The following is a 57,671-nucleotide window of genomic DNA, read 5'->3' on the forward strand; positions in this document are numbered from 1 at the left end:
TTTTGGAGAAAAAAAACAACTAAATTAGAGGCTGCCCGACTTTTCGGACAGCCTCTTGCAAGTAGCGGGAACAGGACTCGATGCTGTGTCCGCCGCGGCGGATATGAGCCCATGGGATTAATTTTTGAGAATAAGATTCCGAATAAATTCTCTACCGATGCCTGTTTTGAGGTATTTTTCTCTATCCATGGCTTCTTTTTTGGATTCAAATTCCTCAGTATGTATAACTTTCCAAGGCCGAAATTTAATCGTCCACCCCTTTTTACCCAGTTCATTATGGGAGATTAGGCGTTTTTGAAGATTAGAAGTAAAGCCGATGTAGATTTTATCGTATTTTTCACTGTAAAGTGCATAAACAGTAAACATGGGATTAAAAATAACAAAAAAAGGGCACTGTTTCCAGTGCCCTTGCAAGTAGCGGGAACAGGACTCGAACCTGTGACCTTTGGGTTATGAGCCCAACGAGCTACCAACTGCTCCATCCCGCGATATGTTTTTAATTCAAAATGCCAACTTTCCGGACTCGAACCTGTGTCCGCCGCGGCGGATATGAGCCCAACGATCCGCCGTGGCGGATCCATCCCGCGATATGTTTTTAATTCAAAATGTCAAATTTCCGGATTCGAACTTGTGTCCGCCGCGGCGGATATGAGCCCAACGATCCGCCGTGGCGGATCCATCCCGCGATATATTTTTATTAATTATTTCAAATTTTGTGACTCATTGTTAAGCGCAGCGAGAAATAAATCCTACACAATATAGCTTGTCAAATAAATCAACACTTTTCGGTATTTTATACGGCAGCAAACGTTTTTTGTTGCCCTTTCCTTTATTGTGGTACAAAGGTAAGGACATATTCTCAAAAATCAAGTACCTTTGTAAAAAAATCTGAAACCATGTCCGAAAGTACACACAAGGCAGGCTTTGTTAACATCATAGGTAAACCTAATGTAGGGAAGTCCACCCTGATGAATGCCCTGCTCGGAGAAAAATTGTCTATCATTTCCTCCAAAGCACAGACTACCCGACATCGTATCCTTGGCATTATGAATGAAGAGGATTACCAGATTGTATTTTCAGATACCCCAGGTATGCTGAAACCCAAGTATGAATTGCACAAAAGCATGATGGGCTTTGTCAATCTTTCTCTGGAAGATGCAGATGTGATCGTTTTTGTGACAGATTTGTTTGAAACAGATGAGGATATCCAGGAAATACTTCAGAAAATCAATGCTTCGGAAGTACCTGTATTGCTGGTGATCAATAAAATAGACCTGAACAAAGAAGAGAAACTACAGGAAGTCACCGATTACTGGACCCAAAGGATCAAGGCAGCAGTGGTCATACCCATATCGGCCCTGGAGCAGTTTAATTTGCAAAAAATCATGCAGGAAATCCTGGACAGGCTGCCGGTTCATCCACCGTTTTATGATAAGGAAGAACTGAGTGACCGCCCGGAGCGTTTCTTTGCGTCTGAGATCATTCGGGAAAAGATATTTACGCGGTACAAAAAGGAAATCCCCTACAGTACGGAGGTGAGGATTGAAGATTTTGAGGAAACGGACAACCTGATTCGCATGCGGGCTTTGATTTTTGTGGAAAGGCAGAGTCAGAAAGGGATCATCATTGGCGACAAAGGCAATGCCTTAAAGAAAGTGGGTACCGAAGCCCGGATTGAAATGGAGACCTTTTTCGGAAAGAAGGTGTTTTTGGAAACCTTTGTCAAGGTGGAAGAAAACTGGAGAAAAAATAAAAACAAGTTGAAAAAATTTGGTTACGACCAATAAAATAGCGCATTATGGCTAATATAGTAGCAATTGTAGGAAGACCTAACGTGGGTAAATCCACTTTTTTTAACCGGTTGATAGAGGAAAGGAAGGCCATTGAGGACAACCTCAGTGGCGTGACCCGGGACCGCCATTACGGGCATGCCCAGTGGGGAGGCAAGTTTTTTTCGGTGATCGATACCGGGGGTTACGTGACCGGGTCTGATGATGTGTTCGAAAAGGAAATCCGGAAACAAGTCAAACTGGCCATAGAAGAGGCATCCGTCATTCTTTTTGTGGTGGATTGCATCGATGGGCTGACGGATCTGGATACCGAATTTGCCAGGGAACTCAGAAATACGGACAAACCGGTATTTATGGTGGCAAATAAAGCGGATAACCTGGACAAAATGTTGATGGCCAATGAGTTTTATGCGCTTGGCTTGGGTGAGGAGACCATCTTTCCGATTTCTTCCTCCAGTGGAAGCGGCATAGGTGACCTGCTGGATGAAGTGATCAAAAAATTTCCGGATGAAGGAGAGGAAGACCCGGATGAGGGGGTGCCAAAAATCGCCATTCTGGGCCGCCCCAATGTGGGGAAATCCTCCTTCCTCAATGCCTTGATAGGTAAAGAACGATCCATCGTAACCGATGAAGCCGGTACAACCCGCGATGCCATTCATACCCGGTACCAATTGTATGGCAAAGACTATATCCTTACAGATACAGCAGGTATCCGCAAAAAGGCCAAGGTAAAGGAGGACATTGAGTTTTATGCGGTCATGCGTTCCCTGCGTACCCTGGAAGATTCGGATGTGGTGATCGTCATGGTAGATGCTACCCGCGGGCTGGAATCTCAGGATGTAAACCTGATTTCCCTGGCCATCAAAAACAACAAAGGGATCATGATCATGGTGAACAAATGGGATTTGATCGAAAAGGATCACAAGACCATGCTCACCTTCAAAGAGGACATGAGCCAAAAGTTAGGTGAAAATAAGTGGATTCCGATTATATTTATTTCTGCACTGACCAAGCAAAGGATTTTCCAGGCCATGGAATTGGCCATGAAAGTGTACGACAACAAACACAGGAAAGTGCCTACCTCCAAATTAAACGAATTTATACTTCCTGAAATTGAAAAATATCCGCCACCTGCAAACAAAGGTAAATACATCAAAATAAAATACATTACCCAATTGCCAACAAAAAACCCGGTTTTTGCGTTTTTTTGTAACTTGCCACAATACATTAAATCTCCCTACACCCGGTTTTTGGAAAACAGGCTGAGAGAGAATTTTGATTTTGAAGGAGTACCGGTGAAGATTACCTACAAGAAAAAATAATCCAGTATGAAAAATTTATGGTATGTTGCCCTTTTTGCATTGGCTTTGTTTACAGGCTGTGCAGTTGAGGATGAACCTGCGGAGCCGCAGTTGGCGGGAGGAGTGTGGAGTCTGGAGTCAGCGAATGTACAGGCATCGGGCACCGCGGTAATTCCGGGCACCCAGAATTCCGTCCCTGTTTCCATTACCGGTAACGGGGAAGACTACGACATGACTGTGGTCTTTGGTGAAGATCCCAATACGGTGATGGCGGAAGGTGAATTCGTTTTCTTTGTCGAAGTGAGTGTGGCAGGCATTCCTTTTGCAGATCAGCGGTTTCCTGTCCAGGGTACTGAAACTTTTGCTGGCACCTGGGAAATCAACAATGATCAACTGGTGATGGTGGATACTGATAATGATGTCTTTGAGATGGAAATTTTAGAATTCACAGAAAACCGGCTTAGGGTTTCTGGCATGCCGAATGTCATGGATTTTAGCGAATTTGATATGTCAGGAGTGACCCCTGGGGAAGCAACAGCAGAATTCGTTCTGGTCAGGCAATAATAAAATCCGTTTCGTTGGAGCTGGCCAAATGTGAAGGCTTAGCTGTGTCAGAACATCATTTTATAGAAACCGGGCTTTATCGGGTATGGGTTGAAGAAATTTAGAGATTGGGTTATTCCCTGACCGTAAAATTAATTTACCTTTTTCCCTCATAGGGGATGTAGATTACTTTTTTGGTTTTAAAGAATTCTTCTGAAAAATAATCATCCAGAAAATAAGGTACATAGGACAGGTTTAAAGCCTCGAGTTCCTCATCTACCTCACCGCCTTTCAGGTAGAAGATACCATTTTGGAAGTCCTGATGCAGATTTTCTTTTCTGAATTTACCTTTTACCCAGGGAAGGAATTTCTCCATTTGGGTCACCGCCCTGCTGATCACAAAGTGATAGCTTCGGGTCAGACTTTCTGCCCTGGCCTGTTGGGCTTCTACATTTTGCAAACCAAGCTGCCGGACCACATCCTTCACCACAGTGATCTTTTTGCCTATGGAGTCCACCAGGTGAAAATGGACTTCAGGGAATAATATAGCCAGGGGAATGCCCGGAAATCCACCTCCTGTGCCAATATCCAATATTTTAGTACCCGGAGAAAACTGAATTACCCTGGCAATGCCGAGAGAATGCAATACATGGTGTATGTAAAAACTATCCATGTCTTTTCTGCTGATCACATTGATTTTGCTGTTCCAATCCTGGTAAATTGCTCCCATGAGTTCGAATTGATGAATTTGCTTTTCCGTCAAATCGGGGAAATATTTCAGGATGAGCGATTGGTCTGGCTCCATGAATTAAATATGTTTGTTTTTACCCTGGGCGATTTCGAAAAGCAATTCCCTGGACCTGTGAAGCTGCGCTTTGACGGTGCCCAAAGGTTTTCCCAATTCCTCGGCAATTTCATCATAAGACAACTCGTCAAAATACCTTAATTTGACCAATTTGCGGTACTTGGCCGGGAGTTTTGCAACAAAAATGCGGACCATCTCCTTTCTTTGGGTCTTGATGAATTCATCCTGAGGATTGTTGTCATCATCTTCAATGTCTATATTGACTGTGTTGCCTCCATCATCTGTCATGGTATTGTTGAGGCTCATGGTTTTGAGTTTCTTTTTCCGGATAAAGTCGATGGTATTATTGGTGGCAATGCGGAAAAGCCAGGTGGAGAAAGTGTAGTCTTTTTTAAATTTATGGAGGTTCCTGAAGGCCTTGGCAAAGGCCTCCATGGTCAGGTCTTCGGCATCATCCGCATCCCTGATCATTTTCAATATCATAAAATACACGGCTTTCTTATAGCGTTTCATCAGCGAAGCATAAGCCTGCTGGTCTTTCTCCTTGACCGCCTTGTCGATCAATTCGAAATCTTCCAATGCCTTATCTGAAAAACCTCTTTCGTTTATTTCCATTTAACCGTTTTTGACAGGTAACCTAGTGTACCCAGAACCCAAAAATAGACCATATACATCAAATCGAAAAACATGGTCCAAATCACTTTTCCTTTGCCTTCCAGTTTTTTTCTGGCTTCATGGATGATGAAATACTGAATTGTGGCCCTGAACAAAACTAACCCCAATACCACGGCAATTGGTTCCCAGGAACTGGCGAGAATGACAATCACGGCAGCAGAAAGCCAGAATATCAAATGACTCAACGAATACAAACCTAATTTTAGTTTATCTTTGCCACGGTAATATTTACCGGCATGAAAATGACGCTTTTTTTGCGTAAAGTAGTCTTTGAAGTTGGTTTTTGGCTCGGAAACGGTAATGCTTTCCGGATGAGCCACAATGGCGGTATTTGATGACATGGCATAGCGATTGACAAAGAGGTCATCATCCCCGCCTTCAATGTGCCAAAGGGATTTAAAAGCTTTTTTCTCCATAAAAAAATCCTTCCTGTAACACAGGTTTCTGCCTACCCCCATAAAGGGAGATTTCCAATACCCAAAAGAAAAATAATAAATGGCGGTAAGCAGGGTTTCGAATTGTATGATCCGATTCAATAAGCCGGGCAGGGCCATGTAGGAGCCGTGGCCCAGGGCAAAAACCTTGTTTTCAAGGCGGATGGGGGCGGACATCCTTTTGATCCAATGCAATGATACCGGTCTGCAATCTGCGTCTGTCAACAAAACAATGCCATATTGGGAGACCTTGATCCCAAGGGTAAGGGCGTATTTTTTTGAAGTTACATGAGAAGGGGTGTACCGGATATTCACCGCCCTGAAATTGGGATATTGTGTGGAAAACTCACGCAGTAAGGCTTCTGAATCATCCCAGGAACAGTCATTGACGACTACCACTTCAAATTTGGGATACTGTTGTTGCATTAACAAAGGAATAAGGTCCTTGAGGTGGGAGGACTCATTTTTTGCCGCAATGACAATGGAAACTCCGGGCGGGTTCGGAATTAGATTTTCTTCAGGCTGGTTTTTGTAGAAAAATGCAAATCTGCCAAAAACAAGCAGCAAATAAGTAAACTGTATGCCCGAAGCCAAAAAAAACAAGCCCCATATTATATTTTCCATGCTTACCTGTTGAGTCGCTTGCTTAAGATTAAATCAAAAATTTCGTTTCTTTTGTAGAAATGCACCTATTTTTGTGCCCAAATATAAGGAGTAATTGGTGGATTTTTCAATGAAAGGCAGGAATGAAATTTAATCTTCAGCATAAAGATCAGGCTACAAAGGCCAGAGCCGGGAGGATACTGACAGACCACGGGGAAATACAAACCCCCATATTCATGCCGGTGGGAACAGCAGGATCGGTAAAAGCCGTTCATCAACGGGAATTGACTTATGATATAAAGGCACAGATCATCCTGGGCAATACCTATCATTTGTACCTTCGCCCCGGTTTGCAGGTGCTGGAGGCGGCGGGGGGGCTTCACAAATTTATGGGTTGGACCGGCCCGATACTTACCGATAGTGGAGGATATCAGGTATTTTCCCTGGCAGATAGTCGGAAGATTACCGAGGAGGGTGTCATGTTTCAATCTCATATTGATGGCTCCAGGCATCATTTCAGTCCTGAATCGGTGATGGATGTGCAGCGCAGTATAGGTGCAGATATTATCATGGCTTTTGATGAATGCACTCCCTACCCCTGCGAGTGGAATTATGCCAAAACCTCTCTGGCCCTGACCCAACGCTGGCTCGGACGCTGCAAACAAAGATTTGACGCTACCGAAGGAAAATATGGCTATCAGCAGGCCCTTTTCCCCATTGTACAGGGCAGTACCTTCAAGGATTTAAGACAAGATGCTGCCCGTTTTGTGGCAGATCAGCATATGGAAGGGAATGCCATAGGAGGATTATCAGTAGGAGAACCGGCCGAACTAATGTATGAAATGACAGATCTGGTTACCGATCTTTTACCCAAAGAAAAGCCAAGGTACCTGATGGGAGTGGGAACACCTGCCAATATTCTGGAAGCAATCGGCTTGGGCATAGATATGTTTGATTGCGTGATGCCGACCAGGAATGCCAGAAATGGGATGTTGTTCACTACCGAAGGGATTATCAATATCAGGAATGAAAAATGGAAAGCGGATTTTTCTCCCATAGATAACGGCTTCCCCTCCCATGTCAGTAGTTTTTATACCCGGGCCTATCTGAGGCACCTGACGATCAGTAAGGAAATGTTGGCGGCGCAGATTGCCAGTATTCATAATTTATCCTTTTATCTTTGGCTGGTAGCCCAGGCCAGGGAACATATTATCGCAGGGGATTTTCTCACATGGAAAAATGCCATGGTAGAAAAAGTTGGCAGGCGTCTATAAACCCCGGAGATATTAATTCGTTTGCTATCATTGGGAAATTAAGCCAGTTAAAATGAAGCTATTGGACAAATTGATCATAAAGGATTTCCTCAAAACCTACCTGTTTGTGGTTTTGATGCTGATCATGGTGGTGCTGGTGCTGGATTTCACGGAGAAAAACGATACCTATATAAGAAATAATGTGCCCACAGGTGAGGTATTGCAGTACATGCTGAATTACGGGTTGTACCTGAACAACCTGCTTACGCCAATAACAGTTTTCATTTCGGTGATTTTTATCACCTCAAAAATGGCGGGAAGAACGGAGATTATTGCCATTTTAAGTAGTGGGGTAAGTTTCATGCGGATGCTGGTCCCTTTTCTTTTATCGGCCATTTTAATTGCGGTGGTGAGTTTTCTGCTCAACGGCTGGGTACTGCCTGTGGCTACAGCAGGAGTTTCGCAGTTTAAAGTAGAGTACCTGGACAAACAACAACAGTCCAATCTGCAACATATCCACATCAAGGTGGCTCCAAATGTATATGCCTATCTTTTACGGTATTTTACCTCTAACAATTCCGGTTACAATTTTACCCTGGAGCATATTGAAGAGGGCAAATTGCTATCCAAATTCTCTGCAGACAGAATCGTTTGGGATACAACTACCAATGCCTGGAGTGCAAAAAACTGGAAACTTCGGGAATTGCAGGAAATGGGGGAGCGATGGGATGCCGGCGATGAGATGGATACCACCTTATCCATTACCCCCAATGATTTTGACCTGCCGCTGAACCACCATGAAACCTTAACCCTTCCAGAACTTACTGAACAGATAAAAATCCTGGAAGAAAGAGGGGCGGATAATATCAGCTTTTACCGCATAGAAAAGTATGTGCGTTTCATGTCTCCTTTTGCCGCCATTCTGCTCACCTTTATCGGGGTCATTGTCTCTGCCAAAAAGACCAGGGGAGGATCGGGGTTTAAGATTGCTCTTGGCTTTCTTCTGGCATTCGTGTACATCATTCTCTTTCTCCTTTCAAGGACATTTGCGGAAGCCGGTACTGCCTATCCGGTTTTGGCCGTTTGGATACCAAATATAGTATTTGGTTTGACGGGATTGATTTTATACAAGACCATACCCCGGTAAAATGGAGCTGGCCACAGTAAAAGATTATTTATGGCTGCATCTGGTGGTCCTGATTTGGGGCTTTACCGCTGTTTTGGGTTTGTTGATTTCTCTTCCTCCGGTAGAAATTGTGATTTACAGGACATTAATGGCGGGTGCCGGACTTTTTATATTGATTAAACTAAAGAAAAAACCTGTAAAAGTCAGCTGGTCGAATTTGGGCAAATTCCTGTTGACGGGGGGATTGATAGGAGCGCATTGGATTTTATTTTTCTGGTCAGCGCAGGTATCCACTGCTTCGGTCTGTCTGGCTGGGATGGCCACCTGTTCTCTGTGGACAGCCATCATCGAACCTCTTGTAAACCGGGAGCCTGTTAAATGGTATGAGGTATTTCTCGGGCTGCTGGTTATTTTGGGCCTGCTGGTCATATTCAAATTTGAAACCGGCTATTGGCTGGGGCTGAGCATGGCTGTTATTGCAGCACTAATCGGAGCCATATTTACAGTGGTCAATGGGCGATTGATCAAGTCCAGTAGTCCATTCATCATTACGTTTTATGAAATGCTGGGAGCCTGTCTGGCGGCATTGAGTTTTTTGCCTTTCTACGCTTTCTATTTTTCTTCAGGAAGCATTAGCTGGTTGCCTCAGGGCTGGGACTGGTTTTGGTTGTTGGTTCTTTCGCAGGTGTGTACGGTTTTTGCTTTTACTGCCTCTGTCCATTTGATGAAAAGGGTCACAGCTTTTGCCATCAACCTGACAATCAATATGGAACCGGTGTATGGTATTCTGCTTGCCTTTTTGGTATTTGGAGAAAAAGAAAAAATGACAGCAGGCTTCTACTTGGGAACCATGGTCATTCTCTTTTCCGTATGTCTGTACCCTGTCATCCAGTATGCCCTCAAAAGGAAGATGACCCGGCAATTGCGTAGACTGCAATAAGTGTTAATCAAGCGCTTTACGCACCTGTATATAGTGGTCCCTAAAGGAAAGCTTTTCCGGCTCTTCTGAAAATAAGCCGAAAACGGATGAACCTGAGCCCGACATAGAAGCGTACCAGGCACCTGCCTGATACAGTGAAGATTTGATAGCTGAAAGTATGGGGTATTTTTTAAAGAGGCTGCTTTCAAAATCATTGGTAAGATCTTTTTTCCAGTCTTCAGGTTTCTTCAATATTTCCTTCAGGTCTTTCTGCCCGGATCTGGGTTGTACACCGGCATAAGCTTCCTGGGTACTGATATGAATTCCCGGATGAATAAGGTACAGCCAGTTTCCGGACAGCTTCACCGCGGCAGGTTGGAGCAACTCCCCTCTTCCTGTGGCGATCTGGGCCTGATTTTCAATGAAAAAAGGACAGTCGCTGCCCAACCGGGCCGCGTACTGTTTAAGTTTTTGTTTGTCAATTTTTAACTCAAAGATATCATTCAACATGGACAGTGCGAAAGCTGCATCGGCAGATCCCCCGCCAAGGCCTGCCCCAATAGGTATGTTTTTATGCAGGTGGATTTGAACAGGTGATAATTGAGGGAAATCAGCCCCCAATAAATGATACGCCTTTAAGATCAGGTTATTTTCAGATTCACCAGGAATGGCTATTCCACTACTACTGAACCCGGAAGTATCGGATGGGATTATTTCCAATGCATCACTAACAGGAATAGGGTACATGCAGGTGCTGATTTCGTGGAAGTTGTCTTTTCTTTTGCCAAGGATTTGAAGCCCCAGATTTATTTTTGCGTTAGGAAAAGTGATCATGATAAAGTGCCTTTTGAATCCAAAAATAAAATAAAGCCATGGATAAATTAAAGGGACAAGGACAATTCCTCTGAAAGAAAAATCATTTGGGGGATAAAGGGTGGTGAAAGGGACAGTTAAAGCCTGTTTTGGGGAAAAAATTTAACAAATGTTTGCATCAGAATAATATTTTGAAATTTTTTACATTAGTAAAATTTAAAAAATTAAATTCTACACTTTACTTAATAATAAACTATAATTTCTATTTCTATTTCAAATGCCTAATATTATTATTTCTCATAAATTAAAAAATGAAATAAAATATTGTAAGTATGGATTATGGGTTTTAATATTGCATTATCATTAGAACCAAAAAGGTAAAGATTACCATTTAAAAAAACGAAATATGTTCATTCTGGTCAGCCTTGTCGTACTTATCGTCATTATCATCTAGAGAGGGATGAAGCGCTGATCTATTGCCGATAGAAAAATACCATAAAGTGCTTCATTCGAGTGAAGCACTTTTTTTTATAAGCCAGTTGTTAAAAAAAAATAGATTAAATAAATGAGTGATTCAAAGAAACACAGTTGGGAGGTAAGTGATAATCAGGAAAATCCTGCTTCAATGGCCATGTTGTATGCCACCGGGCTTTCAGATGAAAAGATGAAACAACCCTTTGTGGGAGTGGCGAGCTGTGGATATGAGAGTAATCCCTGTAACATGCACCTCAATGATTTCGCAAGAGCCATCAAGGCTGCTACAGTGAAATCCAAGCTGACTGGAATGGTTTTCAATACAATAGGTATCAGTGACGGAATTTCCATGGGAACAGCAGGGATGCGGTACAGTTTGCCTTCCAGGGAAATCATTGCGGACTCCATTGAATCATTTATTTTAGGTCATTCTTTCGATGGGATTGTAGCAGTGGCTGGTTGTGATAAAAACATGCCAGGGGCCATTATGGGCATGCTGCGGGTCAACCGGCCCAGCATCATGGTCTATGGGGGTACCATCCGTTCCGGGAAATACAAAGGCGAGAAACTCAATATCGTTTCAGCATTTGAAGCCTACGGCAAGCGCATCAAAGACGAGATTTCAGATGAGGACTATATGGGCGTCATTAAGAATGCCTGTCCGGGAGCAGGTGCATGCGGCGGGATGTATACCGCAAACACCATGTCTTCGGCCATAGAAGCCATGGGGCTTTCCCTGCCTTACAGTGCCTCTAACCCGGCCAATTCCAAAGAAAAAGCTGCAGAATGTGAGGCTGCAGGAGAGTTTATTGCTAACCTCCTGGCCATGGACCTTAAGCCAAAAGACATCCTTACCAGAAAGAGTCTGGAAAACGCCGTCCGGGTAGTGGTAGCATTGGCAGGAAGTACCAATGCAGTTCTTCATTTGCTGGCCATTGCGCGTACGGCTGGCATAGATTTTGGCCTGGAAGATTTTAAACGAATCAATGCAAGTACGCCTGTTTTGGGTGATTTCAAGCCAAGTGGCAAATACCTTATGGAAGACCTGCACGAGCAGGGTGGGCTTCCGGCATTTATGAAGTATTTGCTGGATAATGGTTTGTTGCATGGAGATTGCATGACAGTAACCGGTAAGACGATTGCGGAAAACCTGGCCAACATTGCTCCGGTCAAGGCAGAAAAGGGAAGTGTAATCTGCCCGCTGGAGGATCCGATTAAGGCCACAGGTCATTTGTGTATCTTAAATGGAAACCTGGCACCTGAAGGTGCAGTGGCCAAAATTTCCGGAAAAGAGGGTGTTTCTTTTACCGGACCGGCCAAGGTTTACAATTCAGAGCAGGAGGCCAATGACGCCATGAAAAACCAGGAGGTTCAGAAAGGTGATGTGGTTGTGATCAGGTATGTAGGTCCCAAGGGGGGACCGGGAATGCCGGAGATGTTGAAACCCACTTCCATAATCATTGGCTCCGGCCTGGGTTCGGATGTGGCTTTGATTACAGATGGGCGATTTTCCGGAGGAACCCATGGTTTTGTGGTAGGACATGTAACGCCCGAAGCCTATGTAGGAGGACCGATCGGACTCTTGCAGAATGGTGATATCGTAACCATCAATGCGGAAAGTTTGGAAATCAGCTGCAATGTTACTCCTGAAGCCTTTGAAGAAAGGAAAAAAACCTGGGTTAACAAAGATTTAAGCCATTTAAATGGAACGCTAAAAAAATATTCTCAGTTAGTTTCTACGGCATCCGAGGGGTGCGTGACAGATAAAAGTTAACGATTATGAATGATTCCCGAATAAGAGGTGCTGAAATAGTCATCAAGTCATTGGTGGCAGAAAACGCCAGATACATCTTTGGCTACCCTGGAGGAGCCATAATGCCGGTATATGATGCCCTGTACGATTATATGGATCATATCCAGCACATTCTGACCAGACACGAGCAGGGGGCCATACATGCGGCCCAGGGCTATGCCCGGGTTTCCGGCCAGGTGGGTGTCTGTATGGCTACTTCCGGCCCTGGAGCGACCAATTTGATTACAGGTATTGCTGACGCGCTTATTGACAGCACGCCATTGGTATGCATTACCGGGCAGGTTGCTTCTCATTTGTTAGGTACGGATGCTTTTCAGGAAACAGATGTGGTAGGCATATCCATGCCGGGTACAAAATGGAATATTCAGGTTCGAAAGGTGGAAGATATAGCTCCTGCCATCGCCAAGGGATTTCATATAGCCCGTTCGGGAAGGCCTGGTCCGGTTTTGATCGACATTACCAAAGATGCACAAACAGCCCTTGGGGAATTCAATTATGTTCCTTGCCTGAATATAAGGTCGTACAGACCCTACCCCAAGTTGGAGGATAGTATCATAGTTCAGGCAGCAAATCTTATCAATCAGGCAAAGAAACCCTATGTTCTGTTTGGACAGGGAGTGATATTGGGAAAGGCCGAAAAGGCTTTGCAGGAATTCCTCGATAAATCGGGAATACCTGCAGCTTGTACGTTACTGGGTACGGGTGCCTTATCAGAGGATCATCCCAATTATGTAGGAAAATTGGGGATGCACGGGAACTATGGGCCCAATATTTTGACCAACCAATGTGATGTACTGATTGCAATTGGAATGCGTTTTGATGACCGGGTTACCGGGGATGTGAAACGCTATGCCAAACAGGCAAAAGTTATTCACCTGGAATTGGACCCTGCAGAGATTAATAAAAATGTAAAATGTGAGGTGGCTGTTTTGGGTGATTGCCGCATTAGCCTGGAGAAGCTTACTGAAAAAGTAGAAAAACGATCCCATCCCGAATGGATTAAAGCATTCAGGGAATTGGAAGCCGAAGAAAAGAGGGTGGTTGTAGGAAATGACCTTTCACCTACTAAAGTTGGCTTAACCATGGGAGAGGTTATTCGCCATATCAATGAATTTAAATCAGATGATGCCATTCTGGTAACGGATGTGGGGCAACACCAAATGGTAGCCTGGAGGTATTTTGAATACAAAACCACACGTACCCAGGTAACCTCAGGGGGATTGGGAACCATGGGTTTTGCCCTTCCCGCAGCCTTGGGAGCTCAGTTGCATGATTTCAACAGACAGGTAATCTGTGTGGTAGGTGATGGTGGCATACAAATGACCATTCAGGAGTTGGGTACCATTATGCAGACCCAGGCCCCGGTAAAGGTGGTTTTATTGAACAATAATTTCCTGGGCATGGTAAGGCAGTGGCAACAATTGTTTTTCGACAAGCGCTATTCCTTTACTGAGTTGGATAACCCTGATTTTATTAAAATAGCGGAAGCGTATCATTTCAAAGTTCAGAAAGTTGGCATACGTGGGGACCTGCGTCAGGCAGTTGCAGAAATGTTTGTCCATGAAGGACCTTATTTTCTTGAAGTAGTGGTAGAAAAAGAAGACAATGTATTCCCAATGATTGCTTCAGGGAGTTCAGTTGAAGAGGTTAGACTTAGTTGATTCATGATGAATAAAAGATACACCATTTCTGTATTTACAGAAAATTTCATAGGTATACTCAGTAGAATAACGCTGATTTTTACTCGTAGAGGCATTAATATTGATGGGTTTACCGCATCAGAAAGCAGGGAAGAAGGCATCTACAGAATAACCATTGTGGTTCATACCACCGAAGAGCAAATCATTCAGCTATCCAAGCAGATAGAAAAGATCATAGACGTGATCAAGGCTTTTTATTACCTGGATGATGAAATGGTTTTTCAGGAAATTGCCTTGTACAAAATCCCCATCGATAATATTGACTCTGGATTGGAAAAAGTAATCCGGCAACACAATGCCAGGATCATTTCAGCAGAGAAAGACTTTGTGGTAGTTGAAATGACGGGTCACAAAGAAGAGACCCAGGAATTACTGGAGGTTCTGAAGGATTTCAATGTTTTGGAATTTGTGCGATCGGGGAGAGTGGCCGTGGCCAAGCCTATGGAAACCATAGATAAATATTTGTAACCTATTTAAAATTAATTTTAATATATAATTATGAAACTGAAGTTCGGTACTGTTGAAGAAAATGTTGTAACAAGAGAGGAGTTCCCTCTTGAAAAAGCCAAAGAAGTACTAAAAGATGAGGTGATTGCCGTTTTGGGCTACGGAGTACAGGGGCCCGGACAGGCCCTTAACCTAAAAGACAATGGATTCAATGTCATTGTTGGTCAGCGTAAGGATTCTAAAACCTGGGATAAGGCCATAGCAGATGGCTGGGTACCTGGGGAAACCCTTTTTGAATTGGAGGAAGCCTGCGAAAAGGGGACCATTCTTCAGTTTTTGTTGTCTGATGCCGGACAAATTGCCCTTTGGCCTACGGTTAAGAAGCATTTGAAAGCTGGAAAGGCATTGTATTTTTCTCATGGTTTTGGTGTAACCTACAAGGACCAGACCGGCATTATTCCGCCCAAAGATGTGGATGTGATTTTGGTAGCACCAAAAGGCTCAGGAACTTCATTGAGGAGAATGTTTGTTGAGGGTAGGGGTTTGAACTCTTCATTTGCCATTTACCAGGACGCAACCGGTAAAGCCCGGGACAGAGCGGTGGCGCTGGGTATAGGTGTAGGTTCCGGATATTTGTTCGAAACGGACTTCTATAAAGAAGTAACTTCGGATCTTACCGGAGAAAGAGGAACATTGATGGGAGCTATTCAGGGCATTTTCGCAGCTCAGTATGAAGTGTTGAGGGCCAATGGGCATTCTCCTTCAGAGGCGTTTAACGAAACTGTAGAAGAACTTACCCAAAGTTTGATGCCATTGGTGGCCGAAAACGGAATGGATTGGATGTATGCCAATTGTTCTACCACTGCTCAAAGGGGCGCTTTGGATTGGTGGAAGCCTTTCAGGGATGCCACCAAACCTGTTTTTGAAGAATTATACAACAGTGTAAAAGCAGGTAAGGAAGCCGCCAAGTCAATAGAATCCAACAGCAAATCAGATTACAGGGTGAAGTTGGAAGAAGAGTTAAAGGAATTGAGAGAATCAGAAATGTGGCAGGCAGGTGCAACTGTCCGTAAATTAAGACCGGAGAACAATTAAATCATGTCAGAAAAGCTTTGGATATTCGATACCACCCTAAGGGATGGTGAACAGGTACCGGGTTGTCAACTCGATACCAGGGAAAAGATTGTGGTAGCCAAGGCTTTGGAAGAACTGGGTGTTGATATCCTTGAGGCTGGATTTCCCATATCCAGCCCCGGGGATTTTAATTCCGTAGTAGAAATATCAAAGTCAGTGGACCGGCCAATTATCTGTGCCTTATCCAGGGCAGTGGAAAAAGATATTGAAGTGGCTGCGGAAGCATTGCGTTTTGCCAAAAGGAGCAGGATTCATACTGGTATAGGCGTTTCAGGCTACCACATACAACACAAACTCAGAAGTACGCCGGAAGCCGTAATGGAGAAAGCCATAAAAGCTGTGAAGCTGGCCCGGAATCTTGTGGAAGAAGTGGAGTTTTATGCCGAAGATGCAGGCCGGGCAGATCCGGAATTTCTCACCCGAATTCTGGAAGCCGTCATTAAAGCCGGAGCCAGGGTCGTCAATATTCCGGATACCACCGGTTATTGTCTTCCGGAACAATATGGTAACATCATCCGGCATTTAAAAGAAAATGTTTCCAATATCGATCAGGCCATTATTGCCACGCATTGTCACAATGATTTGGGATTGGCCACAGCCAATAGCATTTCCGGAGAGCTGAATGGGGCAAGGCAGGTGGAAGTGAACATGAACGGAATAGGATACAAGTCAAGAAATACTTCACTTGAGGAAGAAGTCATGGCTATCAAAAGGCAAACGAAAATACACGTATATACAGAAATCAACACCAAAAAAATATACGAAACCAGCAGGATCATTTCCAAGCTGATGAATATGCCGATTCAGCCCAATAAGGCGATTGTTGGCAGAAACGCCTTTGCACATTCTTCGGGAATCCATCAGGATGGAGTGCTTAAAAACAGGGAAAATTATGAGATAATGGACCCCAAAGATGTTGGGGTGGAAGAATCTTCCATTGTCCTGACGGCAAGAAGCGGCCGGGCAGCCCTAAAGCACCATTTGAAATTGCTCGGGTTTGAATTTGAAAAGGAGAAGCTGGATGAGATCTATGAAGATTTTCTGGTTTTAGCTGATGCCAAGCGGGACATTGGAAGGAAAGACTTGCTATCCCTTTTGGGAGAACATATAGAAAATTCACCTTTTATCTCTCTTGAGCAGATTACCTATCAGGGCAAAGAAGGCGAAGAAGCCAGGGCAGAGATCAGTTTGGCTATCGGAGACGATATCAAACAGGGGGCTTCCACAGGCAATGGGCCTGTAGATGCAGTGATCAAGGCCATCAAACAACTTATTTCTCAAGAGGTAATCCTGGATGAGTTTTTGATTCAGGCCATGACAAAAGGAAGTGATGATACATGCAAAGTGCATATGCGCTTGATGCATGAAGGGAAGCCTTATCATGGATTTGGGTCCGAAACAGATATTGTGTTGGCTTCTGCCAAAGCTTTCGTAGATGCTTTAAATAAGTTACATGTCAAGTAAGTTGACAAAAAATTAACCATAATGGAGAAGAAAACATTATTTGATAAAATTTGGGATGCCCATGTGATCAAATCGATACCGGACGGACCAGATGTGTTTTTCATTGATAAGCATTTTATCCATGAAGTGACCAGTCCGGTAGCATTCCTGAACCTGGAGAAAAGGGGCAACAAAGTGATGTTTCCCGAAAGGACCGTGGCCACTCCGGATCACAATGTACCTACCGTCGATCAGGATAAGACCATCAAAGACCAGCTCTCCCGGATGCAGGTAGAAAAACTCAGGGAGAATTGTAAAAGGCATGGCATTGATTTGCATGACCTGGGGACAGACCACCACGGAATTGTTCATGTGATTGGCCCCGAACTGGGGATCACCCAACCGGGAATGACCATCGTATGCGGTGACAGCCATACTTCCACCCATGGTGCTTTTGGAACCATTGCCTTTGGTATTGGTACTTCTGAAGTTGAAATGGTTTTTGCTACCCAGTGTATCATGCAGGCCAAGCCTAAAAAGATGCGCATTACAGTAGACGGGACCCTTGGAAGAGGGGTGAGTTCTAAGGACATTATTTTATATATCATTTCCCAGATATCTGCCAGTGGTGGAACAGGTTATTTTATAGAATATGCAGGTAGTGCCATCCGGTCTTTGAGCATGGAAGCCAGAATGACCATCTGTAACATGAGTATAGAGATGGGTGCCAGAGGCGGGCTAATCGCTCCTGACGAAACCACTTTTAATTATCTTGAGGGCAAAGATTTGGCGCCTAAGGGGGAAGCATGGGATCAGGCAGTAGCTTACTGGAAGACCTTAAAAACTGATGAAGGAGCTCAATTTGACTTGGAATACCATTACAATGCGGAGGATATAGAGCCCATGATCACTTATGGCACCAATCCGGGTATGGGAGTGAAAGTTAAAGATAGCATACCCACTACCGATGGCATGAAGGAGAACGTCAAGAAATCTTATATCAAGTCCTTGGATTATATGGGTTTCAAGCCCGGAGAACCCATGAAAGGCAAGAAAATCGACTATGTCTTTGTGGGCAGTTGTACCAATGGAAGAATTGAGGACCTGAGGACAGTGGCTGAATTTGTCAAGGGCAAAAAGAAGGCGGATAACATAACTGCCTGGATCGTACCCGGTTCCAGAGAAGTGGAGAAAAAAGCCATGGAAGAGGGTTTGGTCCAGATTTTGGAGGAAGCTGGATTCAAACTCAGACAGCCAGGTTGTTCGGCATGTTTGGCAATGAATGATGATAAAATCCCATCCGGGAAATATGCGGTTTCAACGTCTAACCGTAATTTTGAAGGAAGGCAGGGTCCTGGTAGCCGTACATTGCTGGCTTCACCACTCACTGTCGCCGCAGTGGCCATCACAGGTGAAATAACCGACCCAAGGGATTTGATTGAGGAATTAGCATTAGAAAAATAGAATCATGGCATACGATAAGTTTGATGTTTTGACCAGCAGAATGGTCCCGCTTTCTACCGAGAATGTAGATACCGACCAAATCATTCCTGCCAGGTTTTTAAAAGCCACCGAAAGGAAGGGATTTGGAGATAATCTTTTTCGGGATTGGCGTTACAATAGCGAAGGGAATCCAAAACCTGATTTCGTGCTGAATGATCCTACCTATGAAGGAAAAATCCTTTTGGCGGGGAGGAATTTTGGTTCAGGATCCAGTAGGGAACACGCCGTTTGGGCAATTTATGATTATGGCTTCCGCTGTGTGGTGTCCAGTTTCTTTGCGGACATATTTAAGAACAACTGCTTGAATATCGGTGTGCTACCCGTAACGGTAACACCTGAATTTGCAGACGAGCTTTTTGCCGCTGTAGAAGCAGACCCTTCCGCAGAAGTAGAAGTGGATATCAACAAGCAAACCATTACCCTGCTTTCTACGGGTAGATCTGAAAGCTTCGATATCAATTCCTACAAGAAGCAAAACATGAAAAATGGTTTCGATGATATCGATTACTTGTTGAACCTGAAGACTGAAATTCAGGCTTTTGAGGCAGGTAGATAAATTGAAAAGCTGAGATAACGGGATTTATAGGGGTTAGGAATGATGAATTGATAGGGATGCGCAGAGAAAAGAATATAGAAATCATGGATACCACCCTCAGGGACGGGGAGCAAACCTCAGGAGTATCCTTCCTCCCTTCAGAGAAGCTACAGATTGCAAAGCTTTTGCTGGAGGAACTTCGGGTGGACCGCATCGAAGTGGCATCTGCCAGGGTTTCGGAAGGGGAACTCGAGGGGGTAAAGAAGATTACTCACTGGGCTGCTGAAAAGGGGTATCTGGATAAAATCGAGGTTTTAGGATTTGTGGACACTCCCAAGTCAGTTGATTGGATCGTGGATGCAGGGGCAAAAGTACTTAACCTGCTTACCAAAGGCTCCTTAAATCACCTGACGCATCAATTAAAGAAATCGCCGGAAACACATTTTGAGGAAATCGCCGAATGCATCCGTTACGCAAAGGAGCACGGGATAGAAGTGAATGTTTACCTGGAAGATTGGAGTAACGGCATGAGAAATTCGAGGGACTATGCCATATCTATGATCCGGTTTCTCTCTACCTTGCCTGTAAAGCGTATCATGTTGCCCGATACTTTGGGATTGCTTTGCCCACAGGAGGTCAATGATTTTCTTGGAGAAATTTGCCAATCGTTTCCCCAGGTCCATTTTGATTTTCATGCCCACAATGACTATGACCTTTCAGTGGCCAATGTGCTGAATGCAATAAATGTTGGCGCCAGGGGTATACATACCACGGTCAATGGTTTGGGTGAAAGGACCGGGAATGCTCCATTAGAGTCGGTTGTAGCTGTCATCAAAGATTTTACCGATTATTCTTTAAACATCAACGAAAGTAAAATTTATAGAATCAGTAAATTGGTGGAGCAGTTTTCTGGTTTGAGAATCCCTGCCAATAAGCCTGTGGTTGGAGAGAATGTGTTCACCCAAACGGCGGGAGTACATGCTGACGGGGATAACAAGAAAAACCTTTATTTCAGTGATTTATTACCGGAAAGGTTTGGGAGAACCCGGAAATATGCCTTGGGTAAGACCTCGGGGAAGGCAAATATTCTCAAAAATCTGGTGGAATTGGGTATTTCTCTGGAACCGGACGAATTGGCCAAGGTGACGCAGAAAATCATAGAGCTTGGTGACAAAAAGGAAAGGGTTACTACAGAAGACCTGCCGTACATCATATCAGATGTCTTACAGAACAATTCCATCCATAGGGATATTGTCATAGACGGTTACCATATGGTGCATTCCAAAGGGCTAAAGCCCTCTGTTCAGTTAAGGATAAAGATATACAGCGAGTTTTATGAACAGAATGCCTCCGGAGATGGACAGTATGATTCATTTATGAAGGCATTGAAGAAGATTTATAAATCACTCAATAAAGAGCTTCCAAAGCTAACTGATTTTCATATCAGTATCCCTCCGGGGGGCAAGACAGATGCTTTTGTGGAATGTGTCATCACCTGGGACCTGGGTGGAAGAATTTTTAAGACCAAGGGCCTGGACAGTGACCAGACCATTGCTGCCATGAAGGCAACCGAAAAAATGTTAAATATCATTGAACAAATTAAAAATAATAACAAAACAGAAAAAAAGAACCCTTATGGAAATGAATATAGCCCTATTGCCTGGTGATGGAATAGGACCTGAAGTGATTGCTCAAGCGGTAAAAGTCGTTGAGGCCATTGGAAAAAAATTCAACCATCAAATTACTTTTAAGGAAGCCATTACAGGTGCTGCCGCAATAGATGCTGTAGGCCTGCCTTATCCTGAAGAGACCCACCAGGTTTGTCTTCAGTCCGATGCAGTGCTTTTTGGAGCCATTGGCGACCCCAAATTTGATAATGATCCAAGTGCAAAGGTTAGACCAGAACAGGGGCTGTTGGAAATGAGGAAAAGATTGGGCTTATTTTCCAATGTGCGTCCCACTTTTACCTTTCCTTCATTGCTTCATAAATCTCCTCTGAAAAGAGAAAGAATAGAGGGAACGGACTTGGTTTTTTTAAGAGAACTGACCGGAGGTATTTACTTTGGTGAACCAAGGGGAAGAAACGAACAGGGGACAAAAGCATTTGATACATGCGTTTACTCTGTAGAAGAAATCGAAAGACTGGCCCGTATGGGCTTTGAATTTGCCCAAAAAAGGAGAAAATTACTGACCTGTGTGGATAAGGCAAATGTGTTGGCTACATCCAGGCTGTGGAGGGAGACTGTTCAGCGTATTGCCCCGGAATATCCGGATGTGAAGGTTGAATATGAATTTGTGGATGCTGTAGCCATGCGTTTGGTACAGTGGCCCAAAGCTTATGATGTATTGATCACGGAAAATTTGTTTGGAGACATCCTTACTGATGAGGCTTCAGTGATCAGTGGCTCCATGGGATTGATGCCTTCAGCTTCTATAGGGATTAAGACCAAGCTTTTTGAACCCATACATGGTTCTTATCCCCAGGCAGCAGGAAAGGATATCGCCAACCCCCTGGCTGCTGTATTGTCAGCCTCCATGATGTTTGAGTATGCTTTTGGACTTATGGACGAAGCACAAGCCATCTCTGATGCCGTCAATCTTTCCCTGGAAAGTGGGATTGTGACCGAAGATCTGGCTGAGGGTGATAAAGCTTATAAGACCTCTGAAGTGGGTGATTGGCTGGCCTCACAAATCGCTAAGTCATAGGAAAAGAATTCCAATAAGAAACGAAGCCTTCTTGTTTTTAGAGCAAGAGGGCTTCGTTTTTTATTGGGCTTATTGCAGTTTCTATTTCTTTTTTTCAACAAAAATATCAATCAGTTCCTGCGTTATTCCACAAGAAGAATATCCTCCATCATGGAAAAGGTTCTGCATGGTAACCATTCTGGTAAAATCTGAAAACAAGGAAACAATATACTCAGCACATGCCTCAGCAGAAGCATTTCCAAGTGGTGAAGCGATATCTGCAAAATCAAAGAAGTCATCAAACCCCCCAATTCCTGATCCGGCAGTTGTTTTTGTTGGCGATTGTGAAATTGTATTGATCCTGACTTTTTTGAGTTTACCATATCTCAAGCCGTAGTTTCTGGCGATGCTTTCCAAAATTGCCTTTGCTTCAGACATGTCAGAATAGAATGGGAAAGCCCGTTGGGCTGCTATATAGCTCAAACCTACCACAGAGGCCCATTCATTTAAAATATCTTTCTGTTCGGCCACCTGTAACATTTTATGAAAGGAAATGGCGGAGACATCGTAAGATTTTTGTACCCAGTCGTAATTCAGGTCTCCATATGCTTTACCCTTCCTTACGTTGGGTGACATGCCTATGGAATGCAGTAGGAAATCAAAATTTCCACCCAAATATTCTTTTGCCTCATCATATAGCTTTCCTATGTCTTCCACGGAAGTGGCATCGGCTGGGATGATAATGGTGTCACAAGCTGCTGCCAATTCTTTAATTGCTCCCATTCTCATCGCTATGGGGGCATTGGTAAGGACGAATTTTGCCCCTTGTTCTTTGGCCTTCAAGGCTGTTTGCCAGGCAATGGAATTTTCATCCAAGGCTCCGGTAATGATTCCTTTTTTACCTTTTAATAAATTTTCAGACATATTTTACTTTTAACTTTCTAACTTAAATTAAATAATATTCTATAAATTTAGCTAATAATGATGAAAACTTTTTTGAAAATAAGCTTTTGTAACCAATCCTTATTGTCTAACTGTTTAATAACTCCTTCGCATTTTCGAAGGCTGTGGCAGAAGGATTGGATCCGGAAATCATCTTGGCAATTTCAAGAAGTCTTTCCTCAGCATCCAATAGCTTTATTTTGCTCACAGTTCTTTTTGCACTATTGTCTTTAAAAACGAAATAGTGTTTTTCACCTTTGGCAGCAACCTGAGGAAGATGGCTGATACAAATAACCTGGTGGTTTTCAGCAATTTTCTGCATCATTCGCACCATCTGAAGCGCAACCTCTCCGGACACCCCTGTATCGATTTCATCGAATATCAGAGTTGGTAAAGCCATTTTGTCTGCCATGACAAATTTTATGGCAAACATCAATCTCGAAAATTCTCCACCGGAAGCTACCTGACCTATAGGCTGGGCAGGAATTCCTTTGTTGGCCGAGAATAAAATATCAATTTCATCTATCCCGGATTCATTTGCCGGGATCTCTTTTCTAAGGATCTCAACTTTAGCATTTTCCATGCCGAGCTGACCGAGTAACTCCTGAATTTCTTTACTGAAATCCTTAAATACAGACATTCTTTTTTTTGACAACTGCTGTCCGACCGAATACAGTGCTTGCTCGGCCGTTTTTAACTCAGCTCGTTTTTTGGACAGTTCTTCTTCCAAATGATCCGCTCTGAAAACCTTGTCGGCAAGGGTAGAAGTAAGTGTAATCAATGCTTCATCGGATTGAACACCATGTTTTTTCTGGAGCTGGTAAATTTTACTTAACCTTTCCCTTACCCATTCAGACCTTTCGACATCAACTTCTACATGCTGTTCTTCAGCAGACAGGCTTTCCAGGATATCTTTCAATTCGATGATCAGACTCTGAAACCGTTGTTCTAAATCTGCCAGGTTTTTACCAAATTTGCTGAGAAAATTGAAGTGGTGTTTTGCTGATCCCAGGAGTTGCATGGCGCCCATTTGCTCATTATCCAGAAGCTCCAAAACCTCCAGTGCCTTTGCTTTGATTTCCTCGGCATGGTTCAGAATTTCTTCTTCTGATTCCAACTGTTCCTGCTCCCCGCTAGTCAGGTTAAGGGAGCTGAGTTCTTCCAGCTGAAATTGATTGTAATCGGATTCTTGCTGAAGACTGACCATTTCCTTTTCCAGGGCACCCACATTTTTCTGAAGGGCTACATAGTCCTGGAAAAGTCGTCTAAATCGTATCTTTTCTTCTTTTGTTTTGGCGAAAGCATCCAAGAGGGACAATTGGTAAGAGGAGGCTCCCAACAGGAGATTTTCATGCTGGGAATGGATATCCATTAATGTTTTTCCCAAAACCTTTAAGGTTTCCAGTTTTACTGGAGTATCATTGATAAAGGCCCTTGACTTGCCGGAAGGAGAAATTTCCCTTCGGATGATACAAAAGGTTTCATAATCCAATTCTTCCTGTTCGAAGAATGGTTTTAAACCATAATTCCTCACCTCAAAAACCCCTTCTATGATACATTTTTTTTCTTCATTGTAAAGGGATTTCGTATCTGCCCTGTTACCTAGCAATAAGCCTACAGCACCCAACATGATGGATTTACCTGCACCAGTTTCTCCTGTGATCATGTTCAGGCCTGGGCAGGGCTTCATTTCCAATTTTTCTATCAAAGCATAATTGGCGATGCTAAGGTTGGTTAACATGGTGCTTTGGTTTCATTCAGGGTGTCAAAATTAACCAAAAAAGAGGATTATCCTTTTAAAATGTCATTGTATTTTCTCGCATTGTTCGGATCAACCTTTAACAAGGCGGCTACAGCTTCCTGTTTGATTTCCAGTGGGGCATTTTTGAGTATTTTGCAGAGCTCATCAGATTTAGCATCCATAAAAGTAATGGTGAGGATACTGTTAGGTTGTACCCGGTTGGCTTCTTCTACATTTTTGATGGCTTCAAGGATGTTTTTATAGCCTTCCTCTGGTTTGCTGGTGAGCAAGTCCAGGCCCCGCCGATGATAAAGATAATAAGCATCCCTTACCGGAACCAATACCTGGGAATTGTACAATTCATTGGTTAGCCAGTATCGATTTCTTTTATCAGAGGTATTCTGGTTCCATCCTGGTCTGGAAGATTGCTGGGCATTTGCTACAATATTGTTGGCCGTTTCGTAGAATGGATCACCACCTCTTGGGGAAAAAGAGTCATAATCAATCCCCAAGGCAATGTAGGCGTAATAGGCCAAAAGCGAAGTGATGTTGTTTAGAAATGAATATTGATTGAACTCTAAAGGCTGGGAATCTACATATTCAAAGGTCCAGTTCCGGTCGGCAAAATTCAGCATCAGGCTTTCATAATTGGAACCATAGACGGGACGTACCGTTTGAATTTGTACCGTGGCTGAAAACAGCCCTACCTGAGGCATGTCATTGATGGTAATCAATAGGTTGCCTTTAATCCTTTCTTCAGGCTTAAACTCGTCGTCTGTCCAACTCCTGTTATTTAGAAACTGCTCAAAGGCGGTCTTCATTTGGTCAAAAACATCCTGATCCTGGGTTCTGGCTCTTTCACTATTGATGGTTACGGTAAAATCAAGTTGTTGTGCCGCAACCCTGAATGGAGCAACAAAATAAAAAAGCAAACAGCAAGTGACCAGGAAACGCACCATAATCTTGAGGTTATTTATGGATGAAAATTTACAATAACAAACGCTTTTATTTGTTTTCTGTTGTGCCCATTAGGGTTTCTAATTGATTCAGAATTATTTTAGCCAACTTTTCTTTGGTCATAACAGGTGTTTTTATTGCTTCATCGTTTCTAAAAATCAGGGTAGCTTTGTTGGTGTCTTTTTGAAAGCCAGCTTCCGGGTCAAGCAAGGTATTCAATACGATAAAATCCAGATTTTTATTTAACAATTTATTTTTAGCACTTTCGGATCCTTCATCCGTTTCCAGCGCAAAACCTATATGGAACTGTCCAGTACGCTTGTGCTTCCCCAAATAGTGGGCAATATCCGGGTTTTTAACAAGTGGGACAGCATAAACATGTTGGTCTTTTTTAATTTTCTCTGCAGCAGGTTTTTCCGGACGGTAATCGGCCACGGCTGCAGAAAAAATAGCCACATCGGCTTGTTTGTGATGGGTTTTTGCGGCCTCAAACATGTCTTGTGCACTGCTGACATGCACCGTTTGTATGCTGGACAATTCAGGTTTTAACGCCGTAGGCCCTAATATAAGCGTGACCTGGGCACCTCTTTTAGCAGCCTCATGGGCTATGGAAATGCCCATTTTCCCACTGGAGTGGTTGCTGATATAGCGCACCGGATCTATGGCCTCCTGAGTGGGGCCAGCAGTAATCATGATTTTTTTATTTTTGAGCGGAGTATTCGGAATAATAACCTGCTTTGCTTCCTCCAGTATTTCCTCCGGCTCGGGCATTCTACCCTGTCCAATCAAGCCACTTGCCAGATCACCAGTGCCGGCTTCCATCACTTTATTGCCAAAGCTTCGCAAAGTGTCCAGATTTTTAATGACAGCAGCATGGCGGTACATGTCCAGGTCCATGGCTGGTGCTACAAGCACCGGACAAGTGCAAGATAAATAGGTGCAGCACAGTAAATTATCACTTTGCCCACTTGCCATTTTGGCCAGGGTATTGGCTGACAGAGGTGCAATAATCATCAGGTCCGCCCAATTTCCCAGATCCACGTGATTGGTCCATTCCCCGGTGCTTTTATTGAAAAAATCAATATAAACAGGGTTTTTGGATAATGTTGATAGGGTGAGGGGGCTGATAAAGTCCAAAGCAGAAGCCGTCATAATGACCTTGACTTCTGCTCCGGATTTTATCAACAAGCGTATGAGCACTGCAGCTTTATAGGCTGCGATTCCTCCTGTTACGCCCAGTAAGACATTTTTGCCCGACAGCGGCATTTAAGATTCGCTTTCTTCTTCCGGATATCTGAACAAAACCTTGTCCTCCATGAATTCCTCCATAGCCATGGTGCTTGGCTTGGGCATTCTTTCATAGAATTTTGAAATTTCAATTTGTTCCTTGTTTTCAAACACCTCTTCCAGGTTATCTACTGTAGAAGCAAATTCAGAGAGCTTGTTGTTTAGCTCTTCTTTCATGGTAGAGGAGATTTGCTTTGCCCTTTGAGATACCACGAATATTGATTCGTAAAGATTACCTGATTTTTCGGCTACTTTATCCAGGTCCCTGGTGATAATTGATGGATTAACTGCCATGTTTTGATTGTTTGTTTAATTTTCTACGTTTCTTAATGCCTCAGTGGCCGCTTGATTTCTCTCTTCTTCTTCCCTGATTTTACGGGCTTCAGCAGAGCGGGCCTCGTATTGTTCCTTTAAACGGTAATGAGATTCCAATTCAGTTTTGGTTTCGGACATGAGGTTATTCACTTTTTTCCCATAACCGCTATCCGGGTATTTTTGATTGAAGTCCTGTGCAAAATCAATGGATTGGTTGAGTCTTTCTTCTTTTTTATCAAATACACTTCTTTCTGCATAAGCCGCACTGACTTCTACCAATTTAAAGGCAAGTTCTTCATTGTATTTGCTATCGGGGAATGACTTGGCAAAGTTTTGAAAATTAACAATACATGCCCGGTAAAATTCACCCGGGAATAGCCCGTCAGTTAAGCGATAATACATTTTGGACTCTTCAAAGGCTTTTTCCTCAAATCTTTTCTGAAGGTCATCAATCATAGAGGTCGCTCTTTCGTAAGAATCCGACTCCGGATACCGGTTCATGAACAACTGAATGGCGTTAACCGCTTCCCTTGAACTTCTTTGATCCAGGTTGTAGTCGGGTGAGTCCAGGTACAGGGAATAGGCATTCATAAAGAGCGCCTCCTCAGCTAAAGGTGAACGATTATAAGTATCAAAAAATGTTTTAAAATAGCCTGCAGACTCTATATACCTTTTCATACGGAAATGAGCATAAGCGTAATTGAATTCCGCCAATTCTGCTTTTCCACTTCCTTTTATTACCGGTAAAACCCTGTCATACAATATGATAGACTTGTTGTAATCTCCCTGGTCATAATACCTGTTGGCAGCTTCATAGAGCTCATCCCAGTTGGTGCTTTTTTCCAATTTGTAAAACTCGCCACAACCAAAAGAAAGGGAAGAAACGAGTAGTATAATAAGATATGCTTGTGCTTTCATCATTAGGCCTGCAAATATAATGGATTATTAATTGGTTATCAAGGCAGTTTGTCAGTGATAGACAATACTTACCTTTTAACGTAGAGTTTCTTGGTGACAATATTTTTATTGTCGACAATTAAGGTGTAAAAATAAGTTCCGGGATTCAGATCAGTTACCGGTATCAGCAGGGTTTCCTGACTTGGGTCTAAATTGAAGTCGTATATGGGATTGCCAATAAAACTGTTGATCACTACCCGGACCTTGGCATTGGGATTTTTTATTTTGTAATCAAGTTGAGCCGTGCGAATGCTAGGGTTGGGATAAATGCTTCCCATATCCACGTCTTTATGACTTACATTGTCTGTAGGGTTTGCTCCGGTAACATTGTAAACACTTTCTATCACGAAAGCATCTCTTATGTTGGTAGCATTGAAGAAATGCAGGTCGAAAGTACCTTTGGTGGCTGTTATCCCAAGTTCAAACTCAATGTATAGATCAGTAAATATTTCACCTGGAGCCAGGGTAAATCTGATGGGAGATAAATCCTCCCGGGGATCATAACATTCATCCCCCAGGCAAATCAATATGTTTTGAGAAGATCCGATATTCCCCCTCAAGTACCTCAAGAAGTAGGTGGCACTTTCATTGGAATCATTTTGGAGAATAAGGGATTTCCGCTGGGTAGTATTTACGTTTCCATTGAACGTTACTTTTTCACTTAAAACACGTACCTGCCTGGCCGCAACTTGTTGCTGCGCCACTGAAAACAGGATGATGAATATTGTGAAGAAGAATTTCATGTAGAGTTAAAATCGATAATTGATAATTTTTGTTTTTGATTTATATTACATACGTATAAAAATAGCCAATAGGTTCCACTTTTTTACAATATCAGGGTTAAAAATTGTTAACAATTATGAAATTTTTTTTCAGGTCATCCGTTTATAATTGTTTTAAAAAGTATTGCTTTTCACAAAAATGTCATTTAAAGGGTATTTATTATTAATTATCTATAAGTTTTTGTATTTCGTCATCATCGGGTAGGGGAAGGCTTTCATCAGGTTCATCAAAAAAGCTGTAGCGGTTTTTATTCCTTACGGCCGGCATTCTCCAGCTATCGACCAAAGTCCTGTCAGGACGTTCATCTTCCCTCCAGGTAAAACCCTTCAATTGTTTCTGTTCTTCTTCAATTAAATGAGGAGGGATGAATGATGCTTCCGGTTTGATAGAATGACTGATTTTACTTACCCCGCCTTCCTGAAATTGCATGATTATTCTCCCGCAAAGCAACTGATTTAGTCCTTTAAAAGTAGTGTCATTTTCCAGTGCAAAATACAATGATTCGCCATTGCCTTCCACATCCAGTTTGTCCATTTCTCCCTTTAAGAAATAGCCCGTCATCTTTCGGCCTTTGATTTGATTGAAATTGTTAACGGTATCTTTTGTAATGGCAAAAGCATTGTCTATAAGCAATGCCTTATCGATTTCTTCATTAGCTATTATGAAATTAATGCTGTCTGCAGTAATCTGACTCTTATTGTTCCATAAGACAGGATCTGAATAAAGGTATATAGTGGAATCGGCATACAAGTAGGCCATGGAGTCTGCTCTCCCTGCAAGGTCTGATTTCAACATGCGCATATTAGGGTAAGCTAGCATGAATTTTTCCTCGGGTTGCTCTCCATCCTGGGTAATCAATGTGTCGGCAATCATAAACAGGGTATCCGCTTCAAAATATTTTTGGGTCAGAGCTTTGCCATAAACTTTGGAATATTGGTCGGCCTCCCAATATTTGCCCTCTTCTCCAAATACTTCCACATTTCTTTCCTTATTGTAAATGCTTACATTCCCCCTTGCTTCATAATATTGGGCATTTTCCTCATAATACAATATTTCACCGTATATGATGCTGTTTTCGGATTCTACATCGCCATCATAAAACCTGAAAATTTTATTTTCCGTGTCGTAAAAGCTGCCTCTTTGCGCATTTAGCTTGGTACCATCTTTGGAAAGTATATTGGTTAATTTTTCAGTTTCGGCAATTTTTGTTTCCGTATCGTAAAAAAGGAAGTTGGATTTCATGGTGTAATCAGGGTTTACCAAAGTCACTTCTTCCGTAAAAGTTATTTTTTTTATCTGGGTTTCATAAACGCCCTTTTCACTGGTAAGGGTATTGGTGCTGTCTTTAACCATTCCTGAATTAAAATAATTGGCTACCCCTGATCCCCTGTCATAATCCAAATAATCGGTGTAAAGGGTAGTCCCTTCGTTGACCAAGACTACATTGTTTCGGAGTCTTGCCATTTGGCTGTCACCATCGTACTCGGCATAGAGACTGGTGACGGTAATGGGATCGTCCTGGTCTTCAATGCGCACATTTCCGAAGAGTTTGGCCAGGTTTTCTTGTCCATAAAAATGAGCCGAATCACAATAGATAAGGGAGTTTTGGTGTTCCATGACCACCTCATGTAAAAGTCGGTCAAAACCTTTAGCTCCCAAGAGTTCATCGGCATGGAGAATTTCCAAACGGTTTTTTTCGTCCTGTGCGTTTGCCCGGAAAATCGCCGTGCACAGGCAAAAACTAAATAAAATAAATCTGATTGATGTCATCCGAATTGATTTCCGAGGCAAAATTAATATAAAATGGTATTTTTGATTTATGCTTCAAAGATTTATCCATCATGTACGGGAAAATAATGTTTTGGATGTCCAAAAGCATTATCTTTTGGCGATTAGTGGAGGTATGGACAGTGTAGCACTGGCCCATTTGTTGCACCAGGCCAACTACCAATTTTCTATGCTCCATTGCAACTACCAGCTAAGGGGTATGGAAAGTGATCAAGACGAAGTATTTGTCCGGGACCTGGCAAACAAACTACAGGTCACTTGTCATGTAAAAACGTTTGACACCGGGACTTATATGGAAACGCAGGGTTTGTCTTTGCAGATGGCAGCAAGGGAATTGCGCTATGACTGGTTTGAAAAACTGCAGAAAAAGCTGGATGTTGCCGGTGTTTTGGTGGCCCATCATGCCGATGATCAGTTGGAAACGGTTTTGCTCAACTTGCTTCGGGGAACGGGGATAGAGGGAATTTACGGAATGGCCGAGAAGAGAGATTTCATTATCAGACCACTATTACCATTTAAAAGATCTGAAATTCAGGAGTTTATGTCGGTAGAATCTTTGGCTTGGAGGGAGGATAGCAGCAATCAAAAGACCCTGTACAAAAGGAATTATATCCGGCATAAAATATTGCCGACTTTATTAGATTTTGATCCCAGTGGCCCGGAACTTATGCAATATAGTTTCGATAGGATTAAGGATACTGGGAAAGCATTTTTTTATTTTTTTGACCGATGGCTGGAGACCCGGGTGAAACATGAGCCACCCTACGAGTATCTTGATACAAAGGACCTGGATGATGTCCCGGGCAAGTCTTCCTTGCTATTTTATTGGTTGCGGCCAAAGGGCTTTGTGTTTGCCCAGGTTCAGGATATCTTAAGTGCTGTTCAAAACGGTATGTCCGGGAAGTATTTTCTTTCTGGTGATTGGATCCTAAATTTGGACAGGGAACGCCTGATATTGGGGACAAAAGATAATGGTACAAGCCCCTCACTGATTCAGGACCATGATATTTCCCTGGTGCTGCCTGATGGTACAAATTTTGACATTCTGTATTTAAACCAGGATTGGAAGATCGATCGGTCTTCAGAAAATGCCCTTTTGGACAAGCAGTTCCTCGATTTTCCTTTATCGCTGAGGAATTGGGAGGAGGGAGACAGATTTATGCCTTTGGGTATGCGGCAATTCAAAAAAATCAGCGACTACCTGATAGACTTGAAGGTGCCTTTGATCAAGAAAAAAACGATAAAGGTGCTTTGTTCCGGAGAGGCCATCATTTGGGTGGTCGGGTACAGGATTGATGATCGGTTTAAGGTTACCTCCTCCACCCGTGAAGTAGTATATTTTAAAAAAACAGTATGAATAAGCTGAACCCTTTCAGAAAGAAATACAGTGATTCCGAACTCAGACAATTCGAGTTTTTGAGGAAAGTCAGGTTCTTCAGAGATCTCAGTTTTGCTGAATTATCCAGGTTTCTTCCGGCCATACACCAGAGAAAATACGAAAGAGATGAGGTGGTTTTTTTCAGAAACGATCCAAGCCAGGCCTTGTATATTTTAGAAAAAGGAGAAGTAACCCTTAATATTGATATTCGCTCAGATTTTGAAACCATCATTAAGGTCAAGGAAGGGAATGCTTTTGGAGAGAACTCCATGTTGGAAAATTCAAAAAGAATTTACACAGCCATCGTAAATACAGAAGAAGCTTTGTTATGGGTGATTCCAAATTATGCCATTTTGGATATTTTTCAAAACAACCAAAAAATAAGAGCCAAAATGATGACTTCCCTGGCAAGTTATTATAACCAGACCAATCAACAACTTTTTACATCATATAGAAACTCCTACGGCTTTTTTAACCTGGGGCAGATGTTTGAATAATTCGGGATATTGCTTCTTATAAAGCGCATTCTTTAATATCTTAGCGCAAGTTTTGAAAAAATATTAAATCTAAACCGATTATAAAAAATGACAAAAGTAACCGTAGTCGGAGCTGGCAATGTGGGCGCAACATGCGCAGATGTTTTGGCTTACCGAGAAATTGCTGAGGAAATAGTTCTTGTAGATATCAAAGAGGGGGTGGCAGAAGGTAAAGCACTTGATATTTGGCAAAAAGCCCCCATTAACGTTTACGATAGCAGGACTATAGGAAGTACCAATGATTATTCCAAAACAGCAGGTTCTGATGTGGTGGTCATCACCTCGGGATTACCCCGAAAACCAGGAATGACCAGAGATGATCTTATAGAAACCAATGCCGGAATTGTTAAAACGGTAACCGAGAATGTGGTCAAACATTCCCCTGATGCCATTATTGTTGTGGTTTCCAACCCCCTGGATGTCATGACTTATCAGGCCCATGTCACCTCAAAATTCCCTAGGTCAAGGGTAATTGGAATGGCAGGAATTTTGGATACTGCCCGTTACAGGGCATTTATAGCAGAGGAGTTGGATATCTCCCCAAAGGAAATCCAGGCAATTTTAATGGGTGGCCACGGGGATACCATGGTTCCCCTTCCGCGATACACTACTGTGGCTGGTATACCAGTAACTGAATTAATCTCAAAAGAGAAGCTTGATGCCATCATTGAAAGGACCAAGTTTGGCGGTGGAGAATTGGTGAAATTGATGGGGACATCCGCATGGTATGCTCCGGGATCTGCTGCTGCACAGATGGTAGAGTCTATTGTTAAAAACCAGAAAAGGGTTTTCCCGGTATGTATCAAATTGGATGGAGAATACGGGATCGACGATTGCTATCTGGGCGTGCCTGTTATATTGGGCAAAAATGGAGTCGAGAAAGTAATTGAGCTTGAATTAAATGAGGAGGAAAAAGCCTTGCTGGAAGTTTCAAGAACCCATGTTAAAGAGGTGATGTCCGTGCTGGATGGATTGCGTAAAAAATAAATTTTAAGTTTTAACCAAATAAAAATCCCAACTTTTATCCGTTGGGATTTTTTTGTTGATTTGATTCCGGAACAAAATAAAATATGCAGTGAACCAAATTAAAACCCTTCTGGTAATCTTATTAATACTGGTTTTGGGCTTTGCGGCTTTTCTGATTTTGAAATCAGATCTTCTTGAAAACAGCTTGGAAGGCTCGGAAATAATTCCACCCGATGCGGTGTTGGTGTACGAAACCAAAGACCCGGTTGGCATGTGGAATACTATTGTGGGCCAACCAGTCTGGGAAAAACTGCATCAGCTTCCCGCCCTGGCGAGCCTTGAGTCTCAATTGATCCATTTAGATAGTATTACCGGTAAATCCGGAGCACTTGACGATTACCTGAAAGGTCAAAGGTTTAAACTTTCCCTTCACCCATTGGGAAAAGAGGATTTTGGATTTTTGGTGTCCATTGCCTTTAAAGATCGGGAGTTTCTTGATTTTATTCAAAACTTAAAAAGAGATCTGGGAAATCAGGCAGATCCTATTAAAACAAGAACCTACAGCGGAGTCAATCTTTTTGAGGTGCGATTGAATCAGGCTGATAAGGTATTTACCTATGCTGTTTTTAACAATGTATTGATGGGTAGTTTTTCCTCCTTTTTAGTGGAAGAAGGAATCCGATACGCTAAATCTGAGGAGCTTAAAAGCTATAAACAAACCTTCCCCCATTTATTTCAGACTGAAATACCTGCAATGAAAAATGGTGTATTAAGGTTGTCCGGAAATGCATTTTCTGATTTGGTCAGGGAAATCTCATCGGTTAAAAACAATAAGCTGGTATCAGATTTGGCCGCCAACGACTTTTCTGCCAATCTTGTACCTGCATTTTCTGATGAGGGCATAAGTTTTAGCGGGAAGTTATTTGTTAATGGAAAACCAAAAGAGGTCATTTCAAACAATAGCAGTTCCAATGGTCTGCCCTTCTCTTCACTCATCAGTAACAGAACAGCACTGATGTACTTGTATTTGTTTTCTGAATTTCAGCACTTTCAATACATCCCAAATACTTCCTTTTCTCCGGAACCGCTGATTGCTGCGGAAATTTCAGAAAGTATTGAAATACAGGCATTTATTGGTTCCCTTACCGGTGAGGTTTCCCTGGTCCTGGAAGAAAGGCTGATGGGAAATAATCCTAACCAAATATTACTGTTGGATGTAGAAAATGCAGAAGAGTCCTTTCGAAACCTGGAAAGCTATATATTGGAAATGAACCAACAGGATTCAAGCAAGCATTATAGAGCGCACATTTTGGGGTATGAAGTGATTTTGCTGGAATTGAAAGAATTTCCCGCCTATATTTTTAATGGGAATTTTAGTGGTTTTGAGAAATCTTATCTCGCGAGGGTGGATGACCGGCTGGTCATGGCCAATAGCCTGAGGACCATGAGAAATTTCCTTGAGGATATCTATTATGACAATACCTGGGGAAAATCGGTTGCGTTTAACAGGGTGCTGAAAAAAAGCCAAATTGATGCACCTATACAAATCTTTCTGAACAATGACCGTTTTTTCAATTTGCTTACTCAATTCAGCATGCCCGCCTGGAGTTCGGTTTTTCAAAAATATGCAGCTGCATTTCGGTCCTTTGAATGGATGAAGGTTTACTTAAGGGAAAATGGAGAAATTGAAATCTTGTTTGATATTAATTTAGACAAGAAAGTTAATAGCGGGCAATTAATGCTTCGGGAATCCCGCAGTACCCCATTTGATAAAAGATTAATACATGGCCCTGTAGGGTTGGAGAATTTCAATGACAAGAGCACAGATTTTCTGGTGCAGGATGAAGATTTTTTTATCCACCTGGTATCCGAAGAGGGGGGGATTGTGTTTTCTGAGCGTATTCCCGAAGAAATCATCACCGACGTTTTTCAGATTGATTATTACCAGAATGGGAAGCTCCAGTTGGTTTTTGCTACCCGAAATCTGATTTATGCCTTGGACCGGTATGGTCAATTGCTTCCGGGATATCCTATCCATTTCGAATCGGGGAGAGATATCGCACACCTTAATGTTTTGGATTATGACAACAATAGGGAGTACAGGCTTTTTGTGGCGGATAGGGAAGGAGACTTGTTTGTATACAATCTGTCCGGAGAATTATTGAAGGAATGGTCACCCAGGGCATCTACAGATGGACCTCTTGCTGCAAAACCGGCCCATCAGAGGATTCCTGGCCTGGGGGATTTCATGGTGGCCCTGCACAAAAATGGTAAACTAAGACTTTTTAACCGAAGAGGAGAGAACAGGGCAGGAGGGAATGTTGTTCTTGGCGAAAGTATTTCCACTGCTTATGGCATTGAAGAAGGAAGTGAGGAGGGTCTTTCCAAAATAGTAACCGTAAACGATGCGGGAGAAGTGGTGAAAGTTAATTTTAAAGGTGAGTTGACCTACAGGAATCAATTATTAAGGCCTGACCGGGATACCAGATTTGATTTGGTAAACGACCAGGTAGGAACCGACTACGTTTGGGTGATTCGGGAATACAATGAATTGAAGGTATTGAATCCGGACGAAAGCCTGCTTTTTGGAACGAACATTCTATCCGATGAATTGGTGTACCGCTATTATTCATTTGGACCCGGAAATAAAATTTTTGTAGTTTTGGACAAGACGCAGGATTTTGCCTATTTGTACAATTACCAGGGCAAACTTATCAACCAAAAGCCAATTAGTGTGAGTGAAAATATTTGGATAAGTTTTTCTGGTAGCAGAAACGAATACACGCTGGTGACAGTATATGATAATGAACTTCAGGTATATAAGATTCCATTTTAATGTATAAGGATCATTTTATTTTGTAACCCATGAAATTTGAATTGAGTAAATTTTTAATTGTAGTATTGATTTTTTTTGCACAAGCTGCAAACGGGCAGTTGCTGGATACTGGTAATTCAATGGCTTTGGATACCGCTGATCATAATAATTTTAGTTCTCCCTACCATACCACTTATACCTTTTTTTATAACCTAAATGAAGAAGCTTACAATCCTTCTATTGCAGCAGAGGCCTTGAATATGGAGGCCAGCCAGGGGCAAAATGCGGAAGCCCTGGCGGTAATGCTCAAACAGATCTTTGATGGAAACGGTGTGTATGTAAGGATGAATGAAATCCCGAACAATCCCAACTACAAGGACACAGTTCGTAATGACAAACAGATTTATGTTTTTGATGAAATTATTCTGCCCTCAGTGTATTTGGAAAAAGTGGGTGGTCAATGGAAATTTTCTGCCGCCACTGTTCAGAATATCAAAACCCTTCATAAAGAAACATATATATGGGGTACGGATAAACTATTGAATTTATTGCCCAAAATAGGTAGTCAGGTTTATTTCGGGCTCCACCTTTGGCAACTTGTGGGGATTTTCTTTTTGATATTGTTGGTTTTTGTCAGTCACAAGCTTTTTACCTTTTTGGTAGACAGGGGTTTGTATTATGTTTTAATGCGATCAGGCTATAAAAGGATTGCCAAACAGTACCTTTTGCCTGTGGCCAGAATTGTCAGTATATATTTGATCGTACTGCTCCTTGATGTCTTTTTAAAGGTACTTCAATTGCCCATTTACCTTGTTTCCTGGATGACCTTGCTTTTAAATGCCACTAAACCCTTTATCGTTACCATTATCTTTTACAAGTTGGTCGATGTTTTTTCCGGTTACATGGAGCGCATGGCTGACAAGACAGCCTCTACTCTAGATGATCAATTGGTTCCACTGGTCCGCAAAACGCTAAAAGCATTTGTGATCGTTATCGGGTCGCTGTTTATTTTAAAATATGGACTAAGAATAGACATCGTTCCTTTTCTGACCGGACTTTCCATTGGAGGTCTGGCCTTTGCCCTGGCCGCGCAGGATACCATCAAAAACTTTTTCGGATCGGTGATGATTTTTATTGACAAACCTTTTCAGGTTGGCGACTGGATCACCAGCGGAGAAGTGGATGGAACTGTAGAAGAGGTAGGTTTTCGGTCTACCCGGGTCAGGACCTTCAGAAATTCCCTGATGTATATTCCAAATGGTAAAATTGCTGATGCGACTGTAGATAACCACGGATTAAGAAAATACAGAAGATTTTACAGTACCATTACCATAACCTATGATACGCCTCCTGAATTGATAGAGGTATTTGTGGAGGGCCTAAAAAGAATAGTGCAGCAACACCCAAAAACAAGGAAGGATTATTACAATATTTACCTGAACAATCTTTCTGCTTATAGTCTGGATATCATGTTTTATGTGTTTTTCGAGGTACCGAGTTGGCCGGAAGAATTAAAGGCCAGAGAGGATATGATACTTGCGGCAATTCGATTAGCCAATAGATTGGGTGTAAGGTTTGCTTTTCCCACACAGACCTTGCACATGGAGACATTTCCGGAAAAGAAGGGGTTTACGCCTATTTACGAAGATGATAAGGCTTCCTACCAAAAAAGACTGGATCAGTTTATTCAAAATGAGACCCAGGGGGAACAGCCTTCCTGATCTCTGGCCAGACCTGGTAAGAGCAACCGATTAAACCAGGAATACTTCAATGCCCTTGTCTTCCAATAAACTGACATAATGTTGGGACAGTGCCTTATCTGAGATGATGATGTCCACATCCTCCAGATTGGCAATTTTTCCGAAGCTTTTTTTTCCAAATTTACTGCTATCCGCCAGCACTATGGTTTTTTGGACGGACCGGATCATGGTGCTGTTGAGGTGGGCTTCCATCATATTAGAAGTGGTCAGTCCAAATTCCGCATCTATCCCATCAACACTGATGAATAACTTGCTGCAGGCAAAATTATTGATCATTGTTTCGGCAAAATGTCCCACTACAGAACTGCTGCTCTTCCTCACCACTCCTCCCAATTGCACTATTTCAGCCTGATGGAGGTCCAGCAAGGCTATGCTGACATTCATGGCTCCGGTGAGAATGGTAAGGGAAAGCTCCTTTGGGATGGCCTGTGCAAATGCGAGAACAGTGGTGCCCGATCCGATGATGATGGCCTCCTTTTCCTTAAGCAGGCCTACTGCTTTCTGTGCAATCGCTCTTTTTTGCTCTACCTGTACCAGTTGCTTCTCATCGACAGGTTTATCCATCACGTAGGGTGCGACAGGCGTAGCACTTCCATGTGACCTGAATAACAAACCTTTGTCTTCAAGGATTTTAAGGTCTTTTCTGACCGTTACCATGGTAACATTCATGGACTTACTCAGGGCAGCTACACTGACATAGCCGGCTGATTTCAGCTGGTCCAAAATGTATTTATGTCTTTCTGCTATTACCATAATTCAATTTATTATTTAATAATGATAATAAAAAATTTCTTTTTCTTTCTTTTTGTTTCTATTCATATTACTTTAGTGAAGTAATACTATTTAAATGAAAAGAAAAAACAATTTATCCAGGGTAGCACAAGAGAAGGAGATTTGGGATCTTGCCGTTATTGGAGGAGGAGCCTCAGGTCTTGGAGTGGCACTGGATGCCCTTTCCAGGGGTTTAAAGGTATTGTTGTTGGAAAAGTCTGATTTTGCCAAAGGCACCTCCAGCCGGAGTACAAAGCTGGTTCATGGAGGGGTTCGTTACCTGGCGCAGGGAGAAGTCGGCCTGGTGTTGGAAGCCCTAAAGGAAAGGGGACGTTTGTTAAAGAACGCGCCACATCTCACCGTTAACCAGCCTTTTGTCATTCCCTTGTATACTTTCCTGGACAGGTGGAAGTACTCCATAGGGCTGAAGATTTACGATTGGATGGCGGGAAGCTTAAGATTGGGTAAATCCAGGTTTATTTCCAAAGAGGAAACTGTAAAAAAGCTTCCTGAAATTCGGAAAAAGGGGCTAAAAGGCGGTATTGTTTACCATGACGGCCAATTTGATGATGCCAGGCTGGCTTTGATCATAGCCAAAACCTGTGATGAGATGGGTGGGTGTCTGCTCAATTATGCCAAGGTGAATCACCTTTCTAAAGATGAGGCAGGGATAATTAATGGATTAGAATTCAGGGATTTATTGGGAAAGAAAAACTATCGGGTCAAAGCAAAAACAGTGGTCAACGCAACAGGCGTATTCGCTGACAAGATTTTGCAGATGGACAATCCAGGGGCCGGGAAAATGATCCAGCCCAGCCAGGGAGTTCATTTGGTCGTGGATGCCCGGTTTTTGGGTGGGAAAGATGCATTGATGATTCCCAGCACCTCAGATGGAAGGGTTCTTTTTGCCGTTCCCTGGCAAGGAAAACTGGTACTGGGGACCACAGATACCATAAGAAAAAAACCTAAAATGGAACCCCAGCCGCTTTCTTCTGAGATTGATTTCATTTTGGAAACGGCCAGCAATTATCTGGATTCAGCCCCTAAAAGAAAAGATGTGTTGTCTGTCTTTGCCGGATTGAGACCCCTGGCCGCACCAAAAGAGGGAAGCACCAAGACAAAGGAAATATCCAGAAGCCATAAAGTGATTGTTTCAGAAAGTAAACTGATCACCATTACAGGAGGTAAGTGGACCACCTTTAGAAAAATGGGCGAAGATACAGTGGAGGCACACTACAAGATCCACGGTATGGCGCAGGAAAAGAGTACTTCAGCCGAAAAAAAATTACATGGCTACACCCTTTCGCAGGAAAAAGGCCATTTGCAATGGTACGGATCGGATGCAGCCAGGATTCTGCAGTTACAAAAAGAGAATGAAGATTGGGCTGCACCTTTGTTGGAGAATTATCCATATACTGGAGCTGAGGTAGTTTGGGCAGTAAGAGAGGAAATGGCCCAAAAAATTGAAGATTTTCTTTCGAGAAGGTGTCGTATTCTTCTGTTGGACGCTAAAGCGGCCATGCATATGGCACCAAAAGTAGCTGCGATTATGGCAAAAGAACTTGGAAAAGATGAAGACTGGATAAGACAGGAACTGGAAGAATTTTATAAATTAGCCAAGAAATATTTAATTCATCAATAAACCCATGAAGCAGGATAACCAATATCTTATGGCGCTGGACCAGGGCACGACCAGTTCCAGGGCCATTATTTTTAATCAAAAAGGGCAGATTTTCTCCTCGGCCCAAAAAGATTTTGAACAGATTTTCCCTCAATCCGGATGGGTGGAGCATGATCCCGAAGAGATTTGGACTTCCCAGGCATCTGTAGCCACTGAAGCGATCACCCGCGCAAAAATCAGTGCACATCAGATTGCGGGAATAGGTATTACCAATCAGCGGGAGACGACCATTGTTTGGGATAGAAATACAGGAGAGCCTGTATTTAATGCCATAGTCTGGCAGGACAGGCGGACATCAGCGTTTTGTAATACACTAAAAGAAAATGGCCATTCAGAAATGGTTCGGGATAAAACGGGCCTCATCATAGATGCCTATTTTTCTGGAACCAAAATTAAATGGATTTTGGATAATGTGGATGGTGCCAGGGAAAGGGCCAGTAAGGGAGAATTGTGTTTTGGGACAGTAGATAGCTGGTTGGTATGGAAAATGACAGCTGGGAGGGCGCATATCACTGATATAACCAATGCCAGTAGAACCATGATTTTTAATATTCATGAAAGAAAATGGGATACCGAATTGCTGGACCTTTTGGACATCCCTAAAGAAATATTGCCCACTGTAAAATCCAGTAGTGAGGTTTACGGGACCACTTCCGGAGATTTGTTGTCTGCCAAAATTCCCATTGCGGGAATAGCAGGAGACCAGCAGGCAGCCTTATTCGGGCAGTTATGTACCGAGCCGGGAATGGCTAAAACCACCTATGGAACGGGTTGTTTTTTGGTCATGAATACCGGGGATAAACCAGTAAAATCAAATAACCAACTCCTAACCACCGTTGCCTGGCAAATTGGGGAAAAGGTAAATTACGCACTGGAAGGAAGCGTGTTTATAGGAGGAGCAGCCATTCAATGGCTCCGGGATGGGATCTCCATTTTGAAAGATGCCAAAGACAGTGAAAATATGGCTAAAAGCCTGGAAGATAATGGTGGCGTTTATTTTGTTCCTGCACTCACCGGTCTGGGTGCACCTTATTGGGACCAGGATGCAAGGGGTGCTTTTTTTGGTATAACCAGGGGAACCAGCAGGGCTCATTTGAGCAGGGCGGGCCTGGAAGCCATCGCCTATCAGGTATATGATGTACTGAAGGCGATGGAGAAGGATGCCGGAGAAGAAACCATAGAAATGCGCGTAGATGGTGGCGCCACGGCCAATGATTTTTTGATGCAGTTCCAATCAGATCTTAACCAATGTGAAATAAAACGGCCGGCCATTATTGAGACCACAGCTTTGGGAGCGGCTTATTTGGCAGGTTTGGCAATAGGTTTTTGGAAAGATGTGGATGAGATCAGGGAATTGTGGAAAGCAGATGAATCCTTTAAGCCTAAAAAAGATAAAAAACAAATGGAAAAAAATCTCAAATACTGGCACAAGGCAGTAAACAGATCACTAAATTGGCTAAACGATTGATATATGAACGTATTTGTTGCTGAATTTGTCGGAACCTCCCTGCTTTTGGCCATGGGTTCGGGAGTAGTGGCCAATGTAGTGTTGAATAAAACCAAGGGATTTGATTCCGGATGGATTGTAATCACGACGGCATGGGCCCTGGGAGTATTCATTGGAGTAGTGGTGGCAGGTCCCTACAGTGGTGCGCATTTAAATCCGGCAGTAAGTATCGGACTTGCCGTTGCGGGAGATTTTGCCTGGGAAATGGTACCTAAATATATTGTTGCCCAGGTTTTGGGTGCTATGTTTGGCTCTGGTATTGCCTGGTTGGTCTACAAAGATCATTTTGATGCTACGGATGATCCTGGGTTGAAGTTTGCTCCATTTGGTACGGTGCCTGCTATCAGAAACCTTTCTTCCAATTTACTCTCGGAGGTAGTGGGTACTTCTGTTTTGATCATCGTAATCCTCTACTCTACCGGTCCTGTTTTGCAGGATGGAGAAGGAACGCCCATCGGTTTGGGGTCTTTGGGTGCCTTGCCGGTAGCTTTTTTAGTTTGGGTGATCGGTCTGTCTCTTGGGGGAACCACCGGCTATGCCATCAATCCGGCAAGGGATCTGGGTCCCCGGATCATGCATCAGATCTTACCTATAAAGGGGAAAGGCTCTTCCGATTGGGCCTATAGCTGGGTTCCTATTGTAGGTCCGATTCTGGGAGCGGCCATCGCTGCCGGGATATACCTGCTTTTGGGAGTAGGAGGAATGGTTTGAAATACTTAGATGGGCTCAATAGCTTCTGCCCAATATCTGAATCCTGTGAGAATCCAGTTTGATGAAGATAAACAAAAGTATGGTAAAGGACCAAAGAGAGGAGCCTCCATAGCTGAAAAACGGCAGTGGAATCCCTACTACTGGAAATAGTCCGATGGTCATGGCGATGTTGATCGAAAAATGAAAAAACAGCAGTCCAATTACGCAGTAACCATAAATTCTGGAAAACCGGGTTTTTTGCCTTTCCGCCAAAAACACCAGGCGAAGCAGAAAAATGACAAATAAAGAAATCATGATCAGGCTTCCTATCCAGCCAAACTCTTCTCCCAGGGTGCAAAAAATAAAATCTGTGTGTTGTTCCGGTACGAAATCAAATTTTGTTTGCGTTCCTTCCAAATATCCTTTGCCAAATAACCCTCCTGATCCTATGGCTATTTTGGACTGAGTTACATTCCAGCCCACTCCAAGCGGATCCACATCCGGATCAAACAGGACCATGATACGGTTTTGCTGGTGGGAAGGTAATTTTTCTACCACATAGTCCAGGCTGTAAGTGTACGCAAACATCAGGATTCCCAGTAAGAAAATACCAGCGAAATTTTTCCAGGTTTTTTTGCTGGCCAAAATCAATAGCAGTACAATGGCTCCAAGTCCACCATACAGGTACCAATTGTTGGTAATGAGAAGCGTCAATATAGACAGACCAATCAGGCTTAAGGCGAATAGGTAATATTTTTGGGGCATGCCTTCCCGGTAAAGCATGATAAAGAAGGAGCTGTATACCATGGCTGTCCCGGTATCCGGTTGCAGCATGATCAGTGCTACCGGTAGGCCTATGATCCCCAGGGCCTTTAACTGGTGACCAAATTTTGCCAGGTCAAAAGTGGGGTTTTCCATGAGTTTTGCCAGGGCCAATGCAGTAGCAAATTTGGTGAATTCCGCAGGTTGAAGCCGGAAAATCCCCAACTCGAACCAGGCTCGCTGTCCGTTGATTTCTTTGCCAATAAAGGGGGTTAAGAACAGTATGATCACAAAAATGATGTATAGGATCAAGCTTAAGTTTTGGAAAAGCCTGTAGTCTGCCACCATAATAAGGGTGATCAGTAAAACGGCGGTTCCAATCCAAATCAATTGTTTGCCTGAATTGATTGAATAATCAAAAATGGAAGTGGCGTTTTGCTCGTCATAGACTGCCGCATAGATATTGATCCATCCGACAAAGACAAGGGCAAAGTACAAACCTATAGCTACCCAATCGATTTTATGAAAATATGTGTCTTTTTGTCTCAATTAATAAATGAATTCACCCTGTAGCACATATTCCTCCAATTCCGGTCTGTTGATCTCTCCGGTAAGGTATTTTTCTATCAGCAAGCTCGCAGTGCTGGCAGCAGCCCGTCCTCCCCAACCTGCATTTTCCACATAGACCGCTATGGCAATTTTAGGGTCTTCCTTGGGAGCAAAAGCTATGAATACAGAATGATCCTCTCCTGCCGGATTTTGAGCGGTACCGGTTTTTCCGGCTATGGTAATATCCTTCATAATCGCCCGGGCGGCAGTTCCGGAAAGTGCTGCTGCCATGGCATTCTGGATCAAATCAAAATGTTCGGTATCTATACCTGTGTCCCTTTTGGTTTTAAATTTTTCCGGTATCCGGTTAGGATCACCATTTATGGCCCTGATCAAATGGGGGGTATAAAAATACCCCTTGTTGGCAAAAATAGCAGCCAAATTGGCCATTTGAAGCGGGGTTACCAGCATTTCTCCCTGCCCAATGGAAAGGGAATAAATGGTAGAATATTTCCACCTTCCTTTTCCGTAGATCCGGTCATACAACTCACTGGAAGGAATGGACCCGCCTTTTTCCCCATGCATGTCTATGCCTAGCTGACTCCCAAGACCGAATTTCATTACAGACTCCCGCCAGTTGTCCAAACCGATCTGAGTGTCTTCGTAGGTATTGGAGGAGACTTCCTGGTTGATCACCTGCCTGAAAGCCTGGTGGTAGTAAGGGTTGCAGGAGTTACGGATGGCACCAAAGAGATTTACAGGGCTGGGATGATTGTGACAATTGACCAGCGCCCGATTACAGGGATAGGTAGTATTGGGGGTCAATATACCTTCCTGCATGCCAATCAATGACTGAACAATCTTAAAGATAGAACCCGGCGGATACATGGCCATTATGGGCCTGTTGAAAAGTGGTTTTTCCGGATCCAGGTTCAGAGACTGGTAATTTTCGCCGAATTTGGCCCCTGTAAGTATATTGGGATCATAAACCGGAGCAGATATCATGGTTAGGATTTCACCAGTCTTTGGTTCTATAGCCACTACAGAACCGCGCTTACCCTCCATGAGCTTTTCACCATAAACCTGCAAATCCAGGTCAATGGTAGCTTGCAGATTTTCACCAGGTAGGGACAAAGTATCGAGATCTCCGTTTTTAAAAGCTCCTTTTTCTATGCCCCGTACGTTTACCAATTTGTATTTAACCCCTTTTCTACCCCTGAGTTCCGGTTCGTAATAAGATTCGATTCCACTTAATCCCACATAATCACCTTGCACATAATATTGGGTGCTGTCCCGGTTCAGTTGGGAAGCGTTTATTTCTCCTATATACCCCAGGGCATTTGAAGCGGCTGATTGAGGATAGGCTCTTACAGAGCGGGTCATGACAAAAAGACCCCGGTAATCAATCAAAAAATCCTGCACCCTGCCAAACTCTTCCTTACTAATTTGCTTGATCAATGGGGAAGGTTTTACCCAGGAGTAATTTTTAGCGGCATTAAAACCATCAATCAGCACCTGTTTCTCAATGCCAAATAAATCACAAAATCTGGTGGTATCTTCCAGTTCAAATTCTTTTGGTATCACCATCAGGTCAAATACCGGATCATTAAATACCATCAAGGAATTATTTCTATCATAAACCAGCCCCCTATAGGGGTGATCTACCACCCTTTGAATGGCATTTCTTTCGGCTTTTCGCAAATAGCTGTCATCAGTTACCTGTATCAGAAACAACTTTCCCAAAAGTACCAATGCGATCATTCCTATGCTGACCGCAACAACCAAAGACCTCCCTGTGTACATTTAAATTACCCTTTCTTTTTTATAAAATACTGCCTGCACGATGATTCCCAATAAAAAGGTAAATGCCATACTGCTTAACACTCTTATAACGAGCGGAAGGTATAACTCCGTTCCTAAAATATCAATATAAAAAAACAAAAGATGATGGATGAGGATCAGGGGGATGCTATAAAACAGGTACCAACCCATGCCCATATTCAATAAAGTAGGGGGAACATTATCGTCATACCCGCCGGTAGGAGTATTTACCTGGATCCATGGGTTTCGTAAAAAGCCCAGCAACACGGCACTGGCCGCATGTAACCCAAGGCTGTCATAAAACAAGTCTATCAGTATTCCCATAAAAAAACCGATAAGCATCAGAGGAACCGTGGGAAGTTCATGTGGTAAATTCAGTAGAAAGAAAACGTATAGAAAACAAAAAGCATACCCGAACAACACCAAATCCTTTAGTATAAATACCTGAATGAGGAAGTATAAAACAAAACTTAAGCTGTATTTTATTATTTTACCTGAAGTCATGGGCCTGCAGTTTCCATTTCTATTTCCAAACTATCCAATTCCTCCCTGGAATCATTTTTCACCAGATAGATAAAATTCAATTTGCTGAAATCCACGCTGAGAGAGATCGTGATATCCAGGTAATTGGTCTCACTTCCCGGGTTAACGGCTTTGATCTTGCCAATTGATATCCCCTCCGGAAACACAGCATTGTATCCCGAAGTGATGATTTCCTGCCCCGGAACGATCTGAACGTGACGTGGAACGTAAAGTAATTTTGCCTCATTTGATTTGAGTCCATCCCATTTTGTAGATCCGAATACTTCTGTTTCCTTTATTTTTGAGGAGATCAAAAGGTCCGTATTCAATAATGAAATAACAGTGGAAAAATTATTGCTTGTACCTTTTACCCTCCCCACAACGCCCAGCTCGTTAAAAACCCCCATTCCTTCCTGAATACCGTCCTTTGCCCCTTTATTCAGGGTAATGTAATTTTGATTGAGGTGAATCGAATTATTGACCACTCTTGCAGACCAAAACTCAAAGTTTTTTGACAAGACAGTATCTACAGATAAAACTGCAGAGTCCAGCACTGGGCTCAAACTATCCAATCTGTTCAGCAAGTAAGCATTTTTTTCTGCCAAAGCCTGGTTGGTTGAATAGAGCGAAAAATAGGATAAAAAATTATTTTTGACTGACAGCATGTTTCCCACCAGCTTGTTGCTGCTGTTAAAAAACACTGCCCCTTGCGGTGAATTATGCGTGAATATTATCCCCCCGGCCAACAACTCCAGGGCAAGAAAAAGAAGGATTGCCCTTAGTCTGTATAAAAATAAAAATATTTGCTGCATTTCACTTTTATGTCATGAGTACTGTTCTAAAATGATTGATATTTTTTAAAGCATTTCCAGTACCCCTCACTACCGCTCTCAACGGGTCCTCCGCAATATGAATAGGCAGTTTGGTTTTTTGGTGCAACCTGCGGTCCAACCCTTTTAACAAAGCTCCTCCTCCTGTAAGGTGAATCCCATTGTCATAAATGTCTGCCGAAAGTTCAGGTGGTGCGATCTCCAGTGCTTTCAGTACAGCCTCTTCTATTTTGGAAACCGATTTGTCCAAAGCAAAAGCAATTTCTGAATAAGAAACCTTGATTACCTTGGGAATACCGGTCATCAAATCTCTTCCCCGGATTTCATAGTCCTCTGGAGCGTCATCCAATTCCGTAAGCGCAGACCCTATGGCAATTTTGACTTTCTCCGCTGACCTTTCTCCAATTAGCAGGTTGTGTTGCCTCCTCATGTAATCCAAAATGTCTTTGGTGAAGGAGTCTCCAGCTACACGTATGGACTGATCAGCAACAATTCCTGATAAAGCAATCAACGCAATCTCCGTCGTACCTCCGCCTATATCTACAATCATGGATCCCATTGGCTTTTCAATATCAATACCTATACCGATAGCTGCTGCTATTGGTTCGTAGATCATGTAAACCTCCTTACCCCCGGCATGTTCGGCGGAATCTCTTACCGCTCTTTTTTCTACCTCTGTAATTCCTGACGGAATACAGATGACCATGCGGTGGGACTGTGGAAACATGCCCTTGTTGTGTCCGGGGATCATTTTGATCATTCCCCGGATCATCTGCTCTGCGGCATAAAAGTCCGCAATCACCCCATCTTTCAACGGACGGATGGTCTTGATGTTTTCATGCGTTTTTTCATGCATGTTCATGGCCTCCCTGCCTACCGCCAACACTTTATTATTAGTTTTATCTATGGCAATAATGGATGGTTCGTCCACTACAATTTTTTCTTTATGAATGATCAGCGTATTGGCTGTTCCCAAATCAATGGCAATGTCACTGGAAAAAAAGTCAAATAATCCCATTTCGGTATTTTCTAAATTAAATGATTATTGTTTTTTAAAGTTAGCACAATTAAGCCCTTAAAGAGAACGGGTGCCTACAAAAATATTATCTTATTTTTGTTTTATTCATTAATTCCTTTACTTCTTTATTTTTGGTGTCTAATCCCTGTAAAACGTATTCTTTAATATTTAATGGTTTATTAAAGCAATCCGGATAATCGAAAAACATGCCAGAAACATTTTGTCAATGTTTAAAGTGCCTGACCCCCGTCATGACCATGGCCATTCCGTGCGCATCACAATAAGCTATGCTGTCTTTGTCCTTAATGGACCCTCCGGGTTGTACCACTGCACTGATGCCTTCCTGGTCTGCTATCTCCACACAATCCGGAAATGGAAAAAAAGCATCAGAAGCCATCACAGCTCCTTTCAGGTCAAACCCAAAGGTTTTGGCTTTTTCAATGGCTTGTTTCAGGGCATCTACCCGGCTTGTCTGTCCAACACCACTGGAATATAGCTGGTCTTTATTGCTTAGCACAATGGTATTGGATTTGGTATGTTTACAAATTTTCAGGGCAAACAACAAGGCATCCTTTTCCTCCTCTGTTGGGATTTTTTTGGTGACCAGCTCAAAAGCTGTTTTATTCTCTGTTACCAGGTCTTTATCCTGTGCCACAAAGCCGTTCAATAAGGTTTTGACTTGTAAGGTACCTGTCAAATTGATTTTTTGCTTCAAAAGAATCCGGTTTTTCTTGCCTTTCAAAAGCGCCAAGGCATCTTCATCAAACTCAGGAGCAATTAACACCTCAAAAAACAGGCCGTGCATGGATTCAGCAGCGGGCAGGTCCACTTTTTTATTTGTGATCAATACCCCTCCAAATGCCGATACAGTATCCGCAGCAAATGCCTTTTCATACGCCTCCTTTACCGTTTTGCCTGTTGCTGCCCCACAGGCGTTGGTGTGCTTCAAAATAGCAAAAGCTACTTCATCGGGAAATTCAGCAATCAATGCCACTGCGGCATCCACATCCACCAGGTTGTTGTAAGACAATTCTTTTCCATTCAACTGATCGAAAAGTGCTGCTAAATCTCCATAAAAATGAGCTTTTTGATGAGGGTTTTCCCCATATCTCAGGCTTTTTGCATTGCCTTCACTGATCTTTAGGGAAGGAATATTTTCCTGCCTGTTGAAATAATTAAAAATTTGGGTGTCATAATGAGAGGAGACATTAAAGGCCTGGGCTGCAAAATACCTGCGGTCTTCACTTTTTAAGCTGCCGTTCTGAGCTTTTAGTTTTTCCGCCAAAGCACCATACTGGGCCCTGGAGGCGATGATGGTTACATCTTCGTAGTTTTTGGCAGCCGCCCTGATCAATGCGATGCCGCCAATATCTATTTTCTCGATGATGTCTGCTTCCGATGCTCCTGACGCAACTGTCTCTTCAAAGGGATATAAGTCTACAATAACCAGATCGATAGCTGGGATGTCATAAGATTCGGCTTGTGACACATCTTCTTTATTTGATCTGCGGTGAAGTATCCCTCCAAAAACCTTGGGATGAAGGGTTTTCACCCTTCCACCAAAAATGGAGGGGTAACCGGTAAGCTCTTCCACAGGGATTACTTCCGCCCCCTGATCCTCTATGAATTTTTGGGTGCCACCTGTGGAATAAATCGATACCCCTTGATGTTTTAAGAGTTCGATGATGGGTTCCAAATTGTCTTTGTAATAAACTGAGATCAATGCAGATTGTATTTTCTTTTCAGCCATTGCGGTTAACTATTATAATTTTTTTCTCCATTGGCGAAGCATTCCATTAAAAACTGCCAACGAATCCGAAAAAGATTTGGTGATAAATTTTTAGATTTCTATTAGGTGGACAAAGTTAGGAAAATCAGTGCATTAAATCAGACTTTCGATCACATTTGGATAGTATTTGTGCTCCAGGGCATGCACTTTTTCCGCAATTTCGTCGGGGCTGTCTCCCTGATCGATGGAAACAGCGGCTTGAAAAATAATTTTGCCTTCATCGTAATTTTCATTGACCAAATGTATGGTAATACCGGTTTCGCTATCCCCGGACTCCTTTACTGCCTGGTGGACATGACTGCCATACATGCCCTTTCCCCCATATTTGGGGAGCAGGGCAGGGTGAATGTTGATGATTTTTCCGGGAAATGCCTTGATCAGGGCTTGGGGTAGCTGAAGTAAGAACCCCGCCAAAATGATAAAATCGGTTTTGTGTTGCCGCAGGATTTCGATCAACCTGCCATTTTGCAACTCTTCCTTCGAAAAAACCCGGGTGGGAACATTGAATTTTTTCGAACGCTCCAAAACATAGGCACTTTTTTTATTTGAAGCGACAAGGGCCACTTTTGCTTTGGAGGATTTCTGGAAATATTCCATTATTTTTTCCGCATTTGTACCGTTTCCGGAGGCAAGAATGGCAAGTTTTTTCAAAATATTGCGAAGGTTTTATGTTGGGGTAAAATTACAAAATCAATTCCTATTCGGCAGGAAAATGGACAACTACTTCGGGGTGCATGGTATAAAACCTGAAACGTTCTCCATCATGGACGGTAATGCCACTGGACTTGTTTTCTCCCATTATGGGATTTTCAGCGTATTTGGTCCAATGGACCAGATCGTCTGATACAGCCATATTCATGGTCCAGTCGCTCCAGTCTTCAAGGGAAGTACCATGGTAATAGGCATAATACCGATTTTTGTATTTGATGACCTGATTTACAGCTAGGCCGTACTGGTCGTATTTTTCCGGGCCCATGGTAATGACCGGATCATCTGACACATTGGTCCATACTTTCCGGTCCTGGGAAGTGGCCAACCAGATGCCCTGGTCATTCCGTTCATAAAACAAGTACCATGTACCATCTTCCACCCATACAGTGGGAGTGCCATATGGGCCCTCAGTCAGTGGAGAACCGTCCACCTGTCTGATGTTCAGGTCTCCCTGGTTTTCCCAATGAATCTTATCTGTGGAGGTTAGCATTTTGGCGATATCTCCCCGGCCTTCGGCAAACATATAATAAGTGTCCTCATGTTTCCAAACCATCATGTCTTCCACCCAGCTTTCTGCAAATATGGGATTGTCTTCATGTCTTTTCCACTGAAAACCGTCTTCCGAAAAGGCATACCCCAGCTTTAGAAAGTCGTTATCCTCGTATCCGTCTAATCCCGTGTACCACATGTGGTACCCGTCATCCTCTTTAAGGATATAGCCCCGTTCCCGGATCATTTTATCCCAGGTAGCTATCCCTGTACCCTTAAACACAGGGTTCTGCCCCTCAGGTTTAAAAGCGCTGATTTCTGCAGGAAAGGAATCATTGTCTTCTGTGTGGTCATTTCCTGTACTTTTGGGGTTACAAGCCCCCAAGAAAACCAATACAAAAATGAAGTAAAAATTGGTAAAATCATTTTTCATACCTAAAGATAAGCCATTTTTTAACAATATATTATAGGAAGCCCATGCTCATGATCCCGGTCAACATCAGAATCTTGGAGAAGGTGCTCAGTTCAGTAAAATGGGATTTTCTGTCTGCCTTGTATATTTTAAACATAAATATAAAAAAGAAAATACTCAGTCCCCCAAAGTAAAGGAACAACAAGGGTTCATTTATTTTAAAGGTTACAAAAAGGATGGCTGCCACGAACAAAACAGCAATAAGGAAGATGATGTTTTTCGTTTTCCTGAATCCCAAAACGATGGGTAAGGTCCTGCATCCATGTTTTCTGTCTCCATTCCGGTCTTCAATGTCTTTCAGGATTTCCCTGATCAGGTTGATAAAAAAAGCGAAGATGGCGTAGGTCAGTATGAGCAATTCTGATTTTTGATAGTAAATGCCTACAATCCATATGGCCAGACCTGTGAGTGATGCCACGGTGAGGTTACCTATAAAAGGAAGTCTTTTCAGGGAATTGCTGTAAAGCCATAACAGAAAAGCTGCTACAAAGGTGATGGCACCAATCCGCGGATGGACCAGTATTCCAATCAGAATACCTGCCATGTTCATGGTAGTGTGCAGGATCATGACCATTCTTCGTTTCATGCCTTTGCCTATTACCACAGTTTTTGGTCGGTTGACGTAATCTATTTTTACATCATAATAATCGTTTATCATGTATCCGGAGGCAGTAAGGATTACAGTAGATATGATCATTAAGTACAGGTGGTAATCCTGAAGTACGGGAATTCCGGATCTGCTGGTGCCCACCAGAAAAAAGGCAGTCATTAATTGAGCAAAGGCGACCATCAGCAAATTGCCCGGGCGAATGATTTTCACAAACGCAGTAAAAGTAAAAACAGGAGATGCCTTTTTGTTTTTCATAGGAGTATTAATTGCTTTTCAAAAGCATATAGCCTGTCCCGACGGTCGGGAGAATCCTTGACCTTCCGGCAGGTGCTTTTATTGTCACCCCTCCCTGTAGCCTTCTCGTCATGCTCGGTTTCATGTTGCAAAATAACGACAATGGACTCAATTTGAGTAATAATTTCCAATAAAAAAATGAGGCAGGTTTAATTTGTAACCCTTTGTAAATCAGTTGTTAAAGTGGATTAGAGTCAATGATGTCCTGAGAAATTAACCGATAAATTTCTGCCAATTGTTCATTATAGTGTAAAAATTCGTGGTGATTTTCCAATGTGCCAAAATCTTCTCTTTTTGCAGGTCCTGTTTGGGCAGCTTTTGCCCCCATCTGTAAGGTTTTGTTTATTTGTTCAGTGACAAGGGGTTTTAACATATCAAACTCAAGGCCTTGTCTTTCCAGGATAGACTCTGCAATGCCTATCAGGTGATTGGTAAAATTGGAAGCAAATACAGCGGCCACATGTATGGCTTTCCTGTCCCTGGACGGTACCACGTAGTAAGGTGACGACAAGCTTTTACAAAGAGTTTTAAGGGTTTTCATTGCTTTGGATTCCATGGCTTCCAGAAGAAAAGGGACCTCTTCAAAGCCTATTTCCCGGCCTTTGGTAAAGCTTTGTAAAGGATATAGTATGCCTGTATAATCTGCAGAGCTAAAAGACAAAATATCTAAAGCCATATTGCCACTTGTATGTACCAGTACACTGCCCTCGGGAAGAATGACTGCTTCCGCTATTTCGCCTATTGCCTGATCGCTTACAGCCAAGATAAATAAATTTGCCTGACTTTCTGTAAAATCCAAATGGTCCTGGGCTTCGGTACCATATAGCCGGGAAGAGATTTTTTCTGCATTTTTCAAATCCCTTCCATAAACCTCTGTGATCACATGACCTGCATTTTCAAGTGCTGATGACAGGTGCCAGGCTACATTACCTGTGCCGATGATTGCTATATCCAATTTCATCTGTTTATAGTTTGATTTTTAACGGTCAGATGGAATCTCGCAATGATAACCATCCCTGTGTGTGACATTCTCATCATGCTCGATTTCATGTGTTAATAATTGTTTTTTAATGGTTACACAGCCGGTCCTGTCCCTATAATTATCGGGGCTATAAGGGCCTCCCTCCCTGTGTCACCTGCGACATGCCAGATTTCATACCTTTAAATTAAAAAAAAAAATAACCCCTAACTTAAATTAGGGGTTATCTTAATTTTCATAAGTTTTCTAAAATGTGGTTTATTCTAAACCTTTTCTTTTCATTTTCTGGAATTCGTCGAATCTTCGGAAAATAGCTACGGTAAATCCGATCAGCATGATGATGGTTCCGAGCCACAGCAGGTTGATCATGGGTTTCACAGCAGCTTTCATGACCACATAATCCTTTTGATAGGTGTTGACCTTAAAGACAAATTTATTTTCCTCAGGCACAATATTGTCAACTTCCACCTTTATACCCAAATCATTGTCTACATCCACAATTTTTCCCACCTGATTTCCTCGAATCAGAAAAATCGGAGATAATTTTTTCTCCACATCATAATCCATGATGGTAAGTTCCGCTTTCACAGCAATGTCACCTTCTTCCAGCGTCATGCCTTCCACTTCATTGATTACTTCTGCCCCTTCAAACTGGGTGACGAAATCATTTATAAAAAACTGTTCCCCCGGAGCAGCATTGATAAATTTGTCTTCCTTCCATTCCGGTTCCTCATAATCATTGATAGCCGAAACATGGGTGTAGAGATCTCTGGAAAGATACCTTTTGGAGTCTGGAGAAGAAATCAAGCCCATGGTAGGGTTGGGTTGTGACATGGGGAAAAGTGTAAATTTCAACTCATCCTCCTGGTAATATTCTACTTTAAAGTAAGAATTCTCCTGAAGCACCAAATCTAAGGTGTCTCCTTTTTGGTGATACTGTTTTCCACTCGATTCAATGGGCTCCAGTGCGATGGCCTGATTTACCGCACCTGTTTCCTCCATGGCATCTGCTTTGACATAGCCGGGAACACCCGCAACCTTTTTATACCTTCCCCTGTAGATGACCTCATATTCTTTCATTTGCAAAGGTTTGTTGATCCAAAGCAATACATTTTCTTTGTTCAACTCATCTTCCCAGTCTTTCTTGTAGGTCAAACCAGACATGTTGATGGAAATGGTATCGGAATAACCGGAAGAAAACATTACGCCTATCAATATCATGCCCAATCCTATATGAGCCAGAGAGCCCCCTGCCAGTTTAAAGGTTTTTTTCCTGAGCAACTTGATCAAAATGGTGCTGTTGGCCACTATGGTAAAGGCTCCTGCTAATACAATAATGATGTAGGAGACATCATAAACCTTCCCAACGGTAATCACAATGGCCGCTAATACCATGGAAATGATGTAGGGAGTAACCAGGGCATTTTTTAAATCCTTTTTATCCATTTTGTTCCACCAGAAAAACTGTCCTATACCCGTAAGCAATGCCAGGGCCACGGCAAACCAGAGTTGAAACTTGGTATAAAATCCAATTTGATCTGCCGGAGGAGCAAGGTTGGAAAGCCCACCGAAACTCTCGATGATGGCATTGTATACAGGAATTGAGGTAGGGATGATCACTTGAAAGGCCATCAGCCCCAGTGTGGTGGCTCCTATGAATATCCAAAATTCCCGGGAGTAAACCGAAGCCTCTTTTTCGGAGGTAGGAATGTTTTTCCACTCTTTGATGGATAGCACCAGGGCTATAACCAAAAAGAAAAGCATGTAAATCAGCAATTGTCCGGAAAGCCCCAGATCCGTGAATGAGTGTACCGAAGAATCTCCCAAAACCCCACTTCTGACCAGAAAGGTAGCATAGAGAACCAGGATAAATGAACTGATTACCAGAACTATGGCCGTTTTTAATGCAGTTGAGCTCTTTTTGAAGGTGATCATGGTATGGATAGCCGCTACCATAATGAGCCAGGGCACATAAACCGCATTTTCTACAGGGTCCCAGTTCCAGTACCCACCAAAATTAAGCGTGACATAGGCCCAGTAAGCCCCCATAATGATACCCATCCCCAGAATCATGGCTGAGAAAATGGCCCATGGCAAAGCAGGGCGTATCCACTCAGCGTATTTTTTCAAGGCCAGTCCTGCCATCAGAAAGGCAAACGGGACCAGTGTAGAGGCATAGCCCAAAAACAAAGTCGGAGGATGAATGACCATCCAGATATTTTGGAGAAGGGGATTCAGGCCTGTGCCATCCTCCGGAATAAATTCAGGATTGATTTGAAATATGGGTGCTTCGGACATGTCCCGGAGCAGCATGAACGGTGAACTTCCTATTTTGAGGTCTCCAATAACAATACCCAGAATCATGGATACCAGAAAAGCCTGAACCAGGGTAAATACCACCATAACAGGTCCTTCCCAGAATTTATTGGTATGGATGACGACCAGTCCCAATACCACATTCCAGAATATCCATAAAATAAAGGCACCTTCCTGCCCCTCCCAAAAACTTGAGATCATGTAGTGCACCGGAAGGCCAGTGGAGGAATGGGAATAGGCGTAAAAATATTCGAAACGGTGATTGTATATGATTTCAAACAAGCAAAAGGCAATAGAGACAGATGCCAATCCATGGATGTAAAAAGTAATCCTGCTAAAATTTTTCCAGGAGGGTTTTTCGAGCTCGCTGGCCCGGGTGTAATAGAAATAAGAAAGGGCCGAAATCAAGGCACTGACAAAAGCCAGAATAACCATAAAGTGACCCAAACTACCCACAAAGGTATTCATCATGTTTAAATTCTTTTAAAATGTAACAGATCCCGAAAGTTTTAAGATGAAGTGGTTTTCACGTCTGTTTCCTGATATTTTGAGGGACACTTCATGAGGATTTTATCAGCCACAAACATTTTATCGGTTTTATAGGTACCGATGACTACTACCTGCTCAGACCGGATAAAGTCTGCAGGAACGGGCTCATTGTAATATACTTCCTGTTCTGTTCCGTCATTGTCCACCATGACAAAGGTGAACGATGTTTTGTCTTCTCCTACTTCTATGCCCACCACTTGACCAGTCTGGTCTTTTTTTAACTCGCCTACCACATGGATGGCGGCTGTGTTACCATTTTTAGCCATGGATTTGGCTGTAGAAAAACTTTCATACGTACTGGCATCACCTATGGAAGTGATGATGATGATGATGGCTACTCCTATGATGCCCAAGCCAATAATATGTCCTCTTTTCATGGTCTAATTTTTAAATTTTTCTTCCAGCCCGCTGATCTTTCTGTCGGTCTGTATCACATAAACCAAAATACCACCCAAAACAATTCCAATTATGGCAACTAACACATAGATTTTTCCTTCCGACCTCATGCCGTCGGCCATTTGGACACTTGAATTCTGGTAATCCTCTTCTGTTATACCAATTTTGTCCTGAGCTTTTACCGAAAAGCTTACAATCAAAAGCAGGATGACGATACATTTTTTCATATTATTGATTGATCAATTTATCTTCCATTTTTCTTTCCAGGCGTCTGATCCTTACCCTTATGGTACTTATCCATGCTCCGAGCAGGGTCCAGCCTATGATTGCAGGATAAAAAACTTTTCTCAAATTGCTATCCATATCATAAGCGTTAAATCCCGGATTGCCCCCGTTTCCCGGATGTAGACTATCCGTAAGTCTGGGTAATATAAATATCAGGGGAATAAAGGCGGCAAAGGCAAAAATACTGTACACGGCACTGATTTTTGCTCGCTGATACACATCCGTAAGGGAGTTTCTCAATACCAGATAGGCAAAATACATCAAAAGTCCAATGGCGGATGCGTTTAACTTTGGATCATTGGTCCAATAATCCCCCCAGGTGAATTTTGCCCAAACCATGCCTGTGGTTATCCCCACCACTCCGAAAAGAATGGCAGCATTGGTAAATTCCACCGCCATGTCATCATGG

51 protein-coding genes and 1 tRNA gene (1 of these 52 running past the window's edge) are annotated in these 57,671 nt (G+C 42.7%); 23 read left to right on the top strand and 29 right to left on the bottom strand.

The genetic code is table 11. The annotated features are described in order from the left end of the window. Nucleotides 1–117: 117 nt before the first annotated feature. Both HUJ21_RS11130 and HUJ21_RS11135 read right to left on the bottom strand, forming a co-directional pair. Nucleotides 118–366 carry a GIY-YIG nuclease family protein gene (locus HUJ21_RS11130; RefSeq protein ID WP_291369759.1) on the bottom strand — a complete coding sequence of 83 codons (249 nt, stop codon included), beginning with the start codon at nt 364–366 and terminating at the stop codon, nt 118–120. A 49-nt stretch (nt 367–415) separates the two neighbouring features. After that, nucleotides 416–488 (bottom strand) — tRNA-Met (locus tag HUJ21_RS11135). Nucleotides 489–896: 408 nt separating this feature from the next. Here HUJ21_RS11135 and era point away from each other — a divergent pair. Genes era through HUJ21_RS11150 form a run of 3 tightly spaced genes read left to right on the top strand, consistent with a single transcriptional unit; the run spans nt 897 to nt 3,655 of the window. After that, nucleotides 897–1,787 (top strand): GTPase Era, encoded by an 891-nt coding sequence (gene era / locus HUJ21_RS11140; RefSeq protein WP_291369761.1) that lies wholly within the window; start codon nt 897–899, stop codon nt 1,785–1,787. Nucleotides 1,788–1,798: 11 nt separating this feature from the next. Next, on the top strand, nt 1,799–3,112 hold the full coding sequence (der, locus tag HUJ21_RS11145; RefSeq protein WP_291369763.1) for a ribosome biogenesis GTPase Der: 1,314 nt from the start codon (nt 1,799–1,801) through the stop codon (nt 3,110–3,112). 6 nt (nt 3,113–3,118) lie between these two features. Next, a complete protein-coding gene (locus HUJ21_RS11150) occupies nt 3,119–3,655 on the top strand; it encodes a lipocalin family protein (protein ID WP_291369765.1) in 537 nt (178 codons plus the stop codon). A 136-nt stretch (nt 3,656–3,791) separates the two neighbouring features. Here the strand turns inward: HUJ21_RS11150 and rsmG are convergent, their stop codons facing one another. From rsmG to HUJ21_RS11165, 3 genes are read right to left on the bottom strand one after another with little or no spacing between them, the layout of a single operon-like run. Further along, nucleotides 3,792–4,439 carry a 16S rRNA (guanine(527)-N(7))-methyltransferase RsmG gene (rsmG, locus tag HUJ21_RS11155; RefSeq protein WP_291369767.1) on the bottom strand — a complete coding sequence of 216 codons (648 nt, stop codon included), beginning with the start codon at nt 4,437–4,439 and terminating at the stop codon, nt 3,792–3,794. A gap of 3 nt (nt 4,440–4,442) precedes the next feature. Then, entirely contained in the window at nt 4,443–5,054 is a 612-nt protein-coding gene (locus HUJ21_RS11160) for a sigma-70 family RNA polymerase sigma factor (protein ID WP_073091939.1), read from the bottom strand. Next, a complete protein-coding gene (locus HUJ21_RS11165) occupies nt 5,045–6,172 on the bottom strand; it encodes a glycosyltransferase (protein ID WP_291369771.1) in 1,128 nt (375 codons plus the stop codon). The genes HUJ21_RS11160 and HUJ21_RS11165 overlap by 10 nt, the downstream gene beginning before the upstream one ends. Before the next feature lie 122 nt (nt 6,173–6,294). Here HUJ21_RS11165 and tgt point away from each other — a divergent pair, with 122 nt between their 5' ends. The 3 genes from tgt to HUJ21_RS11180 are packed head-to-tail and all read left to right on the top strand — an operon-like array spanning nt 6,295 to nt 9,470. After that, nucleotides 6,295–7,425: a tRNA guanosine(34) transglycosylase Tgt gene (gene tgt / locus HUJ21_RS11170; protein ID WP_291369773.1), complete on the top strand. Its 1,131-nt coding sequence runs from the start codon at nt 6,295–6,297 to the stop codon at nt 7,423–7,425. Nucleotides 7,426–7,477: 52 nt separating this feature from the next. Beyond that, the gene (locus tag HUJ21_RS11175; RefSeq protein ID WP_291369775.1) at nt 7,478–8,551 is read left to right on the top strand and encodes an LptF/LptG family permease; all 1,074 of its coding nucleotides are present in this window, start codon (nt 7,478–7,480) and stop codon (nt 8,549–8,551) included. 1 nt (nt 8,552) lies between these two features. After that, on the top strand, nt 8,553–9,470 hold the full coding sequence (locus tag HUJ21_RS11180; protein WP_291369777.1) for a DMT family transporter: 918 nt from the start codon (nt 8,553–8,555) through the stop codon (nt 9,468–9,470). A gap of 3 nt (nt 9,471–9,473) precedes the next feature. Here HUJ21_RS11180 and ispE read toward each other — a convergent pair whose 3' ends face one another. After that, entirely contained in the window at nt 9,474–10,283 is an 810-nt protein-coding gene (gene ispE / locus HUJ21_RS11185) for a 4-(cytidine 5'-diphospho)-2-C-methyl-D-erythritol kinase (RefSeq protein ID WP_291369779.1), read from the bottom strand. Nucleotides 10,284–10,827: 544 nt separating this feature from the next. On the opposite strand from ispE, the gene ilvD reads away from it, so the two are divergent. From ilvD to leuB, 9 genes are read left to right on the top strand one after another with little or no spacing between them, the layout of a single operon-like run. Further along, the gene (gene ilvD, locus HUJ21_RS11190) at nt 10,828–12,510 is read left to right on the top strand and encodes a dihydroxy-acid dehydratase (protein ID WP_291369781.1); all 1,683 of its coding nucleotides are present in this window, start codon (nt 10,828–10,830) and stop codon (nt 12,508–12,510) included. A 5-nt stretch (nt 12,511–12,515) separates the two neighbouring features. Further along, nucleotides 12,516–14,210: a biosynthetic-type acetolactate synthase large subunit gene (ilvB, locus tag HUJ21_RS11195; protein WP_291369783.1), complete on the top strand. Its 1,695-nt coding sequence runs from the start codon at nt 12,516–12,518 to the stop codon at nt 14,208–14,210. 6 nt (nt 14,211–14,216) lie between these two features. Beyond that, a complete protein-coding gene (ilvN, locus tag HUJ21_RS11200; RefSeq protein ID WP_291369916.1) occupies nt 14,217–14,717 on the top strand; it encodes an acetolactate synthase small subunit in 501 nt (166 codons plus the stop codon). A gap of 30 nt (nt 14,718–14,747) precedes the next feature. Further along, entirely contained in the window at nt 14,748–15,791 is a 1,044-nt protein-coding gene (ilvC, locus tag HUJ21_RS11205; RefSeq protein ID WP_291369785.1) for a ketol-acid reductoisomerase, read from the top strand. A gap of 3 nt (nt 15,792–15,794) precedes the next feature. Beyond that, nucleotides 15,795–17,294, top strand: coding sequence for a 2-isopropylmalate synthase (locus HUJ21_RS11210; protein WP_291369787.1), 1,500 nt, complete (start codon nt 15,795–15,797; stop codon nt 17,292–17,294). A gap of 21 nt (nt 17,295–17,315) precedes the next feature. Beyond that, a complete protein-coding gene (gene leuC / locus HUJ21_RS11215; protein WP_291369789.1) occupies nt 17,316–18,737 on the top strand; it encodes a 3-isopropylmalate dehydratase large subunit in 1,422 nt (473 codons plus the stop codon). Nucleotides 18,738–18,741: 4 nt separating this feature from the next. After that, nucleotides 18,742–19,332 (top strand): 3-isopropylmalate dehydratase small subunit, encoded by a 591-nt coding sequence (leuD, locus tag HUJ21_RS11220; RefSeq protein WP_291369791.1) that lies wholly within the window; start codon nt 18,742–18,744, stop codon nt 19,330–19,332. Between the two features lie 56 nt (nt 19,333–19,388). Next, on the top strand, nt 19,389–20,978 hold the full coding sequence (locus HUJ21_RS11225; protein ID WP_291369793.1) for an alpha-isopropylmalate synthase regulatory domain-containing protein: 1,590 nt from the start codon (nt 19,389–19,391) through the stop codon (nt 20,976–20,978). Continuing rightward, entirely contained in the window at nt 20,947–22,017 is a 1,071-nt protein-coding gene (leuB, locus tag HUJ21_RS11230; RefSeq protein WP_291369795.1) for a 3-isopropylmalate dehydrogenase, read from the top strand. Before HUJ21_RS11225 ends, leuB begins: the two co-directional genes overlap by 32 nt. 81 nt (nt 22,018–22,098) lie before the next feature. Here leuB and HUJ21_RS11235 read toward each other — a convergent pair whose 3' ends face one another. The 8 genes from HUJ21_RS11235 to HUJ21_RS11270 all read right to left on the bottom strand — a co-directional run bounded on the left by HUJ21_RS11235 (nt 22,099) and on the right by HUJ21_RS11270 (nt 30,748). Next, entirely contained in the window at nt 22,099–22,920 is an 822-nt protein-coding gene (locus HUJ21_RS11235; protein ID WP_291369797.1) for an SDR family oxidoreductase, read from the bottom strand. Between the two features lie 106 nt (nt 22,921–23,026). Beyond that, nucleotides 23,027–24,679: a DNA repair protein RecN gene (gene recN / locus HUJ21_RS11240; RefSeq protein ID WP_291369799.1), complete on the bottom strand. Its 1,653-nt coding sequence runs from the start codon at nt 24,677–24,679 to the stop codon at nt 23,027–23,029. Nucleotides 24,680–24,726: 47 nt separating this feature from the next. Next, nucleotides 24,727–25,638, bottom strand: coding sequence for a DUF4835 family protein (locus HUJ21_RS11245; RefSeq protein WP_291369801.1), 912 nt, complete (start codon nt 25,636–25,638; stop codon nt 24,727–24,729). A gap of 46 nt (nt 25,639–25,684) precedes the next feature. Beyond that, the gene (gene coaBC / locus HUJ21_RS11250; protein ID WP_291369803.1) at nt 25,685–26,902 is read right to left on the bottom strand and encodes a bifunctional phosphopantothenoylcysteine decarboxylase/phosphopantothenate--cysteine ligase CoaBC; all 1,218 of its coding nucleotides are present in this window, start codon (nt 26,900–26,902) and stop codon (nt 25,685–25,687) included. Beyond that, on the bottom strand, nt 26,903–27,217 hold the full coding sequence (locus tag HUJ21_RS11255) for a DNA-directed RNA polymerase subunit omega (protein ID WP_166148722.1): 315 nt from the start codon (nt 27,215–27,217) through the stop codon (nt 26,903–26,905). It lies immediately after the preceding gene. Nucleotides 27,218–27,232: 15 nt separating this feature from the next. Continuing rightward, nucleotides 27,233–28,159: an outer membrane protein assembly factor BamD gene (gene bamD, locus HUJ21_RS11260; protein ID WP_291369805.1), complete on the bottom strand. Its 927-nt coding sequence runs from the start codon at nt 28,157–28,159 to the stop codon at nt 27,233–27,235. Nucleotides 28,160–28,224: 65 nt separating this feature from the next. Further along, nucleotides 28,225–28,938, bottom strand: coding sequence for a T9SS type A sorting domain-containing protein (locus HUJ21_RS11265; RefSeq protein WP_291369807.1), 714 nt, complete (start codon nt 28,936–28,938; stop codon nt 28,225–28,227). Between the two features lie 202 nt (nt 28,939–29,140). Next, a complete protein-coding gene (locus HUJ21_RS11270; protein WP_291369809.1) occupies nt 29,141–30,748 on the bottom strand; it encodes an OstA-like protein in 1,608 nt (535 codons plus the stop codon). Between the two features lie 49 nt (nt 30,749–30,797). On the opposite strand from HUJ21_RS11270, the gene tilS reads away from it, so the two are divergent. The 5 genes from tilS (at nt 30,798) to HUJ21_RS11295 (ending at nt 38,182) form a co-directional block, all read left to right on the top strand. Continuing rightward, complete coding sequence (gene tilS / locus HUJ21_RS11275; protein ID WP_291369811.1) at nt 30,798–32,123, top strand: tRNA lysidine(34) synthetase TilS; 1,326 nt, start codon at nt 30,798–30,800, stop codon at nt 32,121–32,123. After that, nucleotides 32,120–32,641, top strand: coding sequence for a cyclic nucleotide-binding domain-containing protein (locus HUJ21_RS11280; RefSeq protein ID WP_291369813.1), 522 nt, complete (start codon nt 32,120–32,122; stop codon nt 32,639–32,641). Before tilS ends, HUJ21_RS11280 begins: the two co-directional genes overlap by 4 nt. An 87-nt stretch (nt 32,642–32,728) precedes the next feature. Next, nucleotides 32,729–33,667 (top strand): malate dehydrogenase, encoded by a 939-nt coding sequence (gene mdh, locus HUJ21_RS11285; RefSeq protein WP_291369815.1) that lies wholly within the window; start codon nt 32,729–32,731, stop codon nt 33,665–33,667. 88 nt (nt 33,668–33,755) lie between these two features. Next, nucleotides 33,756–36,482 carry a hypothetical protein gene (locus HUJ21_RS11290; protein ID WP_291369817.1) on the top strand — a complete coding sequence of 909 codons (2,727 nt, stop codon included), beginning with the start codon at nt 33,756–33,758 and terminating at the stop codon, nt 36,480–36,482. 29 nt (nt 36,483–36,511) lie between these two features. Further along, nucleotides 36,512–38,182 carry a mechanosensitive ion channel family protein gene (locus HUJ21_RS11295; protein WP_291369819.1) on the top strand — a complete coding sequence of 557 codons (1,671 nt, stop codon included), beginning with the start codon at nt 36,512–36,514 and terminating at the stop codon, nt 38,180–38,182. A 30-nt stretch (nt 38,183–38,212) separates the two neighbouring features. On the opposite strand, the gene HUJ21_RS11300 is transcribed toward HUJ21_RS11295, so the two are convergent. Beyond that, entirely contained in the window at nt 38,213–38,974 is a 762-nt protein-coding gene (locus HUJ21_RS11300) for a DeoR/GlpR family DNA-binding transcription regulator (protein WP_291369821.1), read from the bottom strand. 94 nt (nt 38,975–39,068) lie between these two features. Between HUJ21_RS11300 and HUJ21_RS11305 the strand changes: the two genes are divergently transcribed. From HUJ21_RS11305 to HUJ21_RS11315, 3 genes are read left to right on the top strand one after another with little or no spacing between them, the layout of a single operon-like run. Continuing rightward, nucleotides 39,069–40,634, top strand: coding sequence for a glycerol-3-phosphate dehydrogenase/oxidase (locus HUJ21_RS11305; protein WP_291369822.1), 1,566 nt, complete (start codon nt 39,069–39,071; stop codon nt 40,632–40,634). Nucleotides 40,635–40,638: 4 nt separating this feature from the next. After that, the gene (gene glpK / locus HUJ21_RS11310) at nt 40,639–42,141 is read left to right on the top strand and encodes a glycerol kinase GlpK (RefSeq protein ID WP_291369824.1); all 1,503 of its coding nucleotides are present in this window, start codon (nt 40,639–40,641) and stop codon (nt 42,139–42,141) included. 3 nt (nt 42,142–42,144) lie between these two features. After that, nucleotides 42,145–42,891, top strand: coding sequence for an MIP/aquaporin family protein (locus HUJ21_RS11315; RefSeq protein ID WP_291369826.1), 747 nt, complete (start codon nt 42,145–42,147; stop codon nt 42,889–42,891). 15 nt (nt 42,892–42,906) lie between these two features. On the opposite strand, the gene rodA is transcribed toward HUJ21_RS11315, so the two are convergent. The 14 genes from rodA to ccsA (HUJ21_RS11385) form a co-directional block, all read right to left on the bottom strand. Then, complete coding sequence (gene rodA, locus HUJ21_RS11320) at nt 42,907–44,181, bottom strand: rod shape-determining protein RodA (protein ID WP_291369828.1); 1,275 nt, start codon at nt 44,179–44,181, stop codon at nt 42,907–42,909. Beyond that, nucleotides 44,182–45,984 (bottom strand): penicillin-binding protein 2, encoded by a 1,803-nt coding sequence (mrdA, locus tag HUJ21_RS11325; protein ID WP_291369830.1) that lies wholly within the window; start codon nt 45,982–45,984, stop codon nt 44,182–44,184. After that, complete coding sequence (locus HUJ21_RS11330; RefSeq protein ID WP_291369831.1) at nt 45,985–46,506, bottom strand: rod shape-determining protein MreD; 522 nt, start codon at nt 46,504–46,506, stop codon at nt 45,985–45,987. Then, nucleotides 46,503–47,336 (bottom strand): rod shape-determining protein MreC, encoded by an 834-nt coding sequence (gene mreC, locus HUJ21_RS11335; RefSeq protein ID WP_291369832.1) that lies wholly within the window; start codon nt 47,334–47,336, stop codon nt 46,503–46,505. Before mreC ends, HUJ21_RS11330 begins: the two co-directional genes overlap by 4 nt. Nucleotides 47,337–47,343: 7 nt before the next feature. After that, nucleotides 47,344–48,372 carry a rod shape-determining protein gene (locus tag HUJ21_RS11340; protein ID WP_166148691.1) on the bottom strand — a complete coding sequence of 343 codons (1,029 nt, stop codon included), beginning with the start codon at nt 48,370–48,372 and terminating at the stop codon, nt 47,344–47,346. Between the two features lie 223 nt (nt 48,373–48,595). Beyond that, nucleotides 48,596–50,122, bottom strand: a complete 1,527-nt coding sequence (gene purH, locus HUJ21_RS11345) for a bifunctional phosphoribosylaminoimidazolecarboxamide formyltransferase/IMP cyclohydrolase (RefSeq protein WP_291369833.1) — start codon at nt 50,120–50,122, stop codon at nt 48,596–48,598. A 132-nt stretch (nt 50,123–50,254) separates the two neighbouring features. Next, entirely contained in the window at nt 50,255–50,812 is a 558-nt protein-coding gene (gene purN, locus HUJ21_RS11350) for a phosphoribosylglycinamide formyltransferase (protein WP_291369834.1), read from the bottom strand. 46 nt (nt 50,813–50,858) lie between these two features. Continuing rightward, nucleotides 50,859–51,794, bottom strand: a complete 936-nt coding sequence (locus tag HUJ21_RS11355; protein WP_291369835.1) for a glycosylase — start codon at nt 51,792–51,794, stop codon at nt 50,859–50,861. Between the two features lie 31 nt (nt 51,795–51,825). Then, nucleotides 51,826–52,698: a geranylgeranylglycerol-phosphate geranylgeranyltransferase gene (locus HUJ21_RS11360; RefSeq protein WP_291369836.1), complete on the bottom strand. Its 873-nt coding sequence runs from the start codon at nt 52,696–52,698 to the stop codon at nt 51,826–51,828. A 217-nt stretch (nt 52,699–52,915) separates the two neighbouring features. Beyond that, complete coding sequence (locus tag HUJ21_RS11365; protein ID WP_291369837.1) at nt 52,916–53,698, bottom strand: Rossmann-like and DUF2520 domain-containing protein; 783 nt, start codon at nt 53,696–53,698, stop codon at nt 52,916–52,918. A gap of 276 nt (nt 53,699–53,974) precedes the next feature. Then, complete coding sequence (gene ccsA, locus HUJ21_RS11370; RefSeq protein ID WP_291369838.1) at nt 53,975–56,503, bottom strand: cytochrome c biogenesis protein CcsA; 2,529 nt, start codon at nt 56,501–56,503, stop codon at nt 53,975–53,977. Between the two features lie 38 nt (nt 56,504–56,541). After that, nucleotides 56,542–56,958: a cytochrome c maturation protein CcmE gene (locus tag HUJ21_RS11375; protein WP_291369839.1), complete on the bottom strand. Its 417-nt coding sequence runs from the start codon at nt 56,956–56,958 to the stop codon at nt 56,542–56,544. A 3-nt stretch (nt 56,959–56,961) separates the two neighbouring features. Then, nucleotides 56,962–57,204 carry a CcmD family protein gene (locus HUJ21_RS11380; RefSeq protein WP_166148667.1) on the bottom strand — a complete coding sequence of 81 codons (243 nt, stop codon included), beginning with the start codon at nt 57,202–57,204 and terminating at the stop codon, nt 56,962–56,964. A 1-nt stretch (nt 57,205) separates the two neighbouring features. Further along, nucleotides 57,206–57,671, bottom strand: the 3' portion of a protein-coding gene (gene ccsA, locus HUJ21_RS11385; protein WP_291369840.1) for a cytochrome c biogenesis protein CcsA. The gene runs 209 nt beyond the window's last position; the window shows 466 of its 675 coding nt (coding positions 210–675); its start codon lies off the right edge, out of view — the gene reads right to left on this strand; it ends in the stop codon at nt 57,206–57,208.

Source organism: Cyclobacterium sp., assembly GCF_014762705.1.
Taxonomy (GTDB): Bacteria; Bacteroidota; Bacteroidia; order Cytophagales; family Cyclobacteriaceae; genus Cyclobacterium.

Excerpts from the sequence above, each read along its gene's own strand:
- recN (WP_291369799.1), bottom strand. The coding sequence starts at position 24,679 with ATGTTAACCAACCTTAGCATCGCCAATTATGCTTTGATAGAAAAATTG.
- HUJ21_RS11355 (WP_291369835.1), bottom strand. The coding sequence starts at position 51,794 with ATGAAAAATGATTTTACCAATTTTTACTTCATTTTTGTATTGGTTTTC.
- HUJ21_RS11340 (WP_166148691.1), bottom strand. The coding sequence starts at position 48,372 with ATGGGATTATTTGACTTTTTTTCCAGTGACATTGCCATTGATTTGGGA.
- HUJ21_RS11280 (WP_291369813.1), top strand. The coding sequence starts at position 32,120 with ATGAATAAGCTGAACCCTTTCAGAAAGAAATACAGTGATTCCGAACTC.
- HUJ21_RS11175 (WP_291369775.1), top strand. The coding sequence starts at position 7,478 with ATGAAGCTATTGGACAAATTGATCATAAAGGATTTCCTCAAAACCTAC.
- HUJ21_RS11180 (WP_291369777.1), top strand. The coding sequence starts at position 8,553 with ATGGAGCTGGCCACAGTAAAAGATTATTTATGGCTGCATCTGGTGGTC.
- glpK (WP_291369824.1), top strand. The coding sequence starts at position 40,639 with ATGAAGCAGGATAACCAATATCTTATGGCGCTGGACCAGGGCACGACC.
- HUJ21_RS11330 (WP_291369831.1), bottom strand. The coding sequence starts at position 46,506 with ATGACTTCAGGTAAAATAATAAAATACAGCTTAAGTTTTGTTTTATAC.
- bamD (WP_291369805.1), bottom strand. The coding sequence starts at position 28,159 with ATGATGAAAGCACAAGCATATCTTATTATACTACTCGTTTCTTCCCTT.
- HUJ21_RS11380 (WP_166148667.1), bottom strand. The coding sequence starts at position 57,204 with ATGAAAAAATGTATCGTCATCCTGCTTTTGATTGTAAGCTTTTCGGTA.
- mrdA (WP_291369830.1), bottom strand. The coding sequence starts at position 45,984 with ATGTACACAGGGAGGTCTTTGGTTGTTGCGGTCAGCATAGGAATGATC.
- der (WP_291369763.1), top strand. The coding sequence starts at position 1,799 with ATGGCTAATATAGTAGCAATTGTAGGAAGACCTAACGTGGGTAAATCC.
- HUJ21_RS11365 (WP_291369837.1), bottom strand. The coding sequence starts at position 53,698 with ATGAAATTGGATATAGCAATCATCGGCACAGGTAATGTAGCCTGGCAC.
- HUJ21_RS11130 (WP_291369759.1), bottom strand. The coding sequence starts at position 366 with ATGTTTACTGTTTATGCACTTTACAGTGAAAAATACGATAAAATCTAC.
- mdh (WP_291369815.1), top strand. The coding sequence starts at position 32,729 with ATGACAAAAGTAACCGTAGTCGGAGCTGGCAATGTGGGCGCAACATGC.
- HUJ21_RS11305 (WP_291369822.1), top strand. The coding sequence starts at position 39,069 with ATGAAAAGAAAAAACAATTTATCCAGGGTAGCACAAGAGAAGGAGATT.
- HUJ21_RS11300 (WP_291369821.1), bottom strand. The coding sequence starts at position 38,974 with ATGGTAATAGCAGAAAGACATAAATACATTTTGGACCAGCTGAAATCA.
- rsmG (WP_291369767.1), bottom strand. The coding sequence starts at position 4,439 with ATGGAGCCAGACCAATCGCTCATCCTGAAATATTTCCCCGATTTGACG.
- HUJ21_RS11225 (WP_291369793.1), top strand. The coding sequence starts at position 19,389 with ATGCGCAGAGAAAAGAATATAGAAATCATGGATACCACCCTCAGGGAC.
- mreC (WP_291369832.1), bottom strand. The coding sequence starts at position 47,336 with ATGCAGCAAATATTTTTATTTTTATACAGACTAAGGGCAATCCTTCTT.
- HUJ21_RS11255 (WP_166148722.1), bottom strand. The coding sequence starts at position 27,217 with ATGGCAGTTAATCCATCAATTATCACCAGGGACCTGGATAAAGTAGCC.
- ccsA (WP_291369838.1), bottom strand. The coding sequence starts at position 56,503 with ATGATGAATACCTTTGTGGGTAGTTTGGGTCACTTTATGGTTATTCTG.
- leuB (WP_291369795.1), top strand. The coding sequence starts at position 20,947 with ATGGAAATGAATATAGCCCTATTGCCTGGTGATGGAATAGGACCTGAA.
- ilvB (WP_291369783.1), top strand. The coding sequence starts at position 12,516 with ATGAATGATTCCCGAATAAGAGGTGCTGAAATAGTCATCAAGTCATTG.
- HUJ21_RS11270 (WP_291369809.1), bottom strand. The coding sequence starts at position 30,748 with ATGACATCAATCAGATTTATTTTATTTAGTTTTTGCCTGTGCACGGCG.
- HUJ21_RS11160 (WP_073091939.1), bottom strand. The coding sequence starts at position 5,054 with ATGGAAATAAACGAAAGAGGTTTTTCAGATAAGGCATTGGAAGATTTC.
- HUJ21_RS11295 (WP_291369819.1), top strand. The coding sequence starts at position 36,512 with ATGAAATTTGAATTGAGTAAATTTTTAATTGTAGTATTGATTTTTTTT.
- ilvD (WP_291369781.1), top strand. The coding sequence starts at position 10,828 with ATGAGTGATTCAAAGAAACACAGTTGGGAGGTAAGTGATAATCAGGAA.
- ispE (WP_291369779.1), bottom strand. The coding sequence starts at position 10,283 with ATGATCACTTTTCCTAACGCAAAAATAAATCTGGGGCTTCAAATCCTT.
- purH (WP_291369833.1), bottom strand. The coding sequence starts at position 50,122 with ATGGCTGAAAAGAAAATACAATCTGCATTGATCTCAGTTTATTACAAA.
- HUJ21_RS11265 (WP_291369807.1), bottom strand. The coding sequence starts at position 28,938 with ATGAAATTCTTCTTCACAATATTCATCATCCTGTTTTCAGTGGCGCAG.
- HUJ21_RS11315 (WP_291369826.1), top strand. The coding sequence starts at position 42,145 with ATGAACGTATTTGTTGCTGAATTTGTCGGAACCTCCCTGCTTTTGGCC.
- leuC (WP_291369789.1), top strand. The coding sequence starts at position 17,316 with ATGGAGAAGAAAACATTATTTGATAAAATTTGGGATGCCCATGTGATC.
- tgt (WP_291369773.1), top strand. The coding sequence starts at position 6,295 with ATGAAATTTAATCTTCAGCATAAAGATCAGGCTACAAAGGCCAGAGCC.
- leuD (WP_291369791.1), top strand. The coding sequence starts at position 18,742 with ATGGCATACGATAAGTTTGATGTTTTGACCAGCAGAATGGTCCCGCTT.
- HUJ21_RS11360 (WP_291369836.1), bottom strand. The coding sequence starts at position 52,698 with ATGAAAAACAAAAAGGCATCTCCTGTTTTTACTTTTACTGCGTTTGTG.
- HUJ21_RS11375 (WP_291369839.1), bottom strand. The coding sequence starts at position 56,958 with ATGAAAAGAGGACATATTATTGGCTTGGGCATCATAGGAGTAGCCATC.
- HUJ21_RS11150 (WP_291369765.1), top strand. The coding sequence starts at position 3,119 with ATGAAAAATTTATGGTATGTTGCCCTTTTTGCATTGGCTTTGTTTACA.
- ilvC (WP_291369785.1), top strand. The coding sequence starts at position 14,748 with ATGAAACTGAAGTTCGGTACTGTTGAAGAAAATGTTGTAACAAGAGAG.
- HUJ21_RS11235 (WP_291369797.1), bottom strand. The coding sequence starts at position 22,920 with ATGTCTGAAAATTTATTAAAAGGTAAAAAAGGAATCATTACCGGAGCC.
- ilvN (WP_291369916.1), top strand. The coding sequence starts at position 14,217 with ATGAATAAAAGATACACCATTTCTGTATTTACAGAAAATTTCATAGGT.
- HUJ21_RS11165 (WP_291369771.1), bottom strand. The coding sequence starts at position 6,172 with ATGGAAAATATAATATGGGGCTTGTTTTTTTTGGCTTCGGGCATACAG.
- coaBC (WP_291369803.1), bottom strand. The coding sequence starts at position 26,902 with ATGCCGCTGTCGGGCAAAAATGTCTTACTGGGCGTAACAGGAGGAATC.
- tilS (WP_291369811.1), top strand. The coding sequence starts at position 30,798 with ATGCTTCAAAGATTTATCCATCATGTACGGGAAAATAATGTTTTGGAT.
- HUJ21_RS11245 (WP_291369801.1), bottom strand. The coding sequence starts at position 25,638 with ATGGTGCGTTTCCTGGTCACTTGCTGTTTGCTTTTTTATTTTGTTGCT.
- era (WP_291369761.1), top strand. The coding sequence starts at position 897 with ATGTCCGAAAGTACACACAAGGCAGGCTTTGTTAACATCATAGGTAAA.
- HUJ21_RS11210 (WP_291369787.1), top strand. The coding sequence starts at position 15,795 with ATGTCAGAAAAGCTTTGGATATTCGATACCACCCTAAGGGATGGTGAA.